The sequence below is a fragment of the Psychrobacter sp. GW64-MNA-CIBAN-0177 genome, from assembly GCF_040309585.1.
GTDB classification, from domain to species: domain Bacteria; phylum Pseudomonadota; class Gammaproteobacteria; order Pseudomonadales; family Moraxellaceae; genus Psychrobacter; species Psychrobacter okhotskensis.
The window spans coordinates 1-57,671 of record NZ_JBEOOY010000008.1 but is presented as its reverse complement, the minus strand read 5'-3'; the positions used below and the strand labels follow the sequence as shown (position 1 = coordinate 57,671).

The 57,671-nt window shown below is 40.7% G+C and carries 50 protein-coding genes and 1 pseudogene (1 of these 51 running past the window's edge); 24 read left to right on the top strand and 27 right to left on the bottom strand.

Annotation, left to right across the window (positions count from 1 at the left end; genetic code table 11):
• From AAEY79_RS07180 to AAEY79_RS07135, 10 genes are all read left to right on the top strand, one after another.
• Positions 1-862, top strand: the 3' portion of a protein-coding gene (locus AAEY79_RS07180) for a hypothetical protein (RefSeq protein ID WP_352287858.1). Its footprint begins 641 nt before the window's first position; the window shows 862 of its 1,503 coding nt (coding positions 642-1,503); its start codon lies beyond the left edge, outside the window; its stop codon occupies positions 860-862.
• Positions 863-921: 59 nt separating this feature from the next.
• On the top strand, positions 922-1,902 hold the full coding sequence (locus AAEY79_RS07175; RefSeq protein ID WP_352287856.1) for a polysaccharide pyruvyl transferase family protein: 981 nt from the start codon (positions 922-924) through the stop codon (positions 1,900-1,902).
• 382 nt (positions 1,903-2,284) lie between these two features.
• Positions 2,285-3,220, top strand: coding sequence for a glycosyltransferase family 2 protein (locus tag AAEY79_RS07170; RefSeq protein WP_352287853.1), 936 nt, complete (start codon positions 2,285-2,287; stop codon positions 3,218-3,220).
• 495 nt (positions 3,221-3,715) lie between these two features.
• The gene (locus tag AAEY79_RS07165) at positions 3,716-4,780 is read left to right on the top strand and encodes a glycosyltransferase (protein ID WP_352287850.1); all 1,065 of its coding nucleotides are present in this window, start codon (positions 3,716-3,718) and stop codon (positions 4,778-4,780) included.
• Positions 4,774-6,117: a phenylacetate--CoA ligase family protein gene (locus AAEY79_RS07160; RefSeq protein WP_352287847.1), complete on the top strand. Its 1,344-nt coding sequence runs from the start codon at positions 4,774-4,776 to the stop codon at positions 6,115-6,117. Before AAEY79_RS07165 ends, AAEY79_RS07160 begins: the two co-directional genes overlap by 7 nt.
• A gap of 9 nt (positions 6,118-6,126) precedes the next feature.
• The gene (locus tag AAEY79_RS07155; protein ID WP_352287844.1) at positions 6,127-7,290 is read left to right on the top strand and encodes a hypothetical protein; all 1,164 of its coding nucleotides are present in this window, start codon (positions 6,127-6,129) and stop codon (positions 7,288-7,290) included.
• A 27-nt stretch (positions 7,291-7,317) separates the two neighbouring features.
• Entirely contained in the window at positions 7,318-8,436 is a 1,119-nt protein-coding gene (locus AAEY79_RS07150; protein ID WP_352287841.1) for a glycosyltransferase family 4 protein, read from the top strand.
• Between the two features lie 23 nt (positions 8,437-8,459).
• Positions 8,460-9,995: a hybrid nucleoside-diphosphate sugar epimerase/sugar transferase gene (locus AAEY79_RS07145; protein WP_352287838.1), complete on the top strand. Its 1,536-nt coding sequence runs from the start codon at positions 8,460-8,462 to the stop codon at positions 9,993-9,995.
• Positions 9,996-10,022: 27 nt separating this feature from the next.
• Positions 10,023-11,483, top strand: coding sequence for a capsule assembly Wzi family protein (locus AAEY79_RS07140; RefSeq protein WP_352287835.1), 1,461 nt, complete (start codon positions 10,023-10,025; stop codon positions 11,481-11,483).
• A 548-nt stretch (positions 11,484-12,031) separates the two neighbouring features.
• The gene (locus tag AAEY79_RS07135) at positions 12,032-13,657 is read left to right on the top strand and encodes a long-chain-fatty-acid--CoA ligase (RefSeq protein ID WP_352287832.1); all 1,626 of its coding nucleotides are present in this window, start codon (positions 12,032-12,034) and stop codon (positions 13,655-13,657) included.
• Between the two features lie 56 nt (positions 13,658-13,713).
• On the opposite strand, the gene AAEY79_RS07130 is transcribed toward AAEY79_RS07135, so the two are convergent.
• Both AAEY79_RS07130 and AAEY79_RS07125 read right to left on the bottom strand, forming a co-directional pair.
• Positions 13,714-14,457 carry a siderophore-interacting protein gene (locus AAEY79_RS07130; protein WP_025653139.1) on the bottom strand — a complete coding sequence of 248 codons (744 nt, stop codon included), beginning with the start codon at positions 14,455-14,457 and terminating at the stop codon, positions 13,714-13,716.
• 105 nt (positions 14,458-14,562) lie between these two features.
• Complete coding sequence (locus AAEY79_RS07125; RefSeq protein WP_352287829.1) at positions 14,563-16,770, bottom strand: TonB-dependent siderophore receptor; 2,208 nt, start codon at positions 16,768-16,770, stop codon at positions 14,563-14,565.
• Between the two features lie 379 nt (positions 16,771-17,149).
• Here AAEY79_RS07125 and AAEY79_RS07120 point away from each other — a divergent pair, with 379 nt between their 5' ends.
• Entirely contained in the window at positions 17,150-18,667 is a 1,518-nt protein-coding gene (locus AAEY79_RS07120; RefSeq protein WP_352287826.1) for a PepSY domain-containing protein, read from the top strand.
• Positions 18,668-18,890: 223 nt separating this feature from the next.
• On the opposite strand, the gene AAEY79_RS07115 is transcribed toward AAEY79_RS07120, so the two are convergent.
• The 4 genes from AAEY79_RS07115 to AAEY79_RS07100 form a co-directional block, all read right to left on the bottom strand.
• On the bottom strand, positions 18,891-20,603 hold the full coding sequence (locus AAEY79_RS07115; RefSeq protein WP_201633678.1) for a multidrug ABC transporter permease/ATP-binding protein: 1,713 nt from the start codon (positions 20,601-20,603) through the stop codon (positions 18,891-18,893).
• Between the two features lie 112 nt (positions 20,604-20,715).
• Positions 20,716-23,016, bottom strand: a complete 2,301-nt coding sequence (locus AAEY79_RS07110; RefSeq protein ID WP_352287823.1) for a TonB-dependent receptor — start codon at positions 23,014-23,016, stop codon at positions 20,716-20,718.
• 305 nt (positions 23,017-23,321) lie between these two features.
• Positions 23,322-24,257 carry a siderophore-interacting protein gene (locus tag AAEY79_RS07105; RefSeq protein ID WP_352287820.1) on the bottom strand — a complete coding sequence of 312 codons (936 nt, stop codon included), beginning with the start codon at positions 24,255-24,257 and terminating at the stop codon, positions 23,322-23,324.
• A complete protein-coding gene (locus AAEY79_RS07100; RefSeq protein ID WP_201582219.1) occupies positions 24,257-24,451 on the bottom strand; it encodes a hypothetical protein in 195 nt (64 codons plus the stop codon). The genes AAEY79_RS07105 and AAEY79_RS07100 overlap by 1 nt, the downstream gene beginning before the upstream one ends.
• Before the next feature lie 357 nt (positions 24,452-24,808).
• Here AAEY79_RS07100 and AAEY79_RS07095 point away from each other — a divergent pair, with 357 nt between their 5' ends.
• Positions 24,809-25,249: a PaaI family thioesterase gene (locus AAEY79_RS07095; protein WP_201582218.1), complete on the top strand. Its 441-nt coding sequence runs from the start codon at positions 24,809-24,811 to the stop codon at positions 25,247-25,249.
• Between the two features lie 22 nt (positions 25,250-25,271).
• On the opposite strand, the gene AAEY79_RS07090 is transcribed toward AAEY79_RS07095, so the two are convergent.
• The 13 genes from AAEY79_RS07090 to AAEY79_RS07030 all read right to left on the bottom strand — a co-directional run bounded on the left by AAEY79_RS07090 (position 25,272) and on the right by AAEY79_RS07030 (position 37,116).
• Entirely contained in the window at positions 25,272-27,881 is a 2,610-nt protein-coding gene (locus tag AAEY79_RS07090) for a copper-translocating P-type ATPase (protein WP_201582217.1), read from the bottom strand.
• Between the two features lie 138 nt (positions 27,882-28,019).
• Positions 28,020-28,175, bottom strand: coding sequence for a hypothetical protein (locus AAEY79_RS07085; RefSeq protein WP_156770962.1), 156 nt, complete (start codon positions 28,173-28,175; stop codon positions 28,020-28,022).
• 98 nt (positions 28,176-28,273) lie between these two features.
• A complete protein-coding gene (locus tag AAEY79_RS07080) occupies positions 28,274-28,552 on the bottom strand; it encodes a DUF5676 family membrane protein (protein WP_227692887.1) in 279 nt (92 codons plus the stop codon).
• Between the two features lie 115 nt (positions 28,553-28,667).
• Entirely contained in the window at positions 28,668-29,321 is a 654-nt protein-coding gene (locus tag AAEY79_RS07075) for an isoprenylcysteine carboxylmethyltransferase family protein (RefSeq protein WP_352287815.1), read from the bottom strand.
• 129 nt (positions 29,322-29,450) lie between these two features.
• Complete coding sequence (locus tag AAEY79_RS07070; RefSeq protein ID WP_352287812.1) at positions 29,451-30,794, bottom strand: APC family permease; 1,344 nt, start codon at positions 30,792-30,794, stop codon at positions 29,451-29,453.
• A 152-nt stretch (positions 30,795-30,946) separates the two neighbouring features.
• Positions 30,947-31,453 (bottom strand): DUF305 domain-containing protein, encoded by a 507-nt coding sequence (locus tag AAEY79_RS07065; protein ID WP_350588366.1) that lies wholly within the window; start codon positions 31,451-31,453, stop codon positions 30,947-30,949.
• 51 nt (positions 31,454-31,504) lie between these two features.
• Positions 31,505-32,566, bottom strand: a complete 1,062-nt coding sequence (locus AAEY79_RS07060) for a copper resistance protein B (protein WP_352287809.1) — start codon at positions 32,564-32,566, stop codon at positions 31,505-31,507.
• 25 nt (positions 32,567-32,591) lie between these two features.
• Complete coding sequence (locus tag AAEY79_RS07055) at positions 32,592-34,295, bottom strand: copper resistance system multicopper oxidase (protein ID WP_352287807.1); 1,704 nt, start codon at positions 34,293-34,295, stop codon at positions 32,592-32,594.
• 108 nt (positions 34,296-34,403) lie between these two features.
• Positions 34,404-35,072, bottom strand: a complete 669-nt coding sequence (locus tag AAEY79_RS07050; protein ID WP_352287805.1) for a DUF411 domain-containing protein — start codon at positions 35,070-35,072, stop codon at positions 34,404-34,406.
• Positions 35,073-35,202: 130 nt separating this feature from the next.
• Entirely contained in the window at positions 35,203-35,823 is a 621-nt protein-coding gene (locus tag AAEY79_RS07045) for a cytochrome c (RefSeq protein WP_025653162.1), read from the bottom strand.
• Positions 35,824-35,931: 108 nt separating this feature from the next.
• Positions 35,932-36,207: a hypothetical protein gene (locus tag AAEY79_RS07040; RefSeq protein WP_025653163.1), complete on the bottom strand. Its 276-nt coding sequence runs from the start codon at positions 36,205-36,207 to the stop codon at positions 35,932-35,934.
• A 176-nt stretch (positions 36,208-36,383) separates the two neighbouring features.
• The gene (locus AAEY79_RS07035; RefSeq protein WP_025653164.1) at positions 36,384-36,650 is read right to left on the bottom strand and encodes a hypothetical protein; all 267 of its coding nucleotides are present in this window, start codon (positions 36,648-36,650) and stop codon (positions 36,384-36,386) included.
• A gap of 139 nt (positions 36,651-36,789) precedes the next feature.
• A complete protein-coding gene (locus AAEY79_RS07030; protein WP_025653165.1) occupies positions 36,790-37,116 on the bottom strand; it encodes a hypothetical protein in 327 nt (108 codons plus the stop codon).
• A gap of 300 nt (positions 37,117-37,416) precedes the next feature.
• Here AAEY79_RS07030 and AAEY79_RS07025 point away from each other — a divergent pair, with 300 nt between their 5' ends.
• From AAEY79_RS07025 to AAEY79_RS07015, 3 genes are all read left to right on the top strand, one after another.
• A complete protein-coding gene (locus tag AAEY79_RS07025) occupies positions 37,417-38,148 on the top strand; it encodes a heavy metal response regulator transcription factor (RefSeq protein ID WP_025653166.1) in 732 nt (243 codons plus the stop codon).
• A gap of 13 nt (positions 38,149-38,161) precedes the next feature.
• Positions 38,162-39,724 carry an ATP-binding protein gene (locus tag AAEY79_RS07020; RefSeq protein WP_173239451.1) on the top strand — a complete coding sequence of 521 codons (1,563 nt, stop codon included), beginning with the start codon at positions 38,162-38,164 and terminating at the stop codon, positions 39,722-39,724.
• Between the two features lie 474 nt (positions 39,725-40,198).
• Positions 40,199-41,209 carry a sterol desaturase family protein gene (locus AAEY79_RS07015; RefSeq protein WP_352287802.1) on the top strand — a complete coding sequence of 337 codons (1,011 nt, stop codon included), beginning with the start codon at positions 40,199-40,201 and terminating at the stop codon, positions 41,207-41,209.
• A 55-nt stretch (positions 41,210-41,264) separates the two neighbouring features.
• Here AAEY79_RS07015 and AAEY79_RS07010 read toward each other — a convergent pair whose 3' ends face one another.
• From AAEY79_RS07010 to AAEY79_RS06980, 7 genes are all read right to left on the bottom strand, one after another.
• Entirely contained in the window at positions 41,265-42,065 is an 801-nt protein-coding gene (locus tag AAEY79_RS07010; protein ID WP_350588362.1) for a hypothetical protein, read from the bottom strand.
• A 281-nt stretch (positions 42,066-42,346) separates the two neighbouring features.
• Positions 42,347-43,114, bottom strand: coding sequence for a PAP2 family lipid A phosphatase (locus AAEY79_RS07005; protein WP_350588361.1), 768 nt, complete (start codon positions 43,112-43,114; stop codon positions 42,347-42,349).
• A 76-nt stretch (positions 43,115-43,190) separates the two neighbouring features.
• Positions 43,191-43,664 carry a diacylglycerol kinase gene (locus AAEY79_RS07000; RefSeq protein ID WP_173239454.1) on the bottom strand — a complete coding sequence of 158 codons (474 nt, stop codon included), beginning with the start codon at positions 43,662-43,664 and terminating at the stop codon, positions 43,191-43,193.
• 861 nt (positions 43,665-44,525) lie between these two features.
• Complete coding sequence (locus AAEY79_RS06995) at positions 44,526-45,872, bottom strand: HAMP domain-containing sensor histidine kinase (RefSeq protein ID WP_352287798.1); 1,347 nt, start codon at positions 45,870-45,872, stop codon at positions 44,526-44,528.
• A 46-nt stretch (positions 45,873-45,918) separates the two neighbouring features.
• Positions 45,919-46,605: a response regulator transcription factor gene (locus AAEY79_RS06990; protein ID WP_025653172.1), complete on the bottom strand. Its 687-nt coding sequence runs from the start codon at positions 46,603-46,605 to the stop codon at positions 45,919-45,921.
• A gap of 44 nt (positions 46,606-46,649) precedes the next feature.
• Positions 46,650-48,350 carry a phosphoethanolamine--lipid A transferase gene (locus AAEY79_RS06985; RefSeq protein WP_350588359.1) on the bottom strand — a complete coding sequence of 567 codons (1,701 nt, stop codon included), beginning with the start codon at positions 48,348-48,350 and terminating at the stop codon, positions 46,650-46,652.
• A 353-nt stretch (positions 48,351-48,703) separates the two neighbouring features.
• Positions 48,704-49,696, bottom strand: coding sequence for an IS110 family transposase (locus AAEY79_RS06980; protein ID WP_025651576.1), 993 nt, complete (start codon positions 49,694-49,696; stop codon positions 48,704-48,706).
• A gap of 254 nt (positions 49,697-49,950) precedes the next feature.
• Here AAEY79_RS06980 and AAEY79_RS06975 point away from each other — a divergent pair, with 254 nt between their 5' ends.
• The 5 genes and pseudogenes from AAEY79_RS06975 (at position 49,951) to AAEY79_RS06955 (ending at position 53,890) form a co-directional block, all read left to right on the top strand.
• The gene (locus AAEY79_RS06975; RefSeq protein ID WP_025650489.1) at positions 49,951-50,325 is read left to right on the top strand and encodes a transposase; all 375 of its coding nucleotides are present in this window, start codon (positions 49,951-49,953) and stop codon (positions 50,323-50,325) included.
• Complete coding sequence (locus AAEY79_RS06970) at positions 50,273-51,046, top strand: IS3 family transposase (RefSeq protein ID WP_352287795.1); 774 nt, start codon at positions 50,273-50,275, stop codon at positions 51,044-51,046. The genes AAEY79_RS06975 and AAEY79_RS06970 overlap by 53 nt, the downstream gene beginning before the upstream one ends.
• Positions 51,047-51,068: 22 nt before the next feature.
• Positions 51,069-51,260 (top strand): annotated as a pseudogene (locus tag AAEY79_RS06965) (IS3 family transposase); the annotation flags it as partial.
• A gap of 329 nt (positions 51,261-51,589) precedes the next feature.
• On the top strand, positions 51,590-52,753 hold the full coding sequence (locus AAEY79_RS06960) for a zinc-dependent alcohol dehydrogenase (RefSeq protein WP_025645663.1): 1,164 nt from the start codon (positions 51,590-51,592) through the stop codon (positions 52,751-52,753).
• A gap of 546 nt (positions 52,754-53,299) precedes the next feature.
• A complete protein-coding gene (locus AAEY79_RS06955) occupies positions 53,300-53,890 on the top strand; it encodes a recombinase family protein (protein ID WP_144296423.1) in 591 nt (196 codons plus the stop codon).
• A gap of 253 nt (positions 53,891-54,143) precedes the next feature.
• Here AAEY79_RS06955 and AAEY79_RS06950 read toward each other — a convergent pair whose 3' ends face one another.
• The gene (locus tag AAEY79_RS06950; RefSeq protein ID WP_201567632.1) at positions 54,144-55,007 is read right to left on the bottom strand and encodes a DMT family transporter; all 864 of its coding nucleotides are present in this window, start codon (positions 55,005-55,007) and stop codon (positions 54,144-54,146) included.
• Positions 55,008-55,154: 147 nt separating this feature from the next.
• Between AAEY79_RS06950 and AAEY79_RS06945 the strand changes: the two genes are divergently transcribed.
• From AAEY79_RS06945 to AAEY79_RS06930, 4 genes are all read left to right on the top strand, one after another.
• The gene (locus AAEY79_RS06945) at positions 55,155-56,045 is read left to right on the top strand and encodes a LysR substrate-binding domain-containing protein (RefSeq protein WP_352287792.1); all 891 of its coding nucleotides are present in this window, start codon (positions 55,155-55,157) and stop codon (positions 56,043-56,045) included.
• Between the two features lie 512 nt (positions 56,046-56,557).
• Positions 56,558-57,001 (top strand): hypothetical protein, encoded by a 444-nt coding sequence (locus AAEY79_RS06940; RefSeq protein WP_025650900.1) that lies wholly within the window; start codon positions 56,558-56,560, stop codon positions 56,999-57,001.
• Between the two features lie 93 nt (positions 57,002-57,094).
• Positions 57,095-57,229: a hypothetical protein gene (locus tag AAEY79_RS06935; RefSeq protein ID WP_264298306.1), complete on the top strand. Its 135-nt coding sequence runs from the start codon at positions 57,095-57,097 to the stop codon at positions 57,227-57,229.
• A 15-nt stretch (positions 57,230-57,244) separates the two neighbouring features.
• Positions 57,245-57,427, top strand: a complete 183-nt coding sequence (locus AAEY79_RS06930; protein ID WP_352287789.1) for a hypothetical protein — start codon at positions 57,245-57,247, stop codon at positions 57,425-57,427.
• Positions 57,428-57,671: the final 244 nt, after the last annotated feature.

Here is a 57,671-nt window from a genome sequence, read left to right as displayed (position 1 = left end):
CAAGAAGCTATTTAGTATCATGCTCTCTTATACCGGTTGGAACTTATGGGGTAATATCGCTGTAGTTATGAGTGGGCAAGGCATCAACGTACTATTGAATATTTTCTTTGGTCCGACTGTGAATGCGGCTAGAGCTATTGCTATGCAAGTCTCTAGCGCATTGAGCAGCTTTGTACAAAACTTACAAGTAGCTATAAGCCCTCAGATTATTAAATCTTACGCGGCAGAAGATATGGCTTACATGTATCAGCTAGTATGCTATGGAGCCAAATATAATTTTTTTCTCTTATTCTTTTTGGCTATGCCAGTAATAATAAACACCGATTTAATTTTAAAGGTATGGTTAGGTTTAGTACCTGAATATACTTCTATATTCGTAAAACTTATTATCATTAATATCCTGATTGACTGTGTGTCTGCTCCTTTAATGACAGCGGCACAAGCTAGCGGGAAAATAAAAATCTATCAAAGTGTAGTTGGTGGTCTTTTACTATTAAATCTGCCTTTCTCTTATCTTTTGTTAAAAATGGGCTATGAGCCCTATATGGTAATATATGTTGGTATCATTCTCTCTATAGTTGCGTTTATGGCAAGATTACTAATAGTTAGACAGCTAGTATTTCTTCCAGTATTAACCTATCTTAAAGAAGTGGTTGGCCGTGGTACATTAGTAGTGGTTACCGTGGTAACGATATACTATTTATTAATCAAACTTATATTAGAAGATTCTGGATTTTGGTGGGAATCAACAATTATATCTATAGGTGTGTTGAGCGCGATTATAGTTTTTGGGTTTAGTAAGCTTGAAAGAAGTATAATATTAAAACAGTTTAAAATCATATTAACTCGAATTCATAAATAAAAAAATATATTTAATAAACTTTATATATGTAAAATTAATAATACATTGGATAAATTATTATGAAATCTGTGCAATTTTTTTCGAATATTATCAAAAGTAATAGTATAATCAAATCAACATTAAAAAAAGTGGTTTCAGTAAGATTAAGAAATAAGATATATAAACTTTTAAATAAGGATAATACTGTAACGTTATATTACCAGAACAAGACAGCATTTATTGATCTTGAAAATGAAAAGATAAAGGGCTTAATTCCAGTGTATTATTGGGATGGCGAGCCTAATTTTGGCGATCTTATTGGCCCCTACTTAGTATCTAAAATAACTGGTACACCAGTTTTGAATATCAAAAACTTAAAACACCCTGGGATTATGACTGTTGGCAGTATTATACAAATGATAGATAGAAAAGATATGGTCATCTGGGGTAGTGGCTTAATGTACAAGTTGAAAGATACACAAATTAACAGCTTCAAAGATAATGCACCATATATTTTATCTGTTAGGGGGCAAGAGAGTGCTCAACACTTAATAGACTCAGGTATAAGTGTTCCGGATCAAAAATTTTATGGCGATCCCGCGCTAATTTTACCGTTATTTTATACTCCTTCGATCAGAGGTTCTAAAAAAATTGGTATTTGCCCACATTATATTCATAAACCATATTTTTTAAAAAGCCTTACAGGTAAAGATAATTTAAGAATTATAAATGTTCAAAATGATGTAGAAACTGTGGTAGATGAAATTGCTTCGTCAGCAGTGTGTATCTCTACATCATTGCATGGCCTCATAATTGCACAGGCCTACGGTATTCCGTGGGTATGGTTAGAAGTTTGCGATAAGAGTCTATCCGGTGGTGACTTCAAATTTAAAGATTTTTTTTCCACATTAAATGAAGCGCAAGTATCACATATTAAAGTTAATTTGAATGATATCGAAAGTATTGATTACGAAGCTGTAGCGGACAAGGCAGTACTTCCAGATAAATTATATAGTGAGCAGTTGATATTAGAGGCTTTTGAGTCTTACTTAAACAATTAAATCCAAATTGTTTAATAGCCTTATATTGGTTATAAATCAAGTGAATACAGGTTATAGATTTTTAAATTCACCTTGAATCTTTCGCTAACACAGCATTCGTATTGACAGCTCCATTCTATTGCATTGTATTATCGATAGTTTTCAGTAAGCCTTTCTTTGTTATTAAAAATAAAAAGCTTTGTGCTGCAAGATTCGAGTCATTACTTAATGGTATTGGAAGCTTGCCATCTGATATATGTACCCATAGCTATATCTGAAGGGTTGGTTGCTATAAAAAGTATTGCTTCTCTTAAAGATAAGAGGTTAAATGTAATAAAGAATCATTCTATAACTTTTCTTCGAAAGTTTTTAGAAAGAGTCTTTCTAGATATGAGAATATTTTATGAAGTTTAATATACCTTTAGTCTCAGTTATAGTCCCTATTTACAATGCAGCTCCTTACTTAGAGGAATGTCTATATAGTATAGCTACTCAAACATATATTAATATCGAAGTTATTTTAATAAATGATGGCTCCACAGATGAAAGTCAGAAGATAGCTGAAACTATATGTAATAAAGATAAAAGATTTAGATTAATTAACCAAACTAATCTTGGTGTCAGTGCTACTAGACAAAAAGGAGTCGATATTAGTAGAGGGGATTTATTAATACATACTGATGCTGACGATATAGTTCCAAAATTTGCTTTCGAAAAATTAGTTAATAGGATGTTATCTCAAAATTCCGATATAGTGGTTGGTGGATATACTGTTAAATATGCAAAAAAGGATATCTATGTTGGTATAAGTGAAAATGAGACATATTGGGGGTTTGTTGAGGGTCTGTTATCCTCAAAATATCACGGTAGTTTATGCAATAAACTTATAAAAAAAGAGCTATATGATTTAATAGATTTTGATAGTGATATTAATTACATGGAAGACAAGCTAATACTTGCTAAAATACTTAGGGACGGTCCTTATAATATAAGTTTTCTAAATGAACCAGTTTATATTTATAGAAAAAACTCTAACTCAGTTACTCATAATCTATCTCTAAAATCGATAAAATCTTCGAAAATTGTAAATCAAAAAATTATTAATTTGTATAATGGGATTGTTAAAGATGAAGTTTTAAATGGTATAAAGAGTAGGCAAAGAGTATTTGAAATTTACCAAAGTGCTAAAAAAGGATTGAATATTTTTACTGACGAAGATTTTGTATTGATAAAAGATACTGGAGTTCCTTCACGATATAGAGCTTTTTTGTGGCTTCTCAGTAAAAACCCATTATTTACTACTAAGCTATTAATTATTGCTAGAAATTTTATAAAATAAATAAATCTAGCTAAGTACGTTATATTATATGCGCATAAAATAAATCCTTATTTTATCTTGAATATTGCTAATATAAATTTAATTTCAGATTTTGATAGCGCATAGAGTTATTTTCTAAAAGTGATATATTAATTACTAATTATTTGTCAATGTACCTTTATTATTCGAAACTCGATAGAGATACAACCTCTTTTATTATGATTGGCAATATTAAGAATCTAATCGATGGATTCAGTACGATTATAAAGGTGTTACACTAAGTGTTAAAGCGACTGGATAGAGCGACGTTCGAGATGTGATAGTTGAGACATTGAGAGGAACAAGGTGTCTAACTTTTCAAAAGACATAAACGAAATCTTGATTTTTTTCGTAAAAAAAGATTTTAGTAACTTTAATATTTTCAATTAATGTCGAAATTATAATTTTAAGACTTTAATTATACTATTGTCAGTAATAAATTTTTCCATATTTATTATCTGTATTTTGGAATTTGTAATGAATAAAAAGGTAATACACTTGATACCCCAGGATGGTCTTGGAGGTGTCGAACAAGCTGCTAGATCTCTAATTCCACACCCTAATCTAGATATCGAGATTTCATTTTTACGTGGAAAAACTTTATCTAAAAAAGATATGATTAAGTTGGTTTCAGGACCTAGGGTAAATTTAAACTCCTTATCTTTCTACATAAATGGATTCAGCTATTTAGTAAAGAGTGACCCTGATGTACTTATAACTTCATTATGGCGATCTAGTATTATAGGTATTGCTTATACATTATATAAAAAGTTTATATTAAAAAAGGAAATTAATTTCATTTTATTTTTGCACGCAGATAGATTTGCTCATAAAGTTGATAAATTGTTTACAACTCTTGCAGCTATGCTAGCGGACGAAGTATGGGCAGATTCCGATGCTACTGCGACAAGTCTTTTGAAAAACGATAGATTTACTAAGAAAATGAAAATAATTTCATTCCTAATTAGGAATGAACAGCTTAAGCCATGCGATTTAGAAGAAAAAGAAGATAATTTTGTGTTTTGGGGTCGTATTGCTAAGCAAAAACAACTTGATATAGCAATAAAATTATTTAGTAAAATAAAACTGAGAAAGCCTGAGTCGATATTTTATATCTACGGACCTGATTGTGGCGAGCTAGAAGCTCTCAAAAAACTTGTTAGTGAATTAAACTTACTTTCTAATGTATTGTTTATGGGTTCAAAAAAACCTAATGATTATCCTAGTAATGCTAAAAGAGCAAAGTTTTTCATCAATACATCCTCTCATGAAGGTATGGCTATTGCAGTGACTGAAGCTATGCAGCTAGGATTAGTTCCCATCGTTACTCCAGTAGGTGAGATTGCCAATTATTGTATTGATGGTAAGAATAGTATCTACTATAACAGTACTACTGATAAGGATATCCTAAACATCCTATCGGATACTCAGCTATACTCTAAATTAAGCCAAAATGCTATGGAATATTGGAATTACAAAAATGATTACTCTAAGGATTTTAATGATAATTGTTTGAGAGTAATTCAAGGAAACTTATGTTAAATAAAGCTTTTAAAAAATTCCCGATTTTACTTCAGAATTCAGCCATAACTTTTTTTAATACTTATCAGTATAAAGTCCGACATGGTGGCGCTTATAAAAAGTTTAGAAATTATTATGCACAATCTGATTCACTAAGTGAGTCTGATCTTATGAGGGAAGTTGAAGCTAAAAAAAATAATTTCTTTAAATACGTTAAAGCCCACTCTAACTGGTATAAAAGGTATGAATTCGACAACCTAGAATTATTACCTATTCTAGAGAAAAACGATATTATCAATTACTTAGATGAGATCAAGACGATTGTGGAAAAAGAGGGGCTAGTTAGCTTAACAGGGGGCACTACAGGTGCCTCAATGAAAGTGATTTATACCAAGAGTGATATGCAAGAACGATTTGCTATATTAGACCACTTCCGAGCTCAGCATGGGTATAAGCTGGGAGACAAGACAGCTTGGTTTTCGGGTAAAAACTTAATATCTGAAGAGCATCTATTAAAAGGAATTTGTTCTCATTATGATTTTATAAATAAAATTAAATTCTACTCGACATTCCATATAAACCAGAATAATTTTGACATTTACTGGAACTCATTAAACCATTTTCAGCCAGAATTTATAGTTGGATTTCCTTCTAGTGTATATGAGATATGTAAAATTGCTGATAGTAAAGGACTCAAACTGCGAAATAAGGTAAAAGTTTTTTTCCCTACAGCAGAGACGGTATTGCCTGAGTATAGAGAGCTTATAGGTAAAATTATGGGCTGTAAGTTAGTGGATCAGTATGCCTCTTCCGAAGGAGCGCCTTTCATCTTAGAGTGTGAAGCTGGGAATATGCATATTCATCCGTTAACAGGTATATTTGAAGTCGTTGATGAGAATATGCAGCCTGCGCAGGAAGGTGAGATTTTAGTGACTTCATTTACCACAGAAGGAACTCCATTAATACGTTATCAAATTGGCGATCGTATCAAACTTGCTCCGCAGGAAAAACAATGCCTCTGTGGTTCATGCTTTCCTCTAGTTGAAAAAATTGAAGGCCGCTCAACTGATTATATTCAGTCACCAACTCATGGAAAAGTGAATCTGGGTAATATTAGTAATAGTACTAAAAATATCGCAGGCATTATCCAGTTTCAAGTAATTCAAAAAGAATTAGATCGTGTGAATGTGTTGGTTGTTGCTAGGCCGGACTTTGTTGCTAAAGAACAAAGTAAATTTAAAAAAGCCTTAGCAGAGCGTTTTGGCCCGCAGCTAGAGATTTGTTTGCAAGTAGTTGATGAAATACCAAAAGAAAAAAGTGGTAAATTTAGATTTGTTAAAAACAGTCTTAACATATAGAGATAGTGCATGTCAGATCTAAATTGGATTTATACCTACGGTTTTGTTGGGATTAGGTTATTTGAATTACCTAGTTTGTTTATATGCTTGTTATTAATATTAATAGGTGGTTATAAACTTAAAATCTCAGTTAAGTACCAGACTGTACTAGCATTACATTGTTTTTTGCCATTCGTTTTAAATGATGTGTTGTTTAGTGTTAATTATATGCCTGATCAATATAAATATTGGTATGGCGTTAATGATTTAAGAAATGGGAATATTGGCTTTGTTGAAGCATTAGCGAGTGGTAAAAATACTGTACAAGCTAGTGTCTTTTTTGCATTAATGCCATTTCCTACTCCTGTATCGCCTATTAGCTTGGGGTTTTATAACACTTTTATTTATATAGTTTTATTTTTTATACTTTATATAAAAAAAATATTTACGAAGCTATCTTTGTGGTTTTACTTATTGTTTCCAAGCATGGCTTTGTATACGGCTCTGAGCTTAAGAGAGACGTTAATATTTTTCTTTATGACTTTGGCGATAATCTTTGCTCGTGAGTCTAAAGCTTTAAAGAGTGCTGTTTGTATTATTCCAATATATTTAATTAAGTTCCAGAATTTTTATATTGTTGGTCCAATAGTATTGCTTTACTTCATATTCAATGTTGCCAAGAAAGGTATGAGTCTGACTAAAGCAGTAATTATTGGTGCCATTGCTTTAGCATCGTTACTAGCCTCTGCTCCTATTGCTCTACCTTTAGTTAATAAGTTTAGAGTGGCTATGTTCGTCGAAGATGGTGGTGATGCAGAAGATATTGAACTTATTACAGGTGCAGGAGACTTTGTATTTCAGGGTCTTACTTCAGGTTTCTATTTTCTCTCCAAACCACTGCCTTGGGAAGCAACTAGTGCCTTACAGTTAATACAGTCACTTGAAAATGTATTTGTTTTGGGTGTTTTATTTTTAATTACTCGACAAGCTTGGAGGAAAAATTTAGATAAGCTTGCTTTTTGGTTGCTATTTATGGCGCTAGCAATGTCGGTATATGGTTTGGTTGTTGCAAACTATGGGACAGCTGTTCGCTATCGCTATGCTTTCGTAGTTATATATGTGTTATTCGTCTGTGCTGACTGTAAGGTTGATAAACTATTTCCAAATAAAAGAATATTGTTCTATAGGCAGTGAGTCTATACTAGTTTTATAGGAATAAAATTGAAAATATTATATATAATTAACGAGCCTTGGTTCTTCTTATCACATCGCTTGCCAATCGCTCTAGCGGCTCAAGAGCAGGGGTACAGAGTACACGTAGCTACTAGAGCTGGAAAAGCGGTTTCAGAAATCTTAGATAAAGGTTTTATTCATCATGAGATACAATTATCACGTAATGGTAGCAGTATACCAAGTGAGCTAAATAGTTTATTAGCGATTTGGAAGCTTATAAATAATGTTAAGCCTGATGTTCTGCATTTAGTTACTATCAAACCTGTTTTATATGGCGGTATAGTTTCTCGCTTTACATCCGTGAATAAAGTAGTGGCTGCCGTATCAGGGTTAGGTACTTTATTTTTGGCAGAAGGTGTAAAAGCAGACTTAAAACGAAAAGTTGGAATAGGCTTATATCGTTTTGCTTTACGCTCTAAAAAAACCACAGTTATACTGCAAAATCCTGATGACAAGCAGTTATTAATAGATTTAAAAGCTGTCAAAGCTGAGCAGACCACACTCATACGTGGTTCAGGAATAGACTTGACTGCCTTCCAAGCTTTCCGTGAAACTATCAATGATACGCCAGTAGTGACTTTCGCAGCACGTCTGCTATTCGATAAAGGATTAGCAGAATATGTGAATGCCGTTAAACTATTAAATAGAAAAGGTATAGTGGCCAATTATCAAATAGTCGGAGATTTGGATTCAGGTAACAATACTAGTGCCACAGAGCAAGATATTGAAGAATGGAAAGCTATTCCCAATTTAGTTGTATTGGGGTATCAGAAGGATATGTCTACTGTATTTAGAGACTCTAATGTTGTAGTGCTACCGTCTTATCGTGAAGGATTACCCAAAGTTTTGATTGAAGCTGCCGCATGTGGTAGGGCTGTGATTACTACAGATGTGCCCGGATGCCGTGATGCTATAGAAGAGAACAAAACGGGATTATTAGTTCCAGTTAAAGACTCGAAGGAATTAGCTAATGCTATTGAAAAGCTAGTGACAGATACTGAGCTTCGAGTAGAAATGGGTATTGCTGGACGTCAGCTAGCAGAGAGAGAATTTGCGATTGAAAAAGTGATAGAGCAGCATCTATCTATTTATCAGCAAACCAATTGAAATTTGATTTAGGATATCTATCCATGAGTAATAAACATAGATTACTTCTCACTGGGGCAACTGGGTTTGTTGGCAGTGCTATACAAAAACGTATTGTAGCAGATGGGAGCTATGATTTAACGATTGCTGTGCGTAATGTTAATGAGCAGTCGGACGCTGTACGGATTGTCAAAGTTGATGATTTGACAACTAGCACTGATTGGAGTGATGCACTAAAAAGTGTCGATGTAGTTGTTCATACAGCTGCTCGTGTGCATGTAATGGATGACAAGTCTACCGATCCTTTAACTGAGTTTCGTAAAGTAAATGTGGAAGGGACTTTAAATCTAGCTCGCCAAGCAGCTGATTCAGGTGTAAAGCGTTTTATATTTATTAGCTCAATTAAAGTTAATGGTGAAGGCACGAAGATCGGTAAACCTTATACAGAAGGTTCTAAGCCTAATCCTACCGACCCTTATGGCATTTCAAAATATGAAGCTGAGCAGGGTTTACTCAAGTTAGCAGAGACTACGCCATTAGAAGTTGTAATTATTCGTCCTACTTTAGTATATGGCGAAAATGTAAAAGGTAACTTCCATTCTTTAATGAAATGGACTTATAAAGGTATTCCACTTCCTATAGGTGGCATCAAAAAGAACCTACGTAGCTTAGTGTCTGTAGAGAACTTAGTTGATTTTATTATTACCTGTATCGAGCACAAAGATGCTAAAAATGAAGTTTTTTTGATATCTGACAATGATGATATTTCTACCGCTGGTTTGTTAGAAGAGATATCAAAAGGCTTAGGCGTTAAAAACAAAGCGGTAAATATACCTGTTGAATTTATTAATACGGCAGCAAGTGCAGTTGGTAAGTCAGGTGTGGCTCAAAGGTTATCAGGCTCATTGCAAGTAGATATTAGTAAGGCTAAAACCTTATTAGGTTGGAAGCCTAAATATTCAACTAGTGATTCCATTCAAGAAACTGCTAAATGTTATAAGTCAAGTTTAGCAACTTCCCAGTCTATGCCTTTACAAAGACCATTGGATATTATGTTCTCAGCTGCGGGGTTAGTAGTAGCGTCACCCTTGTTAATTGGTGCAACTGCTATTGGTTACTTGGATACAGGCTCGCCTTTATTTGTACAAGAACGTGTCGGTAAAGACCAAAAGCCCTTTAAACTAGTGAAGTTTCGTACTATGAAAGTAGATACAGCGTCTGTAGCGAGTCACCTAGCTGATAATAGCTCTATCACTAAATTGGGTAAGGTATTACGCAAGACCAAACTTGATGAACTGCCACAGCTGATTAATGTATTAAAAGGCGAGATGAGCTTAGTCGGACCGAGACCTAATCTATTCAATCAAGAGGAACTCATAAAAGCCAGAACAGATCAAGGCGTTTATGACGTGTTACCTGGTATTACAGGGCTAGCTCAGTTAAGTGGCGTAGATATGTCTACTCCCAAGCTTTTAGCCAAAACTGATAAAGAAATGATCGATAATCTCAACTTGAAAAATTACTTTTACTATATTGCTAGAACAGCTTTAGGTAATGGTAGTGGCGATGCGGTTAAATAAAATTCAATCTTGGAAAAGTAATCAACTATGCCTAAAAAATTAACCACGCTAATCAGTATTAGCATGTTATCTGCTCTGTCTACGTTATCAATGAATGCTACTGCGCAAAACCTCTATATGAATGACTTGCGCTTAAAGGCTGATATCGACTGGCTCAACACTCAAGGCGTCACTCAGATCAGTACGAGCACTTGGCCGTTGACGGCTAATGAGATTGAGCGCGGACTATTGGGCGCTCAGTTAACTACGCCTGTGCAGCGGCAAGTCGTGCAGTCTATCCAAACCCGTCTTAATAAAGATCGTGAGTCCTTAGTTAAAGCGACTGGCGAGCTCTCTATACAGACCGATCGTCAACAGCTGCCACAAAGCTTCGGCGATGATAAACTCGCCGGGCAGCAACTTAGCGGTTCAGTCGGACTTAGCGAAGCCAATTGGGAGTTTAATCTGCAGGCTAATGTCAAGAATGATGAGCTCATAGATGATGATTCTGACGTCAGCTTTGAAGGCTCTTATCTGGCGGGTATGGCTGCTAACCAATGGCTAGTCGCGGGTAAGATTCCGACTTGGTGGGGTCCTGGACATGACGGTAGCCTGATTCGCGGTGATGCTAGTATCCCGGTGACCGGCTTTACCATGCAACGTGATACGCAAACTGCGCCTGATTATAAGTATTTAAACTGGGTCGGACCTTGGCAGTATCAGCTATTTGCTGGGCAATTGGATGATTATGATGCGGTTCCTGACGCTAAGCTATTTGGCGCGCGTCTAACCGCTAGTCCATTGCCTTGGTTAGAAGTCGGCGCTTCACGTAGTTTTATGTGGGGCGGCGAGGGTCGACCTGAAAGTTTAAGCTCCTTTGGTGATGCCATATTAGGTACTAGAGATAACGACTCTACTGCTGGCAATACTGACGATGATCCTGCTAATCAGCTAGGCGGTTTTGACGCTAGAGTTCAGTTATCCTCATTGATCAATGTTCCAGCTAGCTTCTATGCACAATACATTGGTGAAGATGAAGCGGGCGGCTTACCTGCTAAAAACATGTACTTAGCTGGCGCAGACTATGCATCAAGCTACCAAGGCCTGCCTTATCAGGTTTATGCTGAGTATGCAGACACGCGGAGTAGTGGCGATGTCAAAGGCGTATCGTATGATCATTTTCTCTATACCGATGGTTACTATCAGCAAGGCTATCCGCTCGGTCACGCTCTTGGCGGTGATGCAGAGAGCATATCAGTAGGTGGCAAGCTATGGCTAGATAGTCGAAACTTTATCAATGCCAAGCTGCAGCATGCGAAGGTAAACCAAGCCGATGAAGCGATTAACCAAGCCTATCCAACAACGGATAAGCTCACCGCTGTCGATGTTGCATGGGAGCACCAGCTGCAGCCGCTGACCAAAGTTAGCACAAGATTATGGGCTGTAGACTCAGATATAGAATCAACCGATATCGGTGTTGGTGTCGGTATTGAGCTGACAACCTATTAGGCTGTGTCGTCATTTTTAGCCTATTTTGCCGCTTTCGTTCAGATTGAAAATACACCCTAATTATTAAAAACAATAAGATTCAGTAATAAAAAATCGGTCTGCTAGTAGACCGATTTTTTGGTTTAGATACAGCGCTATTACAATAATAGATATAGTCAAAATATCCTAAAAACGCGACGGTATTGCTGATATCAATTTTTTGTGGCCTCTGTCTGCGCTGGCACAGCAAGTAAGAAAAATTGATATCAGTCATGCATCATAATGTCATACACCCATTTTATTTATTATTGGCTATATAAGGCAGAAGGAAATAAAAAGTGTTTGTATTCGATCAGTGCTCACTTAGTAAGCACTATTAAGAAGGTCGATAACTGATTTATTAAGAACGTTTACAACGGCTACTTTAGTGAGAAAATAGCAAATATTTAATTATTGCTATTAAGTAAAATTAAAATCTTCTTAACCGTCTAGAGTCACGTATACTGAAAATGCTCCATATATAAAATATGCCCAAGGATGAGCACTAAAATCAATATAAGGATATTCAGATGCTAGGAAAAATGATGTATCAGCCGCTGCTCATTAGCAGCCTCATTGAGCACGCCGCCCAATATCATGGTGATACCGCTATCTTGTCAAAAGAAGTCAACGGCGAGATGACCAAGAGTGATTGGCTGACTGTCTCCAACAATTCAAAACGCTTGGCAAATGCGCTACAAACACTGGGGCTGAAGCCATCAGAGCGTATCGCAACTTTGGCATGGAACAATCGCCGTCATCTAGAAGCGTGGTACGCAATCTCGGGTAGCGGTATGATTTGCCATACTATCAATCCCCGCCTATTTCCTGAGCAGCTTGCCTACATTATTAACGATGCAGACGATCAAGCTTTGTTCTTCGATATGACTTTTTTGCCGCTGATTAGCGCCATTAAAGAGCATATCAAAGGCATTAAGCATTTTATTTACTTGGGCGATAGGGACGAAAAAGTCTTAGAGCAGTTGCCGAATGCTCTGTTCTTTGATGAATTGTTGGCAGATAATAGCCCTGATTTTGACTGGCCGCAGTTTGATGAAAAGCTGGCAAGCTCACTCTGTTATACCTCAGGGACGACAGGCAATCCCAAAGGCATCTTGTACTCTCATCGCTCCTCAGTCCTGCATGCGATGGCTTTGTGTATGCCGGATGTGTCCTCGTTATCTGCCCAAGATGTCTTGCTACCAGTCGTGCCGATGTTCCATGTCAACGCGTGGGGCACACCTTATGCCGCTGCTCTGACGGGCTGCTCTTTGATACTGCCTGGCCCCAATCTTGATGGAGACAGCTTGGTGTCTGTCATTGATGACTATAAAGTGACGGTGGCTTTGGGCGTGCCAACTATTTGGCAAAGTTTGCTAACCGCTGCCAAAAACAGAGGCAGTAAGCTGGACAGTATGACGCGTACAATCGTCGGCGGTGCAGCATGTCCGCCATCAGTTATCAAAACCTTTAGAGAAGACTTTAATTGTGATGCGATACATGGTTGGGGCATGACCGAGACCAGTCCACTTGGCACGATGAATCAGATAAAAGCCAAGCACAAGTCGCTCAGTAAAGAAGAGATTAACGAGCTGCGTAAATCGCAAGGTCGCCCTCCTTATGGTATCAAGATACGTCTGATGGATACGGAACAAAAAGACCAGCCAGTTGCTGAAGATGGCGAGTCACAAGGGCGCTTGCAGATTCGCGGGCATTGGGTCATTGATGATTATTTCACTGAAAATAAAGATGCCATCACTGCCGATGGCTGGTTTGATACCGGTGATATCGCCACGATTGATGCTGATGGTTATATGAATATCCGTGACCGCTCAAAAGATTTGATCAAATCAGGAGGCGAGTGGATATCTTCTGTGGAACTAGAAAACATCGCTGTGGAGCATCCAGAGGTTAAGATGGCCGCAGCGATTGCAGCGACCCATAAGCAATGGGGCGAGCGTCCAGTGTTGATTGTCGTCAAAGAAGCGGGTTCGGCAGTAGATGAAGCGCAGATTCTTGAATTCTACCAAGGTAAAGTGGCCAGTTGGCAAATACCTGACAAAGTCGTCTTTGTCGATAATATCGTGCTCAACGGCGCAGGGAAAATGATGAAAAATAACTTACGTGATGAGCATGGTGATGTCTTGCTTGCTTAATCATATTTTTTATGAAAAAGTCCGCAAATAAGCGGACTTTTTTTATTTAACGTGCTTTATTCTAGACTTTCGGCATCATTGCGTTTCACAATTTTATGCTGATCTTCTGTGCTATCGACTTTCCAGTAGCTGGATATGTATAAATGCGTTTTTGGTATTGGACGCTCTACTTTAAAGTATTGACGTAGGGCGCGCATACTATGGAATTCACATGCCGCCCAGACCGCAGGTTGCCCTGCTAGCCAAGTAAGCGTTTTAGTATGTTCAAGTAATGGGCTGCTTTCTGCATTTGGATGTGCGTTTATTACCCAATGAATGTCAACGTTGTCTGGTTTTTTAAGTAGTTGCTTATCTGCTTCAGTGCTCACCTCAAGGACTGCATAGCCGCGTGCGTCCGCAGGTAGTTGGGCAAGATTGACGGTAATCGCCGGCAGCGCTGTCATGTCACCGATCAATAAAAACCACTCTGCCTCATTATTAATCAGCTTCTTTGGTCCAGGGCCGCCTACCCATATTTGCTCACCCACTTGGGCGTTACGTGCCCATGTTGAAGCAGGGCCTTCTGTCTCATGCAGCGCAAAATCGACATCTATCTCATTATCACGCTGGGCGCTGACAGTATAGGTGCGCATCAATGGTCGAGTGTCATCGCCTTGAGAAAACATCAGCTTGATATAAGCACTTTCTTGATCTGCTGGAAAATCAGTCAGTTCAGCACCGCCAAATGTGACGCGGCACATATGTGGCGTGATGTATTTGGTCTGAATGACTTCAAGCAATCTTGGATTGGGTTTTGCCATTTTAATACTTCCTTTCATTCCATTGTTTAATACCATAATGCATCATTCGAGAGAAAGCCAATCTATAAGACTGACATTCTCTGGTAATTGTAAGTCCTACATTGCCTAAAAATGGGCTTTTAGGCTGACGGACATTTGGCGTTCAGACCCCATCCAGCAGTTATTAATATCATAACAAGCGCCGACGTAGGTCTTATCAAACAGATTGTTGATACTCGCGCCGACAGTGAGCATCGGATTGATTTGATAATTGCCGCCGATATCTACCAAAGTCACGCTTGGCAGCGCATCTGAATTTTGTTTGTCAAGTTGCATACCGCCTTCATAGCGCACGCCAGCATTGAGTGTCAGTTTGTCTGTGGCGTAATAGTCTGTCCAAAGTGTGGCTTTATGCTTTGCCGTTTGTGCTGGGGTGTTGCCGATCACATTAGGGTTGAATTCATCCTCTGTAATCTCAGCATCGGTATAGCTGTAGCTTGCATTGATATCTACCCAGTCATTGAGCATGTGGCTGCCTGAAACTTCAAACCCTTTGGACGTAATTTCACCCGTTTGTGTTTGACTTCTATAGTTGATTTCGTCAGCCACCACTACATTTTTTTGGGTGATATCAAATACTGCTAATGTCCCTTGTGTGGCGCGATCGGCGGAGAGATATTTGACACCAGCTTCTAGTTGATCGGCGGTGGTGGGTCTGAAGGCTTCATTGGTAATGAAATTACTGCCAACGACTGGCTGAAAAGACTGAGAATAGCTGGCATAAGGCGATAGTCCATTATCAAAGTCATAGATAGCTGCGAGACGACCACTGGTTTTCGAGGCATCATTGTCAATAGTTTGATCACTATAGATGGCACCTTCAGAAGCCTTTGTCTGCTTAGTGATACTATCAAAATTATCGTGACGTAAGCCGGCTACTATCGTCAAATCTTGCCATTTCATCTCATCCTGTACATAAAACCCAAGCTGGCTTTGTTCGATGTCTTCATCTTGACGATAAGCGTCTAAAGGCAACATATCGGCATTGATTTTCGAAAAATCTGGGTTAGACAAATCAAGGTTTGGCGTGCCGTCCGCGCCAGCATCATAATAGGTGGCGGTGCTGTCTGTTTCTTGATACTCAATACCAAATAACAGGTTATGGGAGGTATTGGTAGTATCCAGCTGATAAGCAAGCTGATTGTCAGTGGTCCAGTTGTTCATACTTTCATCAGTGGTGTAGGCCACACGGTTTAGTATTTTGTCACTGCCGCTTACAAACCCGCTGTTGTACATATTACGCTGCTGCGCGTCGGCATCGGTATAGCGCAGAATGTGCTTGAACGTCAACTTATCATTGATGTCCCAGTTCACTGTGACACTGGGCATGAATACTTCTTTGCTAAAGCGATTCCATTTGTCACCCGCATAAGCATCACTGCTCAGTTTTCCATAGCTGGCATTATAGACAGTGCCAACGGCAGGTAGCGGAGTGGAGGGCACCATCTCTGGATCATCTTGATAAAACAGATTGGCAAGGACGGACACATCCTCTGTAGGTTGCCAGTCCAATGACGGATTGATCAGCGTGCGTTCTTCTTCTGTGGTCTGCATCTGCCCATCTTTTTTGCGTTTTAATGCCACTAGACGATAATTTAGCGTGTCTGAGATAGGTCCTGTGGTATCGACAGCCACTTCTTTTAAGTCTTGATTGCCGAGTCGCAGCTGCACTTCAGACGCTTGGGTGCTTTTGGGGGTTTTAGCGACTTGATTGACCATGCCACCTGGGGATGCATAACCATAAAGCGAGGATGCTGGTCCTTTTACCATTTCGACTGCTTCTGTTGCGTAAATATCGACTTGTGGCATCAGGTTCCAAGCACCATCGTAGGGCAGTCTTAAGCCATCATAAAAATTGGAGTAAGTTTTAAAACCGCGAATGTTGTATTCGTCAAAGATCGATACGGTACCGCGACTTTCAGCACTCACCCCTGGCTCATAACGTAATGCAGCATTGACACTGTCTGCTTGGCGTTTTTGCAGTAATGCTTGATCGATTCTTGTATAGCTCATGGGCGCATCATTGGGATCTAATGCAGTTTTTGTACCTGTACTGCGATAGCTGTCGGCATAGACAGTAATGCTATCTAAGATGGCTGATGGTGTCGCAGTCTCATCAACATCATTATCAACGTCGTTCTCTACACTATTTTCGATGTTATTCGGTATCGTCTCAGCGTAAGCGGCGTGACTCAGACCCATTGCCAATCCCAGTTGCACGGCGAGTGTTAAACGTTTTTGACGAATGGATGTAGACGTTGAGATAAAACGCATCATAGCTCCTATAAATTATTATGAAATACTAAAAATTAAAAAAGGAATAATAACATTAATGATTATCATTATCATAAAAAATTTACAAATAAAGAGTTTTTGGAGATATTGTATGCAATAGAGCGATGCATACATCGTCAAAATGTATTGTATGTATGCTCTAAATTGGTGTGAGTCAAACAGATTTATATAGACTAAAAATATCTAATATGATGATAATTTCTTACTATAAACGATGGTGTTTAAATCGGTTTCCTCGTATGATACAGCCGTCTATTTGAAATCAACTTTGAGATCAATAAGTGGACAGGATTTATTAAAATTCTTGATAGATTTAGGTTATTCATTGAGCAGCCAGAGATTGTTAAAGGTCATATTTATGAACAGAGGCACCCATCAACCAACTAACAATCAACGCTATTTTACGGTATGGCGCTGGCATTTTTATGCAGGCATGTTTGTCGCTCCTTTTTTAGTTATTTTGGTGTGTACAGGGCTTGGGATGATACTCATGTCTAACACCTCAGGGCGAGACAATGACCGTGTGACTGTGCCTACCCCAGAGTCGATGGTGCAAGCACCTGTCGCTACCCAAGCCCCTATCTCCACTCAAGCTAAGAACGCGCTCAACACGCTGCCCGATAGCACATTGGTAAAATACATTGCTCCTCGTGAGAACAATACGGTGGCCTTGTTTCAGGTGGTGTCAGAAGGGCATGACAATATGGTGTCGGTGAATCCTTACACGGCCGATATTGTTGACAGCATACCTACTAATAGTAGTTTGTATAACACTTTTGATGCTATTCATAGTGATTTGCTATTGGGTAAAGTCGGTGACTATATCCAAGAAACCACGGCCTCCTTGACTATTTTAATGATTTTAACGGGATGGTATCTGTGGTGGAAAAAACGTAAATCTTTCAAAGCCATGTTGGTTCCTGATGACAATACCACGCTGAAGAAAAAACGCCCATTTTTTCGAACCATCCATGCGACGCTAGGCAGTTGGATATCTATTGTGTTGTTATTTTTCTGCATTTCAGGCATGGCGTGGGCTGGTATTTGGGGCGAGCGAGTCGTGCAGGCATGGAGCCAATTTCCCGCAGGTAAGTGGGGCGTTGCGCCCATACCGCTTTCAATTGACCCCAGCCATAAACACCATGCTGGTATGGATATGACTAACGCCGCGCCGCACGTTCATGGTGCCACGCCAGCCGTGGCTCCCACACATGGTGATGTATTAAACACGGGCAGTACCAAAGATGTACCTTGGGTGCTTGAGTTGACACCGATGCCCGTATCAGGGACGACCATGGGTAAGAATGGTATCGCGCCAAATATACCTATTATGATTGATACGGTGGATCGCTTTGTCCGTGAAATTGGTTTTGAAGGACGTTATCAGATGAATCTACCTCAAGGCTCGACTGGGGTATGGACGATTAGCCAAGATTCCATGAGCTACGATATGAAGAGCCCAACCGCGGATCGTACCGTACATATCGATCGTTATTCGGGTAAGGTTTTAGCAGACATTCGCTTTAATGATTACAATCCCTTTGGCAAATTCATGGCAGCAGGTGCCGCTATTCATATGGGTACGCTGGGATTATGGAGCGTGCTTGCCAACGTTTTATTTTGCCTATCGGTCATTGCTATTTCTGTGAGCGGTTATGTTATGTGGTGGCAACGCCGTCCACGTCATTCCAGTGAAAAAGTGGGGCTAAACCCACCAGCACGCGGTCAAAGTTTTTCTATCTGGTGGCCGTTTGCAATTCCCTTACTGCTTGTGTCTATTATTTTTCCAACCGCAATTATTGCTATTATCGTCATCGGATTATTAGATTTTCTATTAATATCGCGTGTTGGATTTTTACAGAAGCTATTAAAATAAAAGAGAAGTTCAAAAATTCATTCTTATCTAAATAAAAGCGGGGCAGCTTTCTAAAAGACGCCTCTCTTTTTTATGCTCATTGTTTTATTCTCAAGTATTTTGTTCTTCAGGCCGTATTTATACCATTTTCAAAAACTTGAGTCGCAAGGAAGATGAGTGTAAGTACTATATTTTATAGACTAAGCAAATTTGACACTGCTAATCATATTTTTTGGCATTGGTATTACTTCAACATTGAGATGGCATCGGTACTGGCGCGTTGACGTTCTTCAGCATTCAGCTCGATCAATTTCCCCTCTTTCATCAGCAGCAATCGATCCGCATGCTCAAAGTAGCTGTCATCATGACTGATAATAAAAAGGGTTTTACCCAGCGCTTTTAGCTCAGGAATCAATGATTGATAGAATACGCGACGAAAAGCAGGGTCTTGGTCAGCAGCCCATTCGTCAAGTAACAGTATGTCCTTATGTTCAGCAACAGAGATTAACATAGCCAATCGTTTACGTTGTCCCTGCGATAATTTGTCCGTAGATAAGCGATGATCCGTCACACTGACTTTATCTTGCAAATTTAATTTATGCAGCCAAGTGGTTACTAGCGTCATATCAGGATCGCTGCCATGACTGCCAATCAATTGTTTAAAAAGATGCTGATCGCTAAAAATGGCAGAAAAAAGCTGTCGATAATCGGTATTATTTTTGGAGTCAATAAGCTGATTGTCTATATGTACAGAGCCAGTGGTAGGGGTAAAAATGCCTGTAATAATCTTTGCAAGGGTGGATTTACCGCTACCATTCGCACCAATCAAAAAGACCACATCGCCACGTCTTAAAGTGAGATTGACGTCTTGTAATATATCATTTGAGTGAGCGGTTTTTTCTGTTACTAAGGCAGACGTATCAGCATCACTGTTGTCGTAACGGTAGTGAATATCGGTCAAAGAAATAGAGTGCCAGTCTGTTGCGGCGGTGTCAGTGGCAAACGCTGAATGATAATCCGCTAGCTCCAATGATTGTATTTTGTCCAAGGCAACTTGCGCTGTTTGCATGGTTGGATAAGCACCAACCGCATGGAGCAGAGGTGACTGCATAAATAGAATGGTTAAAGAAAAAGTGGTCGCTACGCCCATGGGTATATCAAGATAGTTGGATACGGCAAACACCACACCAATCGCTGCAAACATCATGATGTTCGACCAGTTCACTGCCGATAAATGATAGGTATCCGCTTTAATAATTCGCTCTTGATAAGACTGGGCATGATTTAAAAAATCATGTTTGTAGAGTTTTTCGGCGCGGTGATGGTTCAACGCGAGCTCTTTACGGCCCTCTATTATCGATTGATAATCTGCATATAACTCATCATTGATCTCTCTGATGGCGGTGAGATGGTGATAGACATGTTTGACGAGAATAGTACTTATCCAAATGGTCATCACAATCCAAACCATGATAATCAGTAATAGTGGCAATGACAGCCAGCCCAAATAAAGAGCGACCCCAGTAGATAAAATCACCCCTTGTACCAATTCTGGCATGCGGACAAAGGCAACGGTAATTGATTGAATGTCTGAGGACAGGCTGGCGAGTAATCGTGCGCTACCCAAATGGTCTATTTGTGGGACGTTGGTATCGATGATTTGTTTGACCAGCTTGGTTCTGAGCTCATAGACAAACTTGTGACCGAGACGGGTTAAGGCATATTGTGATAAAAAAGTAGTGACCAATAGCAGGACAACCAAGGCTGAGAATTGACCCAAACTTGCCCACGATAAGGTATTAAAAACAGGCTGACTGATGAAGGTGTGATTGATGAAAGCGATGATGCCCACACTGACAGCCGCATTAACCAAATTAAGAAAGATAACTTTAAGAAAGGGCAGGCGATAGTGTGCCCAAATCATATGGTATAAAGAAACGGTGGTGCGAGAGGACATAATGGCTCAATAATAAAATGGTTTTTTGCGTATTTTTGATAGCAGAAAAGGGAGTAGGTTGTGCCTAATCCCTTTTATCTAAGTCTTATAAACATGGTTTAATGGGCAGGTCTTAAAAGTCGAAAGCCGCTGACACTTTTAGGGCAGTAGGCTCACTGGCATTTAAATACCCAGCACCCGCATAACCACCCACTGATTGCCAATAGTCCTCTCCTGTCACGTTAGTAACCACGCCTTTTAGCGTCACGTCTTGTCCAGCAAGCATGGTTTTGTAGCGAGCACCTAGATCTAGCGTGGTATAACCGTCGACTTTTAAGCTATTGGCGGCATCGGCATAACGTGCGCCTGTGTGAATGATATCACCGGTCACTGTCAATCCTTCAACTGCTGCTAAATCATATTCTAGGTTGACGTTGCTTTGTAGCATGGGCAGTCCGATGACTCGGTTGCCGTCGAACGTCACATCGCCCGTGTCTTTTTGCTCAGCCTTTAAGTAAGTAACACCAGCATTGAAGCGCATGTTTTCGCTCGGGCTACCAAATACAGTCAATTCTACCCCTTGATGGCGATTTTCTCCAGCAGCGGTAAACGTGTTTGAGTCATTGATATAAGCACGCGGCTCATCAGTGCGGAATACCGCCAAACTACTGCCAATCAGACCATTGTCATACTTAACGCCAACCTCAGTTTGCTCACTTACATAAGGGTTTAAATTTTGACCACCATTGGTGACAGCACCACCATTATTAGTCAGAGGTGCCCTTGCGCCTGGCGCTAGGCTTTCGATATAGTTGCCATAAACAGACCAGTCCATGCTCGGTTGATAGACGATACCGATACTTGGTGTCCACTCACTTTTATCGTAATCTGCCGTTTTAGCCTGAGTGTTAGGATCATAGCTGGTGGTTTTTAAATTCTGATGACGCACGCCTAAAGTGGTTTTTAGTTTGTCATCGAACAATGATATGGTATCGGCTAGCGCAAAGCTTTGGAATTGCTTCTCGTTGGTTAGTTTTGGATCGTCTAAGTTACCACCGAAGATTGCTGTGCTTGTAAAAGGGACCTCAGCGTAGTCAATAGGGCGATATAAATTGGTCGCGGGTTGATTACCAAAATCATAGGCGAACGCCCCTTTTTCTTCTTGGTCATAGAGATCCGCTGCTAGTACCCAATTATGAGCCACTTCACCTGTTTGCCATTTACCACGCAGACCGAGCTCAGCACTTTGTACCAAATCTTTTCTAGAATTATCAAAGCGATAAAACGTACCTGCACCATCAACATTGTTGACGGTTAGATTGGCCAGTGAGTTTTCTTCCTCACCACTTCGCACACCGTAAGCACCATAAGCGGTAATATTATCAGTAAAATCATATTCTCCTCGAATGGTACCAAAGACATCTTCTTCATCTGAATACGTCCAAGGCTGCGCCCAATTCTTTGAGCCGTCTGGTGCTTTTGGTACTCTAGAAACACCAGCAAGTGTGACACTAGGACGGGTCTCTTTAAGCTTATTGTCTTGCCAGCCCAAATCTGCTGATAGTCGATACTGATCGCCTCTATAATCTAATCCTAACGCTGCCAGACCCAGTGTTGAAGATTCATCATCAATCGCGCTGTCGCCATCTTGATAAGCGGCATTAAAGCGCATGCCAAACGCATCATTAGTACCAAAGCGATCACTGACGTCTACGGCAACTTTGCCTTGATCGCCCTGACCATAACCGAGTGTCACCTTACGTAGCGGGTCATTGCCAGCTCGTTTGGGTAGCAGGTTAATTGTACCACCGGCATTACCACCACTTGGTGCTGCGCCATTGAGCATGGCTGATGCCCCGCGCTGAACTTCAACACGCTCGAATAATTCAGTAGCGATATACTGTCTTGGTAATATGCCGTATAGACCGTTATACATGGTGTCATCAGAGGTTGTGATAAAGCCGCGCATAAAGTAGGCTTCTTGAAAGTTGCCAAAGCCTCTGGCGACACGAACAGTCGGGTCTTTTTTGAGCAAGTCGCCCACACTTTGCGCTTGTTGATTGCTGATATATTCATTGGTATATGAGGTAGTGGAGAACGGCGTATCCATGATGTCTTGATTGCCCAAGATTCCGACGCGGCTTCCTGTCGCTACTTGACCCCCTTCATAGGCACCTGGTAAGCCATCGGCTGACGCATCGGCGCTACTGGTCACGACAATCGTATCGAGTACCACACTTGGGGTATCTGCCTGGGTATCTGCTTGGGCATCAGTACTTGCCTCTGTTTGTGCCCACGCAGCTTGACTCGCACCCAGTAATATTACCGATGTGGACAGACAAGATGAGCACAGTGATTTTAGTGAAAATGGATGGCGAGAGATACTCAAGAGATTAGGGCGAAATAAAGCAGAATATAAGCGAGACAGTTGCATGAATATTTCCAGCATATAGGTTAAATGCTTATTATAATGATAATCATTTTCATTACAATGTATTACTGGATTAAATCTCAATATATTTTTATCGTGTTAAGTGGAATTTTTGCCAAGCAGTATAGCTAGCTGGCAAAAGTTGATAAAAAATATTACTTTAGTTTCAATGATGATTGATTGCTAAATTTATGAGCCATCACAAATAGTTGACAAGTGGCTAGATGCCTTCTGTTCATAATTAAACATCTGCCATTCGTAAAAAGGCGCTTTTTATAGAAACATGCTACTTATAAAAAAGATAATGATTACTGCGCACGCCAATAGACTTTGATAACCATGTCTTGGCGTGATAGACCCAGTGTTGATTTTAATTGCTGTCGTAATGATTTGATATCCGCTGCTTCCAGAGCACCCCATACTTTTTCAATTTTGATAGGCAGTCGCGCAAATTGTGTATTTAATAATGCCACTATTTGCTCAGTAATATCAGTTATTGGGGTATTAATCAGCTGGCACACATTATCTTGCAAAAAATGCGCCTCATGGCGTAGTGGATTACTGAGCGTTAGGGTATGTAGATAACGGATATCGTCTGGATCATTAGTGATGGCAATGACGAGGGGCGGCAATGGATTCTGCCAGTTTTCCAATAGATTGGCCACCGTAGGCAAGGAGGTTTCATCACAGATAAGTAAGCACTGACCAGTGCTGAGATGCTCTATTTTCTCTGGATATTCACGTACTGTTTTGATTTGACTGCCACAGTTAAGTGCGCGTGCCCAATTGCCTCCTGCCGTGTCGCCATGAGTATAAACGTCTATCCACGCTTGGACAGACGAGCTGCTCGAATCTCGCCATGCTTTTCGCAAGGTATAGTAGCGCTGCAAAGGTTTGTTGCTATCTTTTGACTGGTGTTTTGTAGCAGATAGACCGTCCGCATCTAGCTCAAACAGATACGCGTAGCCCGGATGAGTGAGTGGCGTACTATCAGGTGCGGTTACCAGCAGTCGATACATGTTGGGGCTGGCGTAGTAGCTGTTGAGGATAGTAAAGTGCTGCTCTTGAAGCTTGATCGTACGCTTACCAAGCTTATTGGCAGAGGTTTGCAATAGCGTTATATATTGCTCTTGTAGCGTCATCGACTCACTAATCGGCGCCGTAAAATTGATAAAATATTGACTGCTGAGAGTAGTGGTATTTGCTAAAGCACCGTTGTTATGATTGGTGGTTGTGACATCCATTAATATCCCACATCCGTATATAGCTCTTTTATCGAGGCGATATCATGCTCACTCACTGTCGTGCTAGTAAAGGCATTGATAAACATAGCGAGTTCATCTTGATGCTCTTCATTGACATGATTTATAAACTGGTCTTTGTCAGCCATGTCTAACGGTGTTTTATCAATATCGTACTGAGCAAGTGGTTGAGCCATAACATGTCATCCAAGCCAAAAATTCAAATAATCGTTGAACGACATTATATATGTTAATGATAATCATTAACATATATATTACGCTAATAATCCTGTTTATCGATTGATTGTCAGTGAAAGTGGCTCATAAATGAAAGGAGTTGGCATATAGTCGATTCAATTTAGAAGTAGTACAAGGCAACCGAGTGTAGATGTATATGTGATACTTCAAGCGAGGTTAACGCTGTAATACTTTTATAGTGGAATGACTATAGATGCGGCTGATAATATCAGTTATGCTATCACTGTTTATGACAGCGCTTACTCAAGCAAAGGGCTGGTGTCGACAGTGAAAATAATCAAAACCGAGGGATAGGTATGTCTGCAAGCAAAGAAGAAATCGTCGCCTTTATGACGGCAGAGTTTCCACAAACCAAATGTAGGGTTGAGGCAGTAGATGATAAGGGTTCGACCTTGTCGCATGAAATAGGTATCAATGAGCTGCGACCTGGTGGCACGGTCTCGGGGCCAGTGTTGATGAGTATCGCTGATGTAGCCATTTATGTGGCGATATTGGGCAGAATTGGCATTGTACCGTTGACCGTGACGACGAGCTTAACCATTAATTTTCTGCGTAAACCCTCAGCAGACGCCCGCATCATCGCCGAATGCACGTTGATGAAAGTAGGGCGCACATTAATTGTCGGCGAGGTTTCTCTCTATTCAGAAGGCTCTAGCGACTTGGTGGCCCATGTGGTTGGCACTTATTCTGTACCACCAAAACCTAGAGAAAAGACGCAGATAGTTAATCCACTATAAATTAGATGACGTTATCAATTTTCTATAGCTGCAAACGGCGCAATCGCAGCGCGTTAGCAATCACCGAGAATGACGACAAGCTCATCGCTGCCGCTGCTATCATCGGACTGAGCAGAAGCCCAAATATGGGATAGAGCACACCTGCGGCAATAGGAACACCAAGTGCATTGTAGATAAAGGCAAAAAACAGATTCTGTCTGATATTGCGCATGGTGGCGTGGCTAAGCTTATAAGCTTTGGCAATGCCCATTAAATCACCTTTTAGCAGGGTAATGCCCGCACTCTCCATCGCCACATCGGTACCGGTTCCCATAGCGATACCAACATTAGCTTGCGCTAGCGCTGGTGCGTCGTTGATACCATCACCCGCCATAGCGACCAATTTACCGCTGTCTTGCATTTCTTTGACGATACGGTTTTTATCCTCTGGTGAAACATCCGCATGAACTTCATCAATACCTAATTTATTAGCGACTGCCTGAGCAGTTTTTTCGTTGTCACCGGTTAGCATCACAACTTTTAAACCTGCGTCATGAAGCAGTGAAATAGCCTCTTTAGTGCTTGGTTTAATAGGGTCAGCAACTGAAATAATACCAGCAGCTTTACCGTCTATAGCCACAAACATTACCGTTTCACCGTCTTTTCTACGGACATCAGCTTTAGTGGACAGCTCATTATCAAAACTATTTAGGCTTTCCATAAGCTTAGAGTTACCAATAGCGACTTTCTTACCATCGACCACGGCTTGTACGCCTTCGCCAGTAGTCGAATTAAAGTCAGTAGCTTTAGGAATAATGAGTGATCTTTCTTGAGCTGCTCTAACGATAGCTTCTGCTAAAGGATGCTCGCTAGCGCTTTCTACTGAGGCTACCAATGCGAGGAACTCGTCTTCATCTTGACCTACCTGCGCATCAATTGCGGTAAGCTCGGGCTTACCAGCGGTCAGTGTTCCGGTCTTGTCGACGACAATGGTATCGACTTTTTCCATACTCTCTAACGCTTCAGCATTTTTGATGAGGACGCCGTTTTGCGCGCCTTTGCCGGTACCAACCATAATGGACATCGGCGTCGCTAGACCAAGGGCACAAGGACAAGCAATAATCAGTACCGCAATCGCGTTAACCAAAGCATAGGTCATAGCGGGCTCAGGGCCGAATATCGCCCAGACAATAAAGGTTATGATAGAGGTGACAATAACAATAGGTACGAACCAACCCGCCACTTGATCTACCAATTTCTGTATAGGTGCGCGGCTACGCTGGGCTTCAGCAACCATTTGTACAATTTTAGATAATACTGAATCTGCTCCAACATTGACCGCTTCGACTAATAGCGTTCCGGTGCCATTTACCGTACCACCAGTCACTGTATCTCCTGCTACTTTTGATACAGGGATTGGCTCACCCGTCACCATTGATTCATCAACATTACTATTACCATCGATCACTGTACCATCTACGGGTAGTTTCTCACCTGGTTTAACCCGTAGCTTATCGCCAGTGACGACCTCATCAAGCGAGACTTCGATCTCTTCTCCGTTTTCGTCAACACGTCTTGCAGTCGGTGGAGCTAGCTCAAGCAAAGCTCTAATCGCACCTGAAGTTTGACTTCTAGCTTTGAGCTCTAATACTTGACCCAGTAGCACCAAGGTCACAATGACCGCTGCCGCTTCATAGTAGACTCCGACTTGACCAGAGGCATCTCTGAAACTGTCTGGGAAAATATCGGGAAAAAAGGTCGCGACAATACTAAAAATATAAGCAGCGCCTACGCCTATCGCAATCAAGGTAAACATATTTAGATTGCGGCTTTTTATAGACTGCCAGCCACGGACGAAAAACGGGGCGGCGCCCCAAAGCACTACAGGGGTCGCGAGCACTAACTCAGCCCATTGTAAGATCTTTGAAGAGATACCATACTGACTAAAGTCAACTCCAAACATACCGCTCATCACATATATTAATAGCGGTACAGTCAACACGGTACATATCCAAAAACGACGAGTCATGTCGTCAAGCTCTGAGGTGTCCTCTTCACCGATAGTAAGCGTTTCGGGCTCAAGCGCCATACCACATATCGGACAACCGCTATTTCTAACGTCTCTCACTTCAGGATGCATAGGACAGGTATATACCGTGCCATCGTAATCAGCAGGTACTTTATCGTATTTACCGCCTTTAACAGATTTTACTCCGCTACTATCAGTATCCTTTCCATGACAGCTAGCGTGACTATCATCTTTAGCAACTTCGTCTTCAGGTTTAAGAAACATGCCACATATTGGGCAGTCACTTTTTTCAACATCTCTTACTTCTGGATGCATAGGACAAATATAAATCGTGCCGTTATAATTTTCTGGTATCTTGTCGTACTTATTGCCTTCGACAGACTTTAACTCAGTACTATTATTAGCATCCGCTTTATGACAATGCGCATGACTGCCCTCATTACTGTTGGATTCAGCAACCTCGTCTTCAGGTTTGAGAAACATGCCGCATATCGGACAATCGCTCTTCTCAGTATCTCTAACCTCAGGATGCATCGGGCAGATATAAACCGTACCACTATAATTTTCTGGTACTTTATCGTACTGACCACCTTTGATAGATTTTTCATCGGCAATATGTTTCATAAAACCACTCCTTGAAGACAATAAATATTTATAATAAGTACAACTCTTAAAGCACTATCATCAATCCTCGATTGCTATTCATCTAATCATTAATCTAAAAACCTCTAAAAAATAATTTCTATACTTTTCAATTGGAATTTAGTTTTTATCACGCAAATACTTGAGCAGTGCCATGATTGTTAGTACTAGTACTGCGAAAAATAGTAGGGTGAATAACAAACAGATAAGCATCATAACCCAGCCCATGCCATACATCATTGAGCCGTTCATCATGCCATGCATTGACCCATTCATTATGATTTCTCCTCAGTCTAAACTGTGATCACTCCAACTCTTCAATTAATTTTTACTCGAACCGAAGAGGTTTACTGACTGTTAATATATCAATATCTTTAGCGCACTTTGGCGAACCAACGATATAGTGGCACGAACAAGATGGCGAAATACCAACCGTAAAGATATGATTCTACAAGTCCAATTAGAAAACCTGTCCATGTTAACCACTCAAAGCCAGGTAGTAGAGGTGCCCAAGCTTCGTGCATCGCTATCTGTTCGGGTGCGAGTAAACCAAAGCCTATGCATAACAGGTAACTAATAAGTAGAAACAACGATACACTATTGCCAACAGGGGCAATCCTCAAAGTACTTGTTGTTAAGTTTGATTTAGCCATCTTAATACTTCTTGTTATTACATGATGTCGTTCAAGCTTAAACCCATCAACCGTCCATCTGTCCGTTTTAAGCCTAAGAAAGCAGTGTGAGTAAAAGCTTTATGCTGTACTAATATTACTTCTTGATTCGTGAGGCGGCAGCGAGTTGACGCCATCTACCCCAACGAGGAATAAACATTGGCACTTGCCGTTTATAGGCAAGGTAATCTTCTCCAAATGTTTTGAGCATCTGTTGTTCCTCACGTCGAGCGAGCCATGTATAAACTAGTACAATAATTGGAAACAGAACGATTGAGAATAGTGTTGGCCAATGCACTACGCCTTCCCCGAACAGCGCAATAAACAACCCCGTGTACTGAGGATGACGCACGTAGGCATAAAGCCCCTCCGTCATCAAGCGGTTCTCACCCCGTGCTTTATGGACTTGGCGCCAACCTTGAGCAAAAAGACCGACTCCTAAAAATGCAATAGCATAGCCGAGTAGCATTGAGATCATCATGCCTGTCTCACCTAAACCAACAAGGGTCGACCATAAGCTAGCGCTGACATATTGGCTGTCCAAACCAAAAAACCGTACTAATAAATATATAGTGAGCGGAAAGCCATACATTTCTGCGTAAAGTGCAATAATGAAAGCCTGAACTACACCAGCACCCGCCCATTCACGCCAGTTCTTTGGTGCGAAATAACGGTAAAAGAACCAAGAAATCAGAACAATAACAATTAGTGCGAGACCCCAAGTTCCAGCGTGATTAAATGACTCATTCATAGCTTACTTTCCCTGTTGTCTTTATGAATATCGTATTGCATGAAATCAATTCTTGAAGATAGTAAGCAGACGCTTAAATCTATGCAATTTTTAACCAAACAATTTTCTGTAAACTCTTTGATGTTACTGTCAATGATGGTCTGCAAGCGTATCTTTTTCGATAGCTTTTTTCCTCGCTGAAGATTTCAGGTAAACCTGCTCAGCCACAGCAATCACTACAATAGTGACGACTGCTACGCCAAGTACGAATGGATCTGAGTTTAGTTTAATCCAGACAAAACCGCCGAGAACCAACAGGTCAAGAAGTATGGCCACTATAGGCACCCACATCACCGCCTTTATATCCTGACGAAGGTATCGCAAAACACCCCAATGAATGGCGATATCCATAATTAGATAGAAAACAATGCCAAGCGCTGCAATTCGTGATAAGTCAAATAACGTCGTAAAAGCTAAACCCAACACCACAGTATAGACCAACGTATGTTTTTGAACGCTTCCCGGCATTCCCAAATGACGATGAGGCACCAGCTTCATCTCAGTCAACATGGCAAGCATACGAGAGACTGCAAATATACTAGCAAGGAGACCGCCAGCAGTCGCTACCATTGCGATTGCTACTGTGAACCATAGACCATAGTCGCCAAGTGCTGGGCGTGCAGCAGCAGCTAAGGAGTAATCTTTGGTTTCGATAATTTCGGCAAGGGATAGATTGCTAGACACCGCGAAACCAACTAGAGTGTAAATTACTACGCAGACTGCAATTGAGATTATGATGGCACGGCCAACGTTACGATGGGGGTCTTTTACCTCCGAGCCACTGTTGGCAATCGTGGTAAAGCCCTTAAATGCTAGGATACCTAGCGCCGTTGCGCCAAGAAAGTTACCGACAGTACTCGCGTCTCCCACTGTAGAGGAATCAATTGCAAAGCTATCAGCCAGCCATACACCAACCAATCCGAAAATGAGAATGCCGACAATTTTCAGAATACCAATAAACGATGCGACCCCTTGGATCCAACGATTACTGAGCAGGTTAATCAAAAATGCAGCAAGAATAAGCGCGGCGCCAAGGATGGATACCATGCGACCGCTGTCATCGCCACCAAACAACTGCATCGTATATGATCCGAACGTCCGAGCCAAAAAACTTTGCGCTATAACCATAGAAAAATACATTAGTAAAGCATTGAAGCCAGTCGGTAAACGATCGCCGTATGCCTGATGTAAGTACATGGCGACACCGCCAGCCGACGGGTAGGCATTAGAGATTTTTATGTAAGAGTAGGCACTAAAAGACACAACGATTGCAGCGGCTAAAAATGCTAAGGGGAAAAGTGAACCTGTCATCTGAGCCATCTGCCCAGTCAATGCAAAAATACCGGCGCCAATCATGACACCGGTACCTAGCATAACTGTTCCTGCTAGTGTTAGGCTATCTTTTTGATACTGAGTATCTCTGTTTTGCTTCATGGCTATTTATCCTTTCACTACCTTTTTAACGAGTAGGATTTTAAATCTGCGGTGGATAAGATCTTTGAGTGAAGAGACCTATATTATTAGCCGTAACTATTCGATAGATCTCTATTTTCTTAGTTTAAAATACCTATTAATCTTGTAAGTCTTTACTCCAGCTCTGTAATGAGTGCTTGCATCTCAGCGATTTCACGCTTTTGTGCTTCGATAATGCCATCCGCCAACTCTCTTACCCGTGGGTCTTCTATATCGGCACGCTCACTGGTCAAAATAGCAATAGAGTGATGCGGAATCATGGCTTGCATCCAATCTACTTGGTCGACAGTTTGCTGCGAGCGCACACCCCATAGACCAAAGGCAAATAACACCACACTAACCCCATAGACCATCAAGTTTATCTTGGTTTTTTTATACATATTGCTCATAAAGGCGAGCATAATAATGGCCATCACAGCGCCCATATACAATGCCATATAAGCTCGGGTTTCACTAAAATAGACGTGATCCAATTTATAGGTATTAAAATACATCATGATAAACATCACCACTGTGGATGTTAATATCATCAAAGTGAACTTCACATAAGGATTTATACCCTGTTGATGGCTTTGATGATTCATATTCCCATTGTTAGCAGCATTGTTAGCAGTATTCATAATGTGACCTCTTTAAATTTAACAATATTGGTATAATGGACATTTTATAATTTAGAACCAGAACATTACGCCAGCGGTTACACTACTAGAGTCAACGGCTACGTTTTCTTGGCGGCGTAAGTCTCGTGCATCCCCTAAGGCTGATGCATAACTAAAACCAACGTAGGGTGATAATTGACGACTTAGGGTTTCATAAGCTAACCGAACTTCAGTTTCAAGCTCATTAAAACCTTTAGTAATACCGTTGTCAGTATCATCTTTACTGAAAGCAGTCAACTGCACTTCTGGTCTGACAATCCAACGCTGAGCTAAGCGCCACTCGTACGCTGTACCAAGATCAAGCTGGACTTGTCCATCAGTATATACGTAGGCTCTAGCGTCAGTCTCAACAAAGTACGGCGCTGTACCGACAATGCCAGCCATGATTGCGGACTTATCGTTTTCAGTATTATAAGCGACACCTGCTTCTCCGTTCCAATAGATACCGAGAGGCTTCCAGTAAGCGAGCGAGGTCAGACTATCGATTTCTTTATCACCTTCAGTTTGGGCACTACCCTCACTGCGTAGAGTGACACGATTGCTATCAGTGCCATACCATCCTTCAGCTTCAAAATCGATTTGATCGTCCTCAAACTGATAGCCTAAGGTTCCTACTGACACGCCCCATAATGGTGCACTACCCATCATTACCGGCTTATCATATTGTCCATAGGTAACACCATTAGAGTAATCTGAACTACGAGCATCGGCTGGAGCATCGCCACCTTGCATACTAGCCGTATCCATACTCATACTTCCATGATCCATACCTGCCATGTCCATGCCCGACATATCGCCTGACATATCCATACCACTGTGATCCATATTCGACATGTCCATTTTGCTATGATCCATCTCTGACATATCACCCGACATGTCCATCTCTGACATATCACCCGACATGTCCATACCTGACATATCACCCGACATGTCCATACCTGACATATCCATTCCGGACATGTCCATGCTACTGTGATCCATATTCGACATCTCAGCAGCGTTTGCTAAAGGTGACATTAGTAGTAGCAAAGATGACATGCCAATAAACGATAGACCTACTTTATATTTTTTCATAATAAGGCTCATATTCAAAGGTTTATTAAACAACAGCAACTTCTCTAAACATACCGGCTTCCATGTGATAGAGCAGATGGCAATGCCATGCCCATCGACCAGCCTCTCCTGTCACATCAAAGCTAATTTTCTGTGCCGGTTGCATCACAAAGGTATGCTTGCGTACCTGAAAATCACCATTAGGCGCACGCACATCACTCCACATACCATGTAAGTGCATAGGATGGTTCATCATAGTGTCATTGACTAAGGTAATACGCACTCGCTCGTTTGGCTTGATATTGACTGGCGGTGCGTCCTTGAACATAACACCATCCATGGCCCAAATATAGCGTTCCATAGCACCCGTTAAATGTATTTCAATCTCTCTGGTAGGTTTGCGCTGTTCAGCCATTATTTCATCGCCGACAGAGTTCAATTGACTATAAGTCAAAACTTTTCTATTAATCTTACGCAGGTTAATGCCTGGATCATCGATATTCGTACGCGGACTATCTACGCGCATATCGGACTTAAAGTCATATTCTGTTTTGGCGTGCTTGGCGTCATAGCCATTCGCACCCATAGCTCCCATCATATCTGCCATGGTGAGCCACTCGATTTTATCCATCGCTGGTATCGCAGCACGAGCCCCTTTTTTGGTAGCAAGCGTAGTGGCAACAAAACCTGAACGATCTATGTTTTGAGCAAATATCGTATGCGCATCTTTGGTAGGCGTAACGATGACATCATAAGTCTCGGCAACACCAATACGAAAATCATCAACATCGACAGGTGCGACATCATTACCATCCGTTGAGACGACGGTCATTTTGAGACCCGGTATTCGCACATCAAATATGGTCTGCGCTGAGCCATTAATGAAGCGTAGTTTGACCGGCTGTCCAGCTTTGACCAGTTGCGACCAATTAGCGGCTGTCGTTTTGCCATTCATAAGGTAGGTAAAGGTGTTTTCACCAGACAGATCCGTAAAGTCTGTCGGCATCATGCGCATCTTGTTCCACATTTTACGCTTATCAAAAGCAGTTTTCATATCTGTGGCGGCAATATCGGACAACAGCTTTTTGAAGTCTGGCAGATGATAGTTATCAAAGTCAGAACGCTGCTTTAGTAGTTTCAATAAATTATGCGGATCACGGTGCGTCCAATCACTAAGTAAAATGACATGGTCTTCTGCGATAGGGTGACGTTCTCGTCCTTTAGCCTCAACGACGATAGCACCGCGCATACCGGTCTGTTCTTGAAAGCCCGTGTGCGAGTGATACCAATAAGTGCCTGACTGTATCAGTTTAAATTTGTACGTGAAGGTGCTACCCGCAGGAATACCATCGAAGCTGATGCCAGGCACGCCGTCCATCTCGAACGGAACGAGTAAGCCATGCCAATGAATAGAGGTCGACTCATTCAGTTGATTATGGACACGGATGATGACCGTATCGCCTTCTTGCATCTTAAGCGTCGGCGCTGGCAATGAGTCATTAATGAGCGTCGCCATACTTGACTTACCATTAACCGTAATCATCTTTTCGCTGACGTAAAGGTCAAACTCATTACCCGTCAAGATAGGGACGACATGATCGGCTTTATCACTATTGACGACAACGTTTTGCTGACCTTTGCTTAGCGCACTATTAGCAATGGATGGCAGCGTGGATAGCATTGACGCTCCAAGCAAGGTGGATGACCCTGTCAAGAAACGCCTGCGGTTAAACATGTTCTTATTATTCATAATGTTGACCTAATTTATTTTACGAGATGGTATTTAAGCCTGTATTTTAATAATACATCAATAACTTACCAGTAAGTTAACTAAAACACTATTTAAGTAAAACTAAATTTACAGTTGCTGAGCTGGAGACTCAATAGTAGCATATATTTCTGTGCTGCCATCTTTGTTCAATTGCATGACTTTATACGGCATGAATTTATCCTGATATTTCATGCCAGGGCTACCCACTGGCATACCGGGTACGGCAAGTCCAATCGCTTGTACCGGTGGGTTTTCTAAGAACTGTGCCATATATTTGGCAGGAACGTGACCTTCAAACACATAGCCATCGGTTGTCACTGTGGTATGACAAGCGCGCATTTGCTGCGGGACACCGTAACGCTCTTTAAATAAAGATAAATCTGTAACGTCTTGCGCAGTTGCGCTTAGACCATGACCTTCGGCATAGCCTACCCATTCTTTGCAGCAGCCACAGTTTGGATCTTTATAAACCGTTGCTGAGACATTTTTGAGTAACGTGGACTGAGTGGTTACGGGGGTCATAATCGGTGCAACTTCAGCTTTTTCTACTTCTTGCGTAGCAACTTCAGCTTCTTGTGCTGTTTGCGTAGCAACAACAGCCTCTTTTGGTTGTGCTGTCTCTGAATCAGAGGCGCTAGTATTAGCTTGGCTGCAAGCAGCTAGTGTTAACGATAGTGAGGATGCCGTTAACAATAAAAGGACACGACCTGATACCCGGTTATGTCCACTAGTGAATATATTAGTATAGCGTCCCATAAAACCACTCCTGAGCGTTTGATTATTGAGTATTTTAGAAAATCACGCCCGACCACTAAATGAAGTAATACGAGCAAGCTTTAAAGCCTAAAAAGCAGTACTACCTAGCACTGCGTTTTTTATTCAACAATTAATGCTGCATCTCAGCACCTTCACCCGACATATCCATCATATCTGCGTCCATCATCTCCATGTCCATATCATTCATATCCATGTCCATCATATCGCTATTAAATCTTGTGGTGAGCATTGTATATTGGTCGGCATTTAGTTCAGGTAGCGTTCTAATAAAAGCCACCATCGCCCACATTCTATCGTCATCATGGGTTGCGCCCCATGCTGGCATACCAGAGGCCATGATACCGTGTTTGATCGCCCAAAAGTTCTGTTGTGCCCCCGCTTTATTATCATAACGCGCGACAACTTCAGCCTTAGTAAAATTAGGCGGACGCGGATACAGATACTCGCTTAGATCTGTTTTTTCTACATCAGGAGCCAAGTGACAACCTGCACACATATCTTTGTAGTCTGCACCACCAGAGCTGATCATATCCACTTGTTTTAGATCTGGCACTACAATATCTTTACTAGCATTTGCTATAGAGCGCGTGCGAGCCGTCTCTAAAAAATTATAAACCAGTGGGGTATGCCCTTGATCTGCACCGATATTCACAATACCACTGCTAACAACTGCAAAGACCCCAACGATTGCCACAAACACGGTAAAAAGCGCACCCCATAAAAATTTCATATGTCTGTCCTAAAGTCTATTGCTGTTAAAATTAGTTTAGTATTTGATAGAGTCAGGGTCTACGAGTTTTAATAGTTGACCCTGACTCTTTATCTAGCGCTGTCAGATTTACTTAGAATCATTGTCACTAGTGACACAATGCTTTTGGTACATTTGCTTCATTTTACCTACGTTCGCCATCATTGACTTCATGGCAGGATCATCCATATTCATTTTGCTATGATCCATTTTTTCCATCATTTTCATGTTTTTTTCCATCTTTTCACAGTTCATGTTATCTTTTTGTGCATGCATCTCTGGAGAATGCGCCATAGCTGAAGTTGAAACGATTAGAGCTACAGCAGTGGCAGCGATTGATTTAGACAGTAATTTAAATTGCAACATAATTAATTCCTATTTATTTATTGAAAGTTGTTAACGCCTGAATCTGTTTAAAGTCTACTGCTGTTAAAATTAGTTTAGTATTTAATGAGGTCAAGCCCAACAAAGCTTGTGGTTGAACTTGACTCGTCATTTATCGAAGCTAGATTTACTTAGAAGCGCTGTGACTATCAGAGTTATTATCCTTGGTCCTTGGTAGCGCAATTCTTTTCATGCATTTGCTTCATTTTGCCCATATTCGCCATCATAGCTTTCATGGCAGGGTCGTTCATGTCCATCTTGCTATGATCCATTTTTTGCATTTTTTCCATCATTTGCATGTTTTTCTCCATCTTTTCACAACTCATACTATCTTTTTTCGCATGCATCTCTGGAGAATGCGCCATAGCTGAGGTTGAAAGGATTAGAGCTACAGCAGTGGCAGCGATTGATTTAGATAATGACATAATTAATTCCTATTTATTTTATTAACGCCTGAGTCTGTTTAATGTCAAGACTGTTAAATTGGTTTAGATGATACCTTATTCTTTCTGACTGGTAGATGACAATAAGATTACAATATTGTCATCTTAACGTTTCTAGATTTTAATTCTTAATAGAATCCTTTAGTATGACTTGAGGGCTTCTATCGCGATCGCGACCATATTTGTTCACGAAATCCTTTTCAGACTGCAAGTGCTGATCTTGATGCTGAACTTCACAAGCAACTCTAGCATCGATATAGCTTTTCATTTCAGCATCCGATACATTTGCATTATTGTGATCTAGGTTTTTAGCAAACTTGGTAACGTTATCGCAGCTATCGATAATTGAAGTGCTTAGATTGGTCGTATGCGCATTAGCCGCTGTTACACCGATAAGCATCGATGCTGATAGTAGTACCGCTTTTTTGAGTGAACTATAATTTTTCATGTGAAGTCCTTTTAAAGATGAGTAGATGAGTAATAGAATGTCTAATTAAAATAACCGCTGAATTTATAGAATCTATCTGTATTATAGAAGAGCTTCTATGTAGCGTTGATTTATAATACTAAATGGTGACTGACAGCTTGATGACTGAGACATGACATGTTTGTCATAAACAATACAACTTTGTCATCTTTCTTCTCTTAATATTAGGCGTCAGAATATACTTTTATCCAAAGCAATCGTTTATGACAAAGGGCTTGATAGACTTTATTGATAACTATAATGACATTAGGTGGAAAAACTATGAAAGTGCTATTGATAGAAGATGAGAAAAAACTTGGAGAGTATATAAAGAAAGGGCTAACGGAAGCGGGGTTTATTGTTGACCATCACCTGACAGGCTTGGATGGCTATCATGCCTTAATGACTGAAGAATTTAGTGTGATACTCATGGATGTCATGCTGCCTGACGTTAGTGGCTTTGAGCTGGTACGTAATTACCGAGCTGCTGGCAAGCATACGCCCGTGCTGTTTTTGACGGCGAAAGATGATTTAAGTGACAAAATAAAAGGGATCGAGATTGGTGGCGATGATTATCTGACCAAGCCTTTTGCCTTTGCAGAATTAATCGTTCGTATCAAAAGCTTGTTAAGGCGCGCCAATCAATCGGACTATAAAAGTACGCTCATGCAAATAGCCGATCTCAAAATGGACATTGCCAAGCGCACTGTGCATAGGGGAGACGCGCCTATTAAACTGACCGCGAAAGAATTTTCCTTGTTACAGTTCATGCTGGAGCGCCGTGGTGAAGTATTACCGCGCTCGGTCATCGCCTCTCAAGTGTGGGACATGAACTTCGACAATGATACCAATGTGATCGATGTGGCGATAAGACGCCTGCGCATAAAAATAGACGACAATCATAATATGAAATTGATACACACTGTACGGGGTATGGGCTACCGATTGGATGCGGTCGATAGCGATACCACTACACACCCCAGTATCGAAGCGCAACATTCTGCCGCTAAGTAAGAAGCCAAGTAACATGAGATATAAATTTGACAACCGCCGCCTACCACTCTTATGGCGCACGGTATTTTTGCTAACGATATTCGTGGTCGTCTCACAAGTCATCATCTATATTTGGGTACAGCGCTCTGTCAAAGGGCATTTTGAACAAATGGATGCTGAGATTATTACCCACGCAGCTTTTAATTTACGTAAGCGAGCAACAGACTCTGATGACCGGCTAACGTTTCAAAACCTACTAAGCTCGCCATCTTCTATAAACCCACTTTCTGAAAAGCCACTTCTTTCAACGGCAACAGAAAGCGCTAACCATCTACATTCTTCTCAGCAAGATTACGATTTAAAGACCATCATTGCTGACAAAGAGGGACGCCTACTATCGAGTACCCCTAGCAACTTTGCCAATGAGCTCAGCGTAGATTTTAACTTATGGTCATTGCAACAGGATAATGACGATCAGCAGTTTGTCATTAATATCAATGACAGACGCTATCGGGCGATGATTATTGAAGACAGTAATATGCTCGCGCTTATCGCCTTACCGATCGACGTGCATCATCAGTATTTATTACAGTTTAATCGCCAGCTCAGTATGATTTTATTTGCGATTACCTTACTGCTGGTTTCCATAGCGGCATTGAGCGTCTATTGGGGTTTTGCACCTTTGGCAACTATTATTCAAAAGATGAAAGGCATTAATCCTGAAAGGTTGGATGAGCGCGTCATCGTTAGTGATATGCCATTGGAGCTAAGGCCGCTCGCGGAATCTTATAACGCTATGATGGTCAAGCTCGAAAGTAATTTTGAATCCTTGTCACGGTTTTCGGACAATATCGCTCATGAGTTACGCACGCCAATAGCGACGCTGAGTACACAAACGCAAGTGATGTTGAATAAGCCGCGAAAGGATGAGGAATACATTGAGCAATTGCATCATCAGCACGATACGCTTGAGCAGTTATCAGCCATGATCAATAATATGTTGCTACTGGCAAAAACCCAAAAAGGGCTGAGTGACTCGCAAGTGAGTCGAGTAGATACCGAAAACTTAATCACCAAGCTCACAGACTACTATGAAATGATTGCCGAAGATCGTGACATAACTTTTTCGAAATCAGGAGATTTTAAAACGGTATTAGGGGATGAAGGCTTATTGCAACGGCTGTTTGCCAATCTCATGTCAAATGCCATTTATTATGCGGCCAGTGACAGTGTTATCGCTATATCAGCCACCAGCGTTCCCTTGAGTGCTGCCTCCGATACTCTTGCTCTTAATACGGCTGATGCTTTTTATACAGCTGACACTCTCAATATGGCAAAGAACCATAATCAAATCTCAAAGCAATCTTGGTTAAAAATCACCTTGACGAATCACTTAGAAAAACCGTTAAGTCAAAGTGATGCCGATAAATTATTTGAGAGATTCTATCGTCACGACAAAAGCAGCAGCCAGCATTCAGGGACAGGTTTAGGGTTGTCTATAGTGCAGGCTATCGCCAATGCTCATAAAGGTAGGGTGAGTATCACCATCAGAGATGAGTATACTTTTGAGATTGCGGTAGAACTGTTGCTTGCCTGATGGTTATTCTAAAAAACGAGATTGATGTTTAAAATCGCAGCAATGGAAGTGATGGAAGTGAAACGCTGTCTTAAAAACACGTTAGAGGCTTGACGTGTTGAGGGTTTTACCAGTCAAAAAATCGTTTTAGTCGGCGCTGATAAGCTTAGCAACAGCCTAAATGACCGCTTATATAATCAACAAATGTTATCGTGTTTTAAGGTAACATACTTATTAGCCATTCTCGGTTTAGGGTGTCTTGCTTGACCACTGCTACTATTAAAACAGTGTATAGTCAGTGAAAAGTAATATTGAACCATCAGGCACTGCTGATATCCATTTTTCTTGCTTGCTGTGCCTGCGCAGACAGAGGCGACAAAAAACTGATATCAGCAATAGCGTCGCGTTTTTAGGATATTTTGACTATAGCTATTAAAACAGTACAGCAATTGATAGTGAGCAACAGCTCGGCTACTTTAAGACAATAGGTGACATATGGATGTGTTTTCGTATTGGCAAGGGTTTTACAACAACCTTTGGTTTTGGCAATTTCCTATGGCGACTCTTGCCATTAGTATGGCAGCTTTTTTGGTGGTAGCCATTCCATGGACGGTGGTGGCTTGGTTAGATCCGCTGTCTTTGCGCAAATACAAGATTCAACAAAAACCGTTCGAGATGAAGAAATTCCTGTTGCCTTCGATTGGTCGTATCGTGGTCAACAACCTTATTTTGGCGACGTTATTAGTGGTTAGTTGGCCACTATTGCAGTTGACTGGCGTCCACAAAGGCACACTGCCTGTTTGGTATATTATCATCGCGCAATTGATATTTTTTGTGCTACTTGATGATTTTTTATACTACTGGATGCATCACTATATGCATGAGAATAAATGGTTGTTGCGGCATATTCATAGCGTCCATCATCGCATTCGTAATACCTGCGGTATCAATGGCAATTACATGCACTGGATTGAGTATTCATTGACCGCGATGCTCACCTTGGTTGGGCCTATCTTGCTAGGCGCGCATATCTATGTGGTTTGGATGTGGGTCATTCTACGTCAGGTCGAAGGGGCGGATGGACACATTGGTTATGATATTCCTTGGAATCCTGTGCATTTGTTGCCTATGTATCAAGGGCCTATCTATCACGACTTTCATCATGCCAAATTCAAAGGCAACTATGCTGGCTTTTTACCTTATTTGGATAAATATTTAGGTAAAACGCATATCCCTGCCTATTTACGGTATTTAAAAGCGAAAAAGCAGGGCTTAACGCCGTTAGAAATAGAGCAAGGTGAGTTGCAGGCACAAAAGAACAAAAAGACAGCAACATCGTTAGGTGCTAGTAAGCCTCAAAGTATAAGCACTCATTTGAAAGCACGATACGGCCTGATTCATAATATAGTCAGAGCACTTTTAAACCGCTACGGTGTTACCCGCTCTAGAGGTACTCAGTGTACTATCTGCGGTCGGTCGCCTTGTAGCGATGCTAAAATTCATTGACTATAAGCATGCAGTATCTACAGGCATCTCACATTTTCAGGTAGGTTTCTTTATATCAATGAGCCTTTGTACTAGCCCGTTGTTTAAAGATTAATAAACAGACAATGATAAATCCTAACAGCGCTGCCGAAGCGCCAAAGCGATTCAATGCCAGACCACCATGATCGATAGGCTTGTCTAAAAAGTCACCTAGTACAGCTCCTAAAGGCCGAGTTAAAACGAAAGCACTCCAAAATAGCAGCGTTTTTGATATTTTCGTACCGAAATGCATCACAGCAATAAGTGCTAATAAAGAGCCAAAGATGATGGCACTCGTTGTATAGCCCATGCCTTTGGTATCTGCGACCCAGTCACCAAGTGCTGTACCAAGCGTCTGCGAAAACATAATGGTCGTCCAGTAAAACACCTCTGCTTTGGGCTTGCTAATACTATCGATGGCAATGCTGCCCATCGTTTTTTGCCATATGACTAAACATACCCCAAGTAGCGCTACCAGTAACGCTGAGCTGCCAGCGTAGCCAATTCCTAGTGATCTCGTCACGTAATCTGCTATCGTTGTGCCTAATGTCGTTGTCGCAATAATCGTCGTCCAATACAACCATTTATTAAACGAATTGGCTTTAATTTGAGTGGCAACCGCTATGCCAAATAGCACAGCGAATATACCAGTACTGACGATGTAGCCTAGGTTGAGCGACATGGATAAGGCGTCGCCTGCCGTCTCACCAAGTGTCGTAGCAGCCACTTTGATTATCCAAAAAAGCAGGGTAACCTCTGGAACTTTGGACAAAGCATTTAATAGGGAATCATTATCTGCAGCGGTGGATGGGTATTGAGTATTTAAGGTTGTATTCATGTGTGGATTCACTCTGTCGATAAGCAAATTTAATGTCATATTGTTGACATGACTAAATTATCAATAGAGGTGTTAAGAAAGTGTCAAGATAGGGCCTTCTAAATTCATTGAAATTTTTTGACAAAAAAACCCTATAAATTATAGGGCAGAAGGCTTGAGCGAGTTTGTGCTATAGTCGATTCAATGTAAAAGTAGTACAAGGCAACCAAGTGTAGATGTATATGTGATACTTCAAGCGAGGTTAACGCTGTAATACTTTTATAGTGGAATGACTATAATAGCTATTTGACTGAATCAACTGTGCTGCTTAAAGTAAGGTTGTGAGCTTTGAGACGGGCCGTTCGTTTAAAAAATACGCTGGCAAGCGCACAGGTAATTGTTAGTGAAAGCAGCATTGATACCAATGTGTGGCTAAAAAAATGATCGCCAAACAGCATTTTATACATCCCCATTGTCCAGCCTAAGACAGTCACTATTTCAAATATTCTATAGCGGTACTTATGCAAAGTGGGTAAGAATGCTAAACCATACAAAGAAAATCCTGCGCTAGCGTGAGCGGCTGGGAAGCACTTGGCAGGCGTATTCGCGACTATATTTTGCCAAATATTTAGATAAGGAAGCTCGCCACCAAACAGTGTCAAATGATTGGGACAACTGACATGGGTGACTCCTTTTAAGAGTGCAATGCTAGAAGGTACGACGATAAGAATAGTCAGCAGATAACTTATTTCACGAACCGATAAAGGAATAATAAATCTGTCGAGCTTGCCATAATGGATGGTAGAAGTAGTGCTCGAAGGTTGTCTGTATTTGATAATTAAAATCGTGATTAAGTAGATAGCTGAGAAGATTAATAGCGCTTTAGGTCCATCATAAAAGATAAAAGCGTAAGGCTGAGCACCTTTTTGGAGGAGCCATTGACCGTTGGTATAGAAAAGCTCACTAATACGAATATCAAACTGGCTGTGCTCAAAGGTTAGAGCGGCAATAATGGTCAAGCAAAGGAGCTTCAGCCACATCCAATCGGTCAGGTTATTTTTTAGAGTCATTGAGGCGCCTTACTCAATTTATTAAGTTGTCGTTTATTAAGTTGCAAACGCTTAAGCTATAAAACTGATGTTTTATTCAAAATAACAGGTTTATTAAGGCCATTGTCCACAACACAAACAGCAGTAATAACGCTAAAAACTGGGCAGCAGAGCCGACATCTTTGGCTATTTTTGCTAAGGGATGTTGCTCGGTTGAGGTATGATCGACACTGGCTTCAATACCTGTATTAATCAACTCAACAATGAGGGATAAAAAGGAAGCAACCACCAGCATCATTTTTATACCGATATTAAAAGGCATAAATATAATGGCTATGAATAATACGAGATTGAGCCAAAAAACTTGCCTAAACGCTGCTTCAAACTGATAAGCCGCTTTAAAACCATCTATAGAATATCCTGTGGCTTTTAAAATACGCGCCAAACCTGTTTTACCTTTAGCATTACTCGCAAAGCTATCTACTACAAGAAAATCACCAGATACTGGCTGATTTTTATAATCAGGATGTGCGGCATCATGATCGAGAGTAATAGGTTTGAGGTTATTCATATTAGTTGCTTACTGGTCATTTAGATTAGAGTGGCTGGCAGAATCTTAAGTATATGACAAGGCACGTTAAGAAAGCGTTAAGGCATCGCCCATCTATAGTCATTCCACTATAAAAGTATTACTGCGTTAACCTCGCTTGAAGTATTAAATATACATCTACACTCGGTTGCCTTGTACTACTTTTAAATTGAATCAACTATACTACAAAAGAGTAGCAGCGTTACCCTCGCTTAAAGTATGACCCATACATCAGCAATACCGTCGCGTCTTTAGGATATTTTGCCTGTAGATTGCACATACTAAAAAGCAGTAGTTGATACCTGATTTTGCTGTGGTATCAGCTACTGCTGCTTATTGAGGTTGAAGTGAAAATACAATAAAAGCGAAAATATAATAAAAGTGCAATCACCGATATAATTATTGTTGTGATGATCCCAGTGTAGGAGGGCACTGGTTAGCACTTGGGTATCAGTATGTGCTTAGCGCTGTTAAGAAAGCGTTAAGATAAAATACTTTTAATTAGGGCGTGTCTTCATTTCAAAGATGGCGATAAAAATGAGATAAATTGCCGTCAAACAAGAAAAATAGCGTAGATAATATCGGGATATTAACAAGCTATTTGACGATGTTTGGCAAGATTTAGCCATTTTTAGCCCATTTAGATGACTATCGAGTGAATTGAAGACACGCTCTAGATTACTAAGCATTATTTTAGCGGGGTAATAATAATCTGAAATTCAAAATTTTCTAGTTTTATGATGGTATCAGCCGTTGCTTTCTATCAAGGTTGAAGAGGACATTTAAGGTAAGTGCCATTATGGGTACACTCATTTTTTAATGAAAATTATGCCACTGTCATCGTTATTTATAATAAATACTAAAGGTACTGCCGCCTGTGGTATTGGCTTGATGGGTCAGTTGCCAGCCCATATGCGTCATGATGCGCTGCACGATGCTAAGACCCAGTCCTGTACCCTCAACTTTATAGCTCGCATAATCGTCAGCCAGCAAATCTGTAGATAATGGAGTGCTATCATTCTGCTGATCTAAACGCTCAAATCTCTCATACAGCAACGGCATCATAGACTCGGGAATGCCTAGGCCTGTATCGGTGACCGTTATTTTTTCTGCATCAATAGTGACTTTGACTTCACCATCATCTGTGTATTGAAAGGCATTCTTAATCAGATTACCCAGCGCCATTTTTAACAGTTCAGGGCGCACATTAGCAGAATACTCTTGTTCAGCGACTACGGTATAAGTCACCGTTTTATAACGCAGCAGATACTTTAAGCGCTTCATCTCACTTAATACAATCGTATTAATAGAGGTTTGCGGTGCGTCCAGTTTTTCAGGGGCGCGCGAGAGTAGCAACAACGCGCTGATAATCTCGGAGGTTTCTTTAGCAGTCGTACTAATGCGCTCAGTAAATTCACTCAAATAGTGATCGCTTGCTAATTGGGAGGCCAGTACTTCTGACGCACCCATAATAATCGTTAAAGGCGTGCGCAATTCGTGGCTTACATCGCCGGTAAATAGCTGCTCACGTTTGAGGTACTGCTCTAACTTATGATTTTTCTGATCAATCGCTCGTGCTAAGACGTCAACCTCCGACGGCAAATGAGTCAATTCGGTTAAATTTTGGTGATCGTTTTCTACCGCTTGTTTTAGATCTAGTAGCGGCTTAGTAATCTGCTTTGAGGATAGCTGAGAGAATATGATGGCAATCAGCAAGCTTAAAATAACAGCCACTCTCAAGGCATTGGCAAAGATGTCTTCTAAATGTTCAAAGATGGCTAAAACAGGGTAGTTTGCCAATACCATTTCTCTGTCTTCTAAGTAAGTCAAAATAAATTTCTGTTTATTTTGCTGATAAGCAAAGAAGTGCAGGTTGGTTCTGGTCGTACCTGTTTTAGTGTTAACCGTGACAGAGGTTTCTTGCACTTTATCATCGGCCATAGTTTTCAAATCTTCAGGCGCAGTATCATAGCGGTAAATTTTGATACCTGGATCTGCCACATAGACAGCCAGCTCGCCTTCTTTTTCTTGACTCAGCTCTAGCTGCTGTAGCAGGCGTGCCTTTACCAGCTCTTTCTCCATCCTCGTCTCTGCATACACAAAAATGCTGACGAAAGTCGCGCACAGTAGTACGGCAAATAAAAAGTATGATATTCGAAACTTGTTAACGATAGAGTCAATTCTGAACATAGCATCACTTCGTAGTGGCAAAGGTAGTAAAGGTAGTAAACAGATTTTACACTTTATCTGGGTCAATAATCTGATAACCAACACCAGGCACCGTCACTATCATAATGTCAGCAAACGGCTTATCGACTTGGGCACGCACACTGTGCATATGGGTACGCAGTGCATCGCTACTAGGAATATCCTCACCCCATACCTTTTCCTCCAATTCGCTTTTACTGACGACTCGGGGCGACGCATTCATCAAAGCTTCTAATATTTTAAACCCTGTTGGTGTCAGTTTTAACGCTTTGCCTTCTCGGGTAATCGTGTGTTCCTCTGTATTCAAGGACAATTTGCCGATATTGATACTGTGATGAAAATGGTCGTCTTGATGGCGACGTATAAGCGCTTTGATGCGAGATTCTAGCTCAATGAGTGAGAAAGGCTTGACCAGATAATCATCAGCGCCACTATCGAAGCCTGCAACTTTATCCAAAATCGTATCGCGAGCAGTTAGCATCAATACAGGGGTTTTGTTGTGGAAGTCTTCTCTGAGTTTTTTGCACAGTTTTGTACCATCCATACCCGGTAGCATGACATCCAATAAGATAACGTCGTAGCGATTGTTCGAAGCCAGTGTTAAGCCACTAATGCCGTTATGCGCATTGTCTAATGCAAAGCCTTTAGGCTCAAAAAAAGCATAAATATTGGCCACGATATCTGGGTTGTCTTCAATAATAAGTATTTTGTACATAGTTATCTCATGCATAAATGTCAGCAGTGCTTAGCGCTAAAATCTTAATAGACAGACTTAAAAAATGTCGGTGCTGCTGCTACTTCGTCAGTCGTAATACCGAAAAAATTAAGTAAAGTCGGGGTAATAAAATCGTGTGATACCGGCTGATCAATCATACTAGCAAGGCTGCTTTTATCAATATTGTTGCTAGTAGGCGACCAGATAATGACGGGTACCTGCTTTTGAGCATCGGGCGCTATGGCATAGGGTAAACCATGCAAGTAGATGTTATTTTCACCCAAGCTTTCTCCATGATCGCTGATATATACCATCGTCACATCATAATCCTGCTCATAAGTTTTTAGCGTATCAATAACGTTATTTAAAAAGTAATCAGTATAACGAATGGCATTGTCATAACCGTTGATGACGGACTGATCATCGCACTTGGACAGCTCGTTAGTCATACATACTGGCTGATACACTTCAAATTCTTTAGGATAACGTTTGTAGTACGCAGGACCATGGTTGCCCATTTGATGCAATAAAATAAGCGTGTCTTTAGCTGGTACGTCCGATTTTACCCTTGTATCTGACTTAACTAAAGTATCAAAACCATTTAACATACCAATGTCACGACACTCAACATCACAATTTGGATTGATATCAGCTGTCCTGTAATTTTCAAAGGTCACTCTATCAGCCACCCCTTTAGAGCTCGAATTATTGTCTCGCCACACAACATTGACGCCTTGCTTGTATAGCGTATCTAATACGTTCTCGTTGTAGTCCGAATTATTATCATTATAGTTTTCTCGATTGGCATAACTGAACATACAAGGTACAGAATAAGCGGTAGAAGTGCCGCAAGAGGTGGCATTTTTGAAGCTATAAATGTCTGGCTGGTTAGCTAAAAGAGGCATCGTATCGCGCTTATAGCCATTAAGACCAATGTGATCGGCGCGAACGGTTTCACCGACGACAAAGACCATGAGTTTAGGTTTTGCAGCGTTAGTTCCCGCAGTAGCAGTGAGACGTTTGGCATCTGTCGCATGTGCTATCAAGGTGTCAGGACGACGTAATTCATCGACGTAATCGGTACCCAATTTGATGACAGAGTAAATAGGAGTAATGGGATTGGCGTAGCTACGAACCATTTTATGTTGGCGAAAAAAGGTCGCGTATTGATCCCCAAAAGGTAGTAGAGCGACGGCTATTAAAGCGACAGACAAGATTAAAGTCGCGCTCCTTTGCAATAATGCTCGACGTAAAGGCACTCGTTTGATACGAATCTTTGCAATAAGAACAGCGGGTACAACACCTAGCAGAAATACCCGAATAAAAAAACTTAGCGACATCAGCTCCATCGCTTCTGCTCGATCGGTCTGCATACTGTTGATCAGCATACTACGATCAAATATCGTACCGTAAGCGTCTGTAAAATAACCACATACAGCCGCTATCAATACCATAGCGATGAGCACTGGCTTTGCAATGGGTCGATAGCACAACAACTGAAAGATCAGCCACATCAAGCCTAACAACAAGGCTATGATCGAAATGATAAAACCAATATTAGTGCTAACAGGATAGATACTTAGCACTTGTGTAAAAAAACCAAAATTCGCAGTAGCGACTATATAAAGAGCCACGATGATAATCAAATAACTGAGATTGATCTCACGATTAAAGAGATTGCGTAGATAGCTTTTTTTAGTACTGGCTTCGGTAATATCGGTGCTAAGTGCTTGAGAGGTTGACATAGTGGGGCTTCTCAACAGAATGATAAGGAATGCAATTCCTTACGATAACAAGTGCTCTGTTAAGAAGACGTTAAGACAGTTGGATTAAGGGATAGTTTGAGTGGGTATCAGGATTCATTAGACTGAACAATGAGATAGTAGTGTTGGTTACATTTCTGATTTAGGCAATTCTATCGATAGTATTAACTCTAAGTATTCACAGTTTGCTTAGGGTCTGTTGAACATTCAAATGTGGCACTGGCAGTGGCTATTTTTTAGACAATGCGCAGTCCTAATATTTGAATGTTCAACAGACTGTAGTGGCATAATAAAATTGGACAGCTTATAAGAGATACCATCTTAAAAAAGCCAAATCAAGTGCTAATTAGCTCAACTCTTGCTTGGTAAGGTTGCTGATGTTTAACCACGCCGAAACAAATATGCACAAGCTTACGCATCGCCGCACAGACAGCCTGCATTTTGCACTTACCGTTAGCAAGCAGTCGCTCATACTGCGCCTTAATGTCGGGATTATGCTTAATGGCGACTAGCGCCGGCATATACAATTTAGCTCTTACGGCACTTGAGCCATTCTTTGCTAAGCGAGACTTGCCCTTAAATAGCCCTGATTCACTATGCTTGGGAACTAGACCTAAAAAGGCTGCCATTTGCGACGCTTGACTAAACTGCTTATTATGCATCAGCGACATCATCTGCTTTGAGACAACAGGGCCGACGCCTTTAATAGTTTGTAGCAGATATTGGTCTTGCTTTAAATTGGGATGACCATCGATATGGTCATCAATATCACCATTGAGCTTAACAATGGCGGCTTGCAAAGAGACTATCATCTGCTCAATAGACGCTTTAACGATAGGAGCGGTGTCTGTGGCCTCCGTTTTTTCCAATCGATTCAGCTCACGTTGTAAGTCTTCTTGTAGCGCGTCTAAGCGCGACAGTAAAGACTTGAGGTGACGCGCCTCTGCTGGCGGCGGTGTCCACAATTTAGGCTTAGCACTATAGGTGTAGCGGGCTAATAACATACTATCTTTCTTATCCGTCTTGTTGCGACTTCCTAAACTAGCAGCATAGCTTTTGACGTAAGCAGGATTGATGATGCTAACGTTAAGCTTTTTATCAAATAGGTAGTAGGCGATGTTCTCGTGATAGACGCCTGTAGCTTCAAGGGTTATGTGGATGTTGTTTAAGTCATCAGTAATGTTAGCAATTAGCCAGTTGATAAGAGCAGCATAGTCACTGTGATCATTTTTAAAGACTTTAGTTTTGAATTTTAGTTTGTCAGTGTCTTTGAGCCATGCAATATCTAGCTTATTTTTACTAACGTCTATGCCTATATAATGTGTCATCTTATTGTCTTCCCTTGTTTATGCAGTGTCACTCATGGCATCTGATAAGATGTCGAGGCACTTGGATACCATTCAGAATATTAAGATGATAGGATGAGCATTGGGCATAATCTCTTACACAGTGTCTAGGCACTAAGGTTATACTCATACTCTCAATGCTCATGAATAACTGCTTTATTTTATCAACTTTCATCGATAGTATTAAGCGATTATTCAAGATACAAGGTTATACTACCCCAAAGAAGGAATACAGTATGACTACCAAACGTAGAGAATATACCCGAGAATTCAAATTAGAAGCCATTAGCTTAGTGGTTGATCACAATCGCAAAGTTGCAGAAGTAGCCGAGTCTTTAGGCATCGGCATCTCAACCTTAGACAACTGGGTACGCAAGTATAAAAAAGAGCAGCAAGGCGTTCGTCCAACTAAAGGTCTAGCATTAACTGATGATCAGCGTCGCATACAAGAGCTTGAGCGAGAAGTCAGACAGCTTAAGATAGAGAAAGACATTCTAAATGAGGAGGGATTAAGCGAAGCACTGCTTCGCCCCGACGCAAGGGGAGAGCTATGCTCGAGTGGGCTTCAGCTCTGCTGGCATCGGACAACCTCAACGTCTATCGTTGATTAAAAAGCTGGCAGAGCAGGACAAAAGATTAAGTAAGAAGAAGCTGTGTGACTTGTTTGATGAGGTTAGAAGTAGTTACTACTATGGTATTAAGACTAAGCCTATTGATGTTGAGCGAGTCAAACTCCAGTCTTTAATACGCCAAATATTCAACGACTCAAAGCAATCAGCAGGGGCTCGGACTATAGTTGCCATTTTAGCTAACGAGTATGGCATTAAGCTAATGCGTTACTTAGCGACTAAGCTTATGGAGCGAATGGGTTTAGTCAGCTGCCAGCTCAAGACCCACAAATACAAACACGCTGACGAGGCGCATATAACCTATGACAACCTTTTAGACCGAAACTTTAACCCAGATGCGCCTAATCAAGTCTGGACAGGCGATGTGACCTACATCCGTATCAAAGGTGGCTGGTGCTACTTAGCGGTTGTTTTAGACTTGTTTGCTCGCCGTGTGGTTGGCTTTAGCGTATCCGATTCACCTAATAGCACCTTGACCGCATCAGCGCTAAAGATGGCGTATCAGACTCGCCTTAAACCAAGCGGTGTGCTGTTCCACTCTGACCAAGGCACGCATTACACCAGTAAAGAGTTCGCTGACGCGATAGCTGACTGTAAGGATATGAAGCAGAGTATGAGCCGCAAAGGAAACCCACTACGGGCACAGCCCTCCGCCTTGCACTCGGGCAAAGCAGTGCTTTGCCAATCCTCGCTCATGGGATAACGCGCCAACTGAACGCTTCTTTAGGAGCTTTAAAACCGAGTGGATGCCAAAGGGCGGTTATGAGGATATCGCTGAAGCATCGAGCGCCATTAGTGATTATATCTGGGGCTACTATCAAACCGTGAGACCGCATAGTTTCAACAATTATTTAACACCAGTAGAAACAGAAAAACGTTACTTTAATAAAAACCTCTTAGAAGGTGTCCTAAATTAGTTGACCACTATAAACAGATCTTGGCGGTCATAAAAGTTGCCCCAACGCTTATAATTATTATCCGTTCTCGACTCAGGGTTATAAGGAATGGCAATGTAGGTTTGAATTTTATTAGTGTCCTAAATTAGTTGACCACTACAATTTTTTACTTACAACACGCAACCTTTTTAACACACGTTGATTATAAATCTTTTTTTCAAGGTGCTAATATAATTGAGTAATACTTAACTTAGATAACATAAACCACTGTTTCTAATAACTTTCATCTTGTATTATCACAGATTATTGGTTTATCGCGATTTTGCAAGCTTTACTTAATTGGATAAATTATGCGTGCTTTAACTTACCACGGTGCTAAAGATGTGCGAGTGGACAATGTCCCAGAACCTAAACTGCAAGAAAAAGATGATGTTATTTTACGTGTGACTGCAACTGCAATTTGTGGCTCAGATTTACACTTATATCGTGGCAAAATGCCTGCAACCGAGGAAGGCGATATCTTCGGTCATGAGTTTATGGGTGTGGTTGAAGAAGTAGGCTCTGAAGTCACTGCTGTTAAAAAAGGCGATAGAGTTGTTATTCCTTTTGTTATTGCATGTGGTAACTGCTTTTTCTGTCAGCATGACCTAATGTCCGCTTGTGAGACTACAAATACAGGCCCAGGCGCTGCTATTAATAAAAAAATAATTCCGCCACCGGCTGCTTTATTTGGTTTTAGCCATTTATATGGTGGGATTCCTGGTGGACAAGCAGAATTTGTACGGGTTCCTAAAGGTAATTTTAATCCGTTCAAAGTAAATGGCTCACTGTCAGATGAGAAGGTTTTATTTTTATCAGATATTTTACCAACTGCTTGGCAGGCCGTGACTAATGCCAATATTACTAAAGGTTCAACCGTAGCTATTTATGGTGCGGGTCCTGTGGGGTTGTTATCAGCAGCTTGTGCTAAAATGTTAGGCGCTGAGCAGATCTTCGTGGTAGATCATAATGACTACCGTTTGCAGTATGCCAAAGATACGTACGGGGCTATTCCGGTTAATTTCGATAAGGTAGATGCTGCTGAATTCATCATTGAACAGACCAAAGGACATCGCGGCGTTGACGGCGTTATTGATGCGATTGGCTTTGAAGCCAAAGGCAGTATGCTAGAAACAATAATGACCAATTTGAAAATTGAAGGGTCAAGTGGTGCAGCTTTACGTCAATGTATTGCAGCTGTGCGTCGTGGCGGGGTCGTTAGTGTTCCTGGTGTGTATGCAGGACCCATTCATGGTTTCTTATTTGGTGACGCTTTTGATAAAGGGCTTACTTTCAAAATGGGCCAAACCCATGTACACAAGTATTTACCACAATTATTAGAGTATATTGAAAATGGTGATTTATCACCTGAAGCTATTATTACTCACCGTATGAATTTGTCTGACGCTGCTAAAGGTTATGAAATTTTCGAAAAGCGTGAAGAAGAATGTCGTAAAGTCATTTTAACTCCTTAATTTTTCAAATTTACCCTTTACTTTTAACATTTAAAGGTTAGGTCATAGCTGCTTTAACGAGATTATCTTAAATAAGGGTTATCGCTAAAGCAGCTAGTAAAAAAATCTTTGACTTACTTTTCTCTGCACACGGCAAAAAAATCACCCCCCAACCGATTTTCATGGGTTTAGGGATTAAAAAAACTAACTAACTGTCTTAGATGGTCTTAAAGCTTAGAAGTATAAAGCACAATAAACTTTCTTATATTTATCAGGATCATCTTTATTAGCTACAAACCCTTTGCTAACCAACTTTACCGAGTTAAATGTTTCACCTTCATCATTAGTTATCATAACAATCAAGTTTTGATCCCCAAAACTTTGGAGTTCTTTAATCAGCTCTTTAATTGTCTTAGTTCTATCTTCCCATTGCACTATACCTAAAAAATAAAACCTCTAAACGATAATATATCTATCATTAGGCTTGTTATTAATGTTAAATGATAGTAATATCTTATTATTATCAATGAACATTGGTTATTAAGTCTAAATAATATAGGTGGCGTTATGACCGTTCGTATTTATGTGAGAGCCAGCACTAAGGATCAAGACGCTAAGAGAGCCTTGTCTGACTTGATTAGCTTTAGCCAAAGCTATAACGATAACCATGTTGAGTACGTTGAGCATTTCAGTGGTACAAAGCTCGATAGGCCAGTATTAGCTAAGCTATTAAAGGACGCTGATCAAGGCGATATTCTGCTGGTTGAAAGCGTGGACAGATTAAGCAGGCTATCTCAAGATGATTTTGCAATTCTAAAGCAGCGCATCAAAGACAAAGGCTTGCGATTGGTGGTGGCCGATCTACCAACCACACATACGGTAAGTAAGGGCATGACAGGTGAGATCCTAGCAGTGATTAACCATATGCTGATCGACTTGTTAGCAACGATGGCAAAGCTTGATAACGATAAGCGTAGAGAGCGTATTAAGCAGGGGTTAGCGAATAGTGGTTATAAGCCCACAGGTAAGAAAGCCAATACAGTGAAACATAATCGTATTAGAGAGTTGGCCAGTCAAAACAATATGACGAAAGAGGAGATTGCTAAGGCGGTTGGTGTTGGGGTGGCTACGGTTTATCGGGTGTTAAAGCAGGGCTAACAGCTGAATAGTTGAGGTATTTTAAATAACAGTTTGTCTTTTTTATAGACACGATACTATTAGATACATAAGAACCAACTTGGAAGTTTTTAATCATGCAACCGACTTATTATAGTGCTTAACAAGTAATCTACAGTTTCGTCAAGCATGAACCGATGTAAACGTTAAATAACATTTTAGTCTTATTCATAACTTTTATTATTTCTTATTATTTATGGCACATCAGCTTGATTAGGTTTTAAAAGCTATTATCCTACCCAGTTTTTTGTCTAAACCTCATAGATTCAAGAGTAGCAAGCCATATCAAAGGTAGGATAATCAGCGCAGAACCTATTAACAAAGTCATATTTGGTACTTCGTTAAACCATATGATTCCGACCACCACCGCTCCTAGTAAACCTGAGTATTCCGCACTAGAGACTTTGTACGCTTCAATGTGTCGGTACACCTGTACGCATATACCCGCATAAATCAAAATAAATACATTTGAACTGGCGGCCGTAATCAATGAGTGCCAGTCAAATGGCTGTCCCTCCCAAATAGCCAACCCAAGCGCGAACGGGATTCCTAATAAATTAGTCAAAAGTAGCGTTTGATAGACAGAATGATTTTGTGGAAGTTTACGAACTAAGAGATTGTTTATCGCCATGGTTACCGCTACTATAAGCGCAAAAACTGCCCCTGAATTAATCTGTTTTGGTTGTACGATAACGAGGATACCAGCAAAACCTAACATAGATACCGCTATAATTGGAAAGGTTAATCTGTCTTTATAAAATAAAAAACCTAGTGGTAATACAAATAAAGGGGCGGCATAAAAAATGGCGTTCGCAGTCGCGAGAGGCAATACTTGAAGAGACAGTACCATGAATATCACACCTAACAACCACACGTGACTACGAACAAAGTGCCATTTTATATTACTGAATAACTTGTTCTTTTTATTAATTAAGCAAAATGGCAACAGCATTAAAACCGCTGTGCATTGACGAAACAGGATAAAGTGATATACCGCCGTCTCAGAGGGCAAGGCCTTTATCAAGGCGTCTGAGAAGACCGCAATGATATTTCCTAGTACCAATAGCGTCATGGCAAATGCAACACTCATCTTTGGCATTCTTAGCCTCCTCGCCCTACTCTAAATTCAGAAACTGTTAAAACCCCAATGGGTTCATGCTGATTTAACGATCTGTCAGGCAGTATATTCAAGTAACGGTATGATGTATAATGATATAAAACATATTTAGTATTACCTGAGGTAATAATGGATTTACCACCGCTGCGTGCAATACAGTGCTTCGAGTCCGTTGCACGGCTTAACAGCTTTTCAAAAGCAGCAGAAAGCCTCAATGTGACACAAAGTGCCGTGAGTCACCAAATACGCATCCTTGAAGAGTATCTTGGGGAAGCAATGTTTTACAGGCAAGGCCGGACCTTTTCGTTGACAGAGGTTGGTGAGCGTTATTTCACAGATGTGAGTGGCGCATTGGGTCTACTTTCAGATAGTAGTCAGATTATTAAACATGGAAAACCTGGGCATATACGCTTAGCTCTGTACAGTTCAGTCGCAGTGAATTGGTTGATTCCTCGACTAGAAGACTTCTATAGACAGTATCCAGAAATAGAACTCACTTTAGATATGGTTAATTATCCCTCTGATTATAATGAGCAAAGGGCCGATTGTTATATCACCGTCGATCCTCCTCCACATGCTTTCATCAGTAAGTTTTTATTTACTGAAGCTTTATATCCTGTGTGTGGTCAAAAGCTTTGGGAGAAAATAAGAGATAAACCCCTTCCTGACGCATTGTGGCGGCATCCAATATTGTCTGTGAGATATGCAGATACAAGCGTGAATACAGCAGAGGATTGGCTGCGGTGGTGTAAGGCAGGCGGATTTGAATTGCCAAGCGATATAAAGATAAATCATTTTAGTCATGTACTACTAGCGATAGAAGCCGCAAGGTACAATCTGGGCATTACTCTTACCAATAATTATATGATGCAGGATGACGCTTATAAACAAAATATCGTTAGAATTCCAATGCACGAATTTCTAACAGGGGACCAATTTTACTTCGTTTGCAAGGAATTAAAGAATAATCAGGATGATATTATTAAATTAAGCGAATGGCTGAAATCCCAATGTAATTAAAAAACTCTTTACCTTATTTGTTATCAAAAGATCAAATTATGATTTGTTATAGGGGTTTAAAATGATGATTTAGAAAATCCCGATCAACAATTCATAAAGACTCATATCCTCAATAAATAGTCATTTATTTTATCTGATCTTAAATAAGATAAGTTAATAGGTTGAAATTTAAAAGGAATAAAGCTCATCATATTTAGTCATTATTAGTAATATTTACAAAGAAGAAACTCGCTAAACCTTAAACTGCAGAATAAGTTTGTCTTCAACTAGAGCATATGTAATGACAACACTAATTTTCAGTAGTAGTATAGATTTAACTGCAGTAGGCCAAAAGACATTATAGAAAATCTTGATCTAATAATTTACATAGTAATTTCTAGTTTTTATCTCACATCGTTAACTTTTAAGGATTAAATACTATATTATCTATCAGCCCACTTTAGAACTGACTTTTAGACTAAACCTAGAAACAATACAAATAAAAAAGTTAAGTAATGCATAAGGATTAGATTATGATTGCTAATGTATTTAATTCCATCGCAGACTCCTTCTTTAATTTTTTACTAGCCATTATTTGCGTACTCATGTTATTGGCACCACTGTATAAATGGAAGTCTCGTCCTAACAAGGCGCTCACCAAAAGAATAATAATAGCAATTTTTTTAATTCCAGTCTCTTTATATCTTCTAGTAGATACTTTCAATACTAAAGACCAGAAAAAAAACGATCAACTGTTATCAGTTGCTCATTTATCTGAAAGAGATAGGCCATTAGAAAATGAAAACCATATTAGTATGCCTGATAAGCATGCTTTTGCAGCGGCCCTTGAATTGAATGGTATTAGAACAAAACAAAATAACGAGAGCCGGACCAACCTTAAAGAGAATAAAGATGAGCATCAAGAAGGTAGCTCTCAGGTAAGTCTTCACTCTGAAAATAATAATGGAGGGTTGTAGACTTGTGGCACAACTCTTTGTGTATGACGAACTGATGGTCAATCCATCTGATCTCTACTATCAAATCCGTAGTAACAAACTTCGCGGATTTTAGTGACGCAGCCTGACAGTAAAAATCAAACTACACCTATCTTGGCGATACACTATCTCATTTTTCAAACCCACGAAGGCGATGTGATTTTGGTTGAGCAGTTTGACCGCTTAGCACGTTTGAAACAAGCTGATTAGGTTACTCTCAAAAGAATGCTATCAGAGAAAAAGTTGGCAGTCGTATCAAAAGAGCTGCCGACCTCACATATGGCGCTTCAATCTGAGAATAGCACTGAATTTATGAGTAGCGTGTTGCAAGCCATCAATTCAATGTTACTTGATATGCTCGCTGCTATTAGAAAGGACTATGAAGATCGACGTAACCGTCAGATGTAAGGTATTTCTCGTGCTAAGCTAGAAAGTAAGTATTCGGGACGTAGGAAAGATACCGAGAAACGTAAGATTATCGCTAGCCTTCTGAAATCTGGGCGTAGTTATTCTGAAATACAAGCTACATCTAAGTGCTCGCGTCAGTTGATAGCTGTTATAGCTAAGCAAATACTCAAATACTCAAATACTCAAATACTCAAATACTCAAATACTCAAATACTCAAATACTCAAATACTCAAATACTCAAAT

Excerpts from the sequence above, each read along its gene's own strand:
- AAEY79_RS07175 (WP_352287856.1), top strand. The coding sequence starts at position 922 with ATGAAATCTGTGCAATTTTTTTCGAATATTATCAAAAGTAATAGTATA.
- AAEY79_RS07170 (WP_352287853.1), top strand. The coding sequence starts at position 2,285 with ATGAAGTTTAATATACCTTTAGTCTCAGTTATAGTCCCTATTTACAAT.
- AAEY79_RS07165 (WP_352287850.1), top strand. The coding sequence starts at position 3,716 with ATGAATAAAAAGGTAATACACTTGATACCCCAGGATGGTCTTGGAGGT.
- AAEY79_RS07160 (WP_352287847.1), top strand. The coding sequence starts at position 4,774 with ATGTTAAATAAAGCTTTTAAAAAATTCCCGATTTTACTTCAGAATTCA.
- AAEY79_RS07155 (WP_352287844.1), top strand. The coding sequence starts at position 6,127 with ATGTCAGATCTAAATTGGATTTATACCTACGGTTTTGTTGGGATTAGG.
- AAEY79_RS07145 (WP_352287838.1), top strand. The coding sequence starts at position 8,460 with ATGAGTAATAAACATAGATTACTTCTCACTGGGGCAACTGGGTTTGTT.
- AAEY79_RS07140 (WP_352287835.1), top strand. The coding sequence starts at position 10,023 with ATGCCTAAAAAATTAACCACGCTAATCAGTATTAGCATGTTATCTGCT.
- AAEY79_RS07135 (WP_352287832.1), top strand. The coding sequence starts at position 12,032 with ATGCTAGGAAAAATGATGTATCAGCCGCTGCTCATTAGCAGCCTCATT.
- AAEY79_RS07130 (WP_025653139.1), bottom strand. The coding sequence starts at position 14,457 with ATGGCAAAACCCAATCCAAGATTGCTTGAAGTCATTCAGACCAAATAC.
- AAEY79_RS07125 (WP_352287829.1), bottom strand. The coding sequence starts at position 16,770 with ATGCGTTTTATCTCAACGTCTACATCCATTCGTCAAAAACGTTTAACA.
- AAEY79_RS07120 (WP_352287826.1), top strand. The coding sequence starts at position 17,150 with ATGAACAGAGGCACCCATCAACCAACTAACAATCAACGCTATTTTACG.
- AAEY79_RS07115 (WP_201633678.1), bottom strand. The coding sequence starts at position 20,603 with ATGTCCTCTCGCACCACCGTTTCTTTATACCATATGATTTGGGCACAC.
- AAEY79_RS07110 (WP_352287823.1), bottom strand. The coding sequence starts at position 23,016 with ATGCAACTGTCTCGCTTATATTCTGCTTTATTTCGCCCTAATCTCTTG.
- AAEY79_RS07105 (WP_352287820.1), bottom strand. The coding sequence starts at position 24,257 with ATGGATGTCACAACCACCAATCATAACAACGGTGCTTTAGCAAATACC.
- AAEY79_RS07100 (WP_201582219.1), bottom strand. The coding sequence starts at position 24,451 with ATGGCTCAACCACTTGCTCAGTACGATATTGATAAAACACCGTTAGAC.
- AAEY79_RS07095 (WP_201582218.1), top strand. The coding sequence starts at position 24,809 with ATGTCTGCAAGCAAAGAAGAAATCGTCGCCTTTATGACGGCAGAGTTT.
- AAEY79_RS07090 (WP_201582217.1), bottom strand. The coding sequence starts at position 27,881 with ATGAAACATATTGCCGATGAAAAATCTATCAAAGGTGGTCAGTACGAT.
- AAEY79_RS07085 (WP_156770962.1), bottom strand. The coding sequence starts at position 28,175 with ATGAATGGGTCAATGCATGGCATGATGAACGGCTCAATGATGTATGGC.
- AAEY79_RS07080 (WP_227692887.1), bottom strand. The coding sequence starts at position 28,552 with ATGGCTAAATCAAACTTAACAACAAGTACTTTGAGGATTGCCCCTGTT.
- AAEY79_RS07075 (WP_352287815.1), bottom strand. The coding sequence starts at position 29,321 with ATGAATGAGTCATTTAATCACGCTGGAACTTGGGGTCTCGCACTAATT.
- AAEY79_RS07070 (WP_352287812.1), bottom strand. The coding sequence starts at position 30,794 with ATGAAGCAAAACAGAGATACTCAGTATCAAAAAGATAGCCTAACACTA.
- AAEY79_RS07065 (WP_350588366.1), bottom strand. The coding sequence starts at position 31,453 with ATGAATACTGCTAACAATGCTGCTAACAATGGGAATATGAATCATCAA.
- AAEY79_RS07060 (WP_352287809.1), bottom strand. The coding sequence starts at position 32,566 with ATGAAAAAATATAAAGTAGGTCTATCGTTTATTGGCATGTCATCTTTG.
- AAEY79_RS07055 (WP_352287807.1), bottom strand. The coding sequence starts at position 34,295 with ATGAATAATAAGAACATGTTTAACCGCAGGCGTTTCTTGACAGGGTCA.
- AAEY79_RS07050 (WP_352287805.1), bottom strand. The coding sequence starts at position 35,072 with ATGGGACGCTATACTAATATATTCACTAGTGGACATAACCGGGTATCA.
- AAEY79_RS07045 (WP_025653162.1), bottom strand. The coding sequence starts at position 35,823 with ATGAAATTTTTATGGGGTGCGCTTTTTACCGTGTTTGTGGCAATCGTT.
- AAEY79_RS07040 (WP_025653163.1), bottom strand. The coding sequence starts at position 36,207 with ATGTTGCAATTTAAATTACTGTCTAAATCAATCGCTGCCACTGCTGTA.
- AAEY79_RS07035 (WP_025653164.1), bottom strand. The coding sequence starts at position 36,650 with ATGTCATTATCTAAATCAATCGCTGCCACTGCTGTAGCTCTAATCCTT.
- AAEY79_RS07030 (WP_025653165.1), bottom strand. The coding sequence starts at position 37,116 with ATGAAAAATTATAGTTCACTCAAAAAAGCGGTACTACTATCAGCATCG.
- AAEY79_RS07025 (WP_025653166.1), top strand. The coding sequence starts at position 37,417 with ATGAAAGTGCTATTGATAGAAGATGAGAAAAAACTTGGAGAGTATATA.
- AAEY79_RS07020 (WP_173239451.1), top strand. The coding sequence starts at position 38,162 with ATGAGATATAAATTTGACAACCGCCGCCTACCACTCTTATGGCGCACG.
- AAEY79_RS07015 (WP_352287802.1), top strand. The coding sequence starts at position 40,199 with ATGGATGTGTTTTCGTATTGGCAAGGGTTTTACAACAACCTTTGGTTT.
- AAEY79_RS07010 (WP_350588362.1), bottom strand. The coding sequence starts at position 42,065 with ATGAATACAACCTTAAATACTCAATACCCATCCACCGCTGCAGATAAT.
- AAEY79_RS07005 (WP_350588361.1), bottom strand. The coding sequence starts at position 43,114 with ATGACTCTAAAAAATAACCTGACCGATTGGATGTGGCTGAAGCTCCTT.
- AAEY79_RS07000 (WP_173239454.1), bottom strand. The coding sequence starts at position 43,664 with ATGAATAACCTCAAACCTATTACTCTCGATCATGATGCCGCACATCCT.
- AAEY79_RS06995 (WP_352287798.1), bottom strand. The coding sequence starts at position 45,872 with ATGTTCAGAATTGACTCTATCGTTAACAAGTTTCGAATATCATACTTT.
- AAEY79_RS06990 (WP_025653172.1), bottom strand. The coding sequence starts at position 46,605 with ATGTACAAAATACTTATTATTGAAGACAACCCAGATATCGTGGCCAAT.
- AAEY79_RS06985 (WP_350588359.1), bottom strand. The coding sequence starts at position 48,350 with ATGTCAACCTCTCAAGCACTTAGCACCGATATTACCGAAGCCAGTACT.
- AAEY79_RS06980 (WP_025651576.1), bottom strand. The coding sequence starts at position 49,696 with ATGACACATTATATAGGCATAGACGTTAGTAAAAATAAGCTAGATATT.
- AAEY79_RS06975 (WP_025650489.1), top strand. The coding sequence starts at position 49,951 with ATGACTACCAAACGTAGAGAATATACCCGAGAATTCAAATTAGAAGCC.
- AAEY79_RS06960 (WP_025645663.1), top strand. The coding sequence starts at position 51,590 with ATGCGTGCTTTAACTTACCACGGTGCTAAAGATGTGCGAGTGGACAAT.
- AAEY79_RS06955 (WP_144296423.1), top strand. The coding sequence starts at position 53,300 with ATGACCGTTCGTATTTATGTGAGAGCCAGCACTAAGGATCAAGACGCT.
- AAEY79_RS06950 (WP_201567632.1), bottom strand. The coding sequence starts at position 55,007 with ATGCCAAAGATGAGTGTTGCATTTGCCATGACGCTATTGGTACTAGGA.
- AAEY79_RS06945 (WP_352287792.1), top strand. The coding sequence starts at position 55,155 with ATGGATTTACCACCGCTGCGTGCAATACAGTGCTTCGAGTCCGTTGCA.
- AAEY79_RS06940 (WP_025650900.1), top strand. The coding sequence starts at position 56,558 with ATGATTGCTAATGTATTTAATTCCATCGCAGACTCCTTCTTTAATTTT.
- AAEY79_RS06930 (WP_352287789.1), top strand. The coding sequence starts at position 57,245 with ATGCTATCAGAGAAAAAGTTGGCAGTCGTATCAAAAGAGCTGCCGACC.